A 57,671-nucleotide genomic window follows, 5' to 3' on the forward strand; every position below is an offset into this window, starting at 1 on the left:
ATGTATACGTGCAATGTTTCTGGCACTTCCGCCGATTGCTAAAATGTGCACACGCCGTTTAGACAGCCATCTGACATTAGCCAGCTGCTTTTCAATGAATTCCGCCGCTTCCTGAATGGCCTCTTTATCGTTATGCTCTTTGTCTTCAAAGAACATCTCCTGCAAAGTCACCACACCAAAAGGCAGACTGGTCGAGTAGATCAATTCTTTATCTTCAAAAAAAGTCAGTTCAGTGCTCCCGCCGCCGATATCAATTGTAACGGCATCCTGGGTACTGATTGTATGTGTGACTGCATGGAAGCCGAAATAAGCTTCCTCTTTTCCTGTAATCACTTTGACATCCAGGTCGAGTTCATCTTGGACACGCTTGATGATATCATCTACGTTAACTGAGTTTCTGATGGCAGCCGTTGCGACAGGGTATAAATCTGATATACCATACTGATCCGCTATTTCCGTGAAACTTTTCAGTATGTCGATCAGATTATCTATCCCCTCTTCTTCCATGACACCATCTTCATTGAGATAAGTCGCAAGACGTGCAGGTGTTTTTATATTTTGAATCTCTTTCAATCCGGTTTCCTCTGTATATTCAAACAAGACCAGACGTATGGTGTTTGAACCTATATCAATTAAACCGATTCTTATCATAATACAATCACCTATTCTTTGGATTCAGTCATATCTTCAGGTTTGATCCACTGATCAAACTGTTCTGCTGTCAAATGACCGGATTCAACTGCAGATTCCTTTAGAGTGATTCCTTTTTCATGGGCATTTTTAGCAATCTGAGCTGCTTTTTCATAACCGATATGCGGATTGAGTGCAGTGACCAGCATCAATGAGTTATTCAGGAATCTGTCAATGTTTTCTTCGATCGGCTTGATGCCCACCGCACATTTATCATTGAATGTGATCATGCCGTCGGCCAGCAGATAGATCGACTGCAGCGTATTATACAAAATAACAGGTTTGTAGACGTTCAGCTCAAAGTTACCCTGTGACGCTGCAAAACCGACTGCTGCATCATTGCCGAACACCTGAGTCGAAACCATTGTCAGCATTTCTGACTGTGTCGGATTGACTTTACCAGGCATGATTGAAGATCCAGGCTCATTTGCAGGAATTTCAATCTCAGCAATACCTGCACGCGGACCGGAAGCAAGCCATCTGACGTCATTGGCAATCTTCATCAGATCTGCAGCCAGTGCTTTAAGCGCACCATGCAGATAAACGACTTCGTCATGTGCAGTCAATGCATGGAATTTATTGGGGCTGGAAACAAATTCGTAGCCTGTCTGAACAGATAGCTCCCGTGCCACACGCGCACCAAATTCAGGATGTGCGTTGATTCCTGTTCCCACAGCTGTACCGCCTATTGCCAGGTTTCTCAATTGTCTTTTTGACTCTTCGATCAGCTCTTCACATTTTTCAAGCATATATCTCCAGCCGCTGATTTCCTGGCCGAGTGTTAAAGGCGTCGCATCCTGAAGGTGCGTACGACCGATTTTTATAATCGACTTGAACTCTTCTTCCTGAGCTTCGAAAGTATTTTTCAGTTTCATCAAGCCCGGCAGAAGCTGCTCTTCAACAGATACGAGCAAAGCCACATGCATGGCTGTTGGATAAGTATCGTTTGAACTCTGTGACATGTTCACATCATCATTCGGATGAACGGTCTCTTCAATGCCTTTTTCCTGCAAATACTCATTGGCAACATAGCTGACCACTTCGTTCACGTTCATATTGCTCTGTGTACCGCTTCCAGTCTGCCATACGACGAGCGGGAAGTGTTCATCGAGCTCACGGTTGATCACGCGGTCACAGGCATAACTGATCGCTTCCTGCTTGTTGTCAGAGAGCTTACCCAGACTGTTATTCGCCACAGATGCCGCTTTTTTAAGTTCAGCAAAAGCCACAATCACTTCAATCGGCATTTTTTCTTTGCCGACCGGGAAATTTTGACGGCTGCGCTCTGTCTGCGCCGCCCAGTATTTATCACTTGGTACTTTGATTTCTCCGATGGTATCTTTTTCAATTCTGTAAGACAATGAAAAAAACCTCCTGTAAATTAGTATTTATCAATATTTTATACTAATTTACTAGAGGATTCATCTGTTATTCACTATTTTCTTTTTGTTCTTCGTGAGATTCGTCGTTTGAAGTGTCTATCGGGTAGTCTTCATTTTGGGAAAGCTGCTCCATTTCCCTGCCGAGTTCACGGACATCTTCCATGTCATGAGTCATGGTGTTATCATCAGGTTCCACCATATCTTTGTAATCTTCATTCTCATTATTTTCATAATATTCTTCTTTATGATCCTTCTTTTTCATCTGGTGCCACCTCTTCAAAATTTATGCAAATTTGTAGCTGTAGTAATCCACAATGTCAGGATCCAGGCTGGATGCCGCATCCCTGTCAAGAACCACCGTCACCATGCGGTGGGATTTTATCTGGCTGAACGCACCCTTATTATTTTCTTTGGCATTGTAAAGGTTTTTAACCACATCAGCTTTATCTGCACCTGTCGCAACGACAAACAGTTCCCTCGCATCATATAATGATTCGTTTTTATCTTCATCATGGAAACCCAAATCACCTTTTGCATCCAAATATAAAAGCCCCAGGCTGACTTGCTTTTTATCTTGTAGAATTTTGTTTAAAGAATTGATCGAACCATCCGTATGCAGCTGATTTTCAGGAATTTCCAATTTGTCCAGTATATCCGTCTGAGGTTTACCGACCGTGGAGATATTAACTTGTGAGAAATCTGCAGGATGTTGCTTCGTCTCACCAATGAACTTTTCATATGCCCACTCCAAATCCTCATTCATCTCTAAAGCGAGTACACTCGTCGGATTATTGTGCACCTGTTTCCTTAAAATATCCGCAATATATACACTGAACGTTTCTTTGTTTTCAAAAACTTTAAAATTCATAGCCATAATCGTTTCCTCCATAAATTGTGTTTTGACATATCATAGTTAGTTTACCCATTATTTTAACAAAAATAACACTTAAAGCACCCAAAACCGTAAATTGCTCTTTTTAATTGTGATATAATCAGATATAATATAAAATATATATGAAAGTACGCTAGGAGGCAGACCGATGGATGCATTTTTAATATTAATGGTGAGCATTGCGTTTTTAACTGCAATTATGACTGCATGCCGCGAATCTGAGTGGGGTTACAAGGACGACGGCGAAGAAAGAATCAAATAATAATGTTTAAACCACAGCTCGAATATTGAGCTGTGGTTTTTTTGGATGCAGCTAATACGTTGTTTGCTTATTGGTTAGACAACCATGATAAATCACTGGGGGGGCATACCAATCACACTGAATTGTTTGATGTCTACAATATCTCATTTTTTTATTTTTCTACTGTCCCAAAAAGCCCTGCTTCTTGACGACTTCGTCCACGTCAAGTCGTTGCTTTTTATTGAGCATGCCAATGACCTGATCACTCCAAGTATCTTCTCTCTTGCCGTCTGTGCGCTCTTTATAATATTCGCTGATACGCTCGTCGTAGTTGGCGATTTCTTCTTTCTTTTCATCCAGATTCTGATATTTGTTCTCGTGATATACCGCTTCAAAAGGAAGTCTCTCCTTGATGCTGCCTTCATGTGCGGGAACGCCTGCCACCATGCCGAACAACGGGAATGTGCCTTCCGGCAGTTCCAGTATTTCTATGACTTTCGCCATATCATTTCTAAGTGAACCGATATAGCAGATGCCGAGTCCGATGCTTTCAGCTGCGATTGCAAGGTTCTGTGCTGCCAGTGTTGCATCCACCGTGCCGACGATGAACTGCTCTGTCAGATGGAAATTGATCGGTGCATCCTTCTCTATAGATAGATCTCTGTGTCTTCTGTAGTCGGCCACAAAGACGAATAGATGACCATTGTTTTCAACATATGGCTGTGTACTGACTTCTTTCAGCGCTTTTTTCTTTTCTGGGTCTGTCACCCCGATGATTGTATAGGCCTGCACGTAACTTGAAGTGCTTGCACTCTGAGCCGCTTCCACAAGCATCTTTATGGTTTCATCTGATAACTTCTCTTCTGTGAATTTGCGGATTGAACGGTGGTTCTTAAGTAAGTCTATTACTGCATACTGATCCATGTTGTAAAGTTCCTCCTATATAAGTTCTGGGTAATCCTGTTGTCTTAAAGCTTCATATACCAATAACATTGCCGTGTTCGACAGATTCAACGACCTGACGTCGGACGTCATCGGCACTCTCAACAATGATTCATTATACTTGTCTTTCACCCAGTCGGGCAAGCCGCTTGTTTCCCGGCCGAAGACGAAGTAATGATCTTCTTCTGTATTTGAATAGTCCATTTCGGAGTGAAACTTTTTCCCGAATTTGGACAGCATATAATAATTCCCCGTATTCTGCTCGAAGAATTCTTCTATGGAATCATAGTAATGAATGTCTACAAATTCCCAATAATCAAGACCTGCTCGTCTCACCATCTTCTCTTCGACACTGAAGCCGAGCGGTTTGATCAAATGCAGTGTCGTGTCTGTTGCTGCACATGTGCGTGCAATATTCCCCGTATTCTGCGGGATTTCCGGTTGAAATAAAACGATATGGTTTGGCATGACTGTTTCCTCTCTAACGACTGATTTCCTGAATGCCCTTCAGCATTTCTTCTTTGACTTCCGCATCTTGTTCTACTGGATATCTTTCATTGATATACGGAGCGGCTTCGCTGCCCTGAATCTGACCGATAGCCCAGTAGGCCGTCCCTTTGATCATCGGTCTCGGATCATTTTCAGCAACACGTTTCAATGTATCTATGGATGATTCCTCCTTGAAATGTGCCAGAGCAATTATAGCATTTCTCTGAATCGGTTTCTTCCCTCGCCATACACCTGCAAGATGGCCGTATTTATCCTTGAAATCCCTGTTTGATATTTCAAGCAGCGGTTCTAGTTCCGGTTTCAATATTTCCGGTTCAAGCACGATATCTTCATGGTGGTCTGTATTGATGCCTTTATTTCTCGGGCATACCTGCTGGCAGGTATCACATCCGTACAGACGGTTGCCGATTTTAAAACGGTACTCATCCGGCATCGCTCCCTTGATCTGGGTTAAAAATGAAATACATTTGTTCGAGTCAAGCTGCCCGTTGCCGACCAGCGCCCCTGTCGGACATCTGTCAACGCATATATTGCAGTCTCCGCATGAGTCGATCAATTCCTCATCCGGTGGAAACGGATAGCTCACGATCATCTCGCCCAAGTATGAATATGTGCCTAAATTCGGGTTGATGACGAAACCGTTTTTGCCGATAAATCCGAGCCCGCTCCGGCGGGCCACTTCACGGTCACTGAGCACACCCGTATCAACCATCGATTTCGTTTCAATGTCGGGATTCAGTGACTTGATATATTCTTCCAGCTTGTTGAGCCTTTTATTCAACAAAGTATGATAGTCCATGCCCCATGAGGCCCGGGCGAACATGCCCCGGCGGCTGCCCTTCCTGCCCTTCGGTGCATCAGGCAGCTTGTTCGGGTAGCCGACCGCAATCGCGATGATGCTCTGGGCATTCGGCAGACTGGCCTTCGGGTCCGTACGCTCTTCCACGCTGCCCTTCTCAAACCCGGATGCGAAGCCCTTATCCAGGTAATCGATCAGTTTAGCCTTATATTCGACAAATGGTTCGGCATGTGTAAAGCCGATTTCATCTATACCGATGCTGTGTGCGTAATCAATCACTTTCTGTTTGAATTCATGACGATTCATAAAAATCCTCCTTCCATTGAAATTTATCCATAAAAAGTGTAATATTAAATTAATCACATTAAAAGGAGTGAAATTAGGCCAATGAAGTAAGATTATCCTTTACCTATGACATATTTATGCTTGTTTACCATGCAAAAAATGTCGGATCAGGATAATCACATGCCTAATTCTTACTCACTTATATGGATAATATTGTGCTTTATAATGCATACTATTATAACATATATAGGCTTGTCACCCTGATTCGAATATAGAAATCGGGGGTTTTTTTATGCTTGAAATCAAAGATATCCATTTGGAAATTAAAGGAGAAACACTGCTTGAAGTGGACAATTTAAAAATTCAGGAACATAAGACAGTGGGATTAATCGGAAGAAACGGCAGCGGCAAGACGACACTTTTCAATCATATTATTGAAAAGAGCCATCTGTATACGGATGAGACGATCCAGCTCATACCGCAGATCAAAGACAGTGACCTGGAAAAAAGCGGCGGAGAAACGACCCAGCTGTATTTGAACCGGACTTTGAACCAGGACGCCGGAATCATGCTGCTGGATGAACCGACCACACATCTTGATGAACAGAACTCAGAGGCACTGGTGAAAAAACTGAAGCATATCGGAAATATAAAGATCATCGCATCACATGACCGGGAGTTCCTGAACAAAATCGTCGATGAAATATGGTCCGTAGAGGACAAATCCATCAAAGTTTATCCCGGTAATTACAATAAATATAAAGAGTTGAAAGATCAGCAGTTCGAACGGGCAAAGGAAGAATATAAACAATACCAGAATAAAAAATCACAGCTGGAAAGTGCCATCGAAGGGAAAAAGAATCAGGCTCATCAGGCGAACCGTGTTCTGGACAATAAAATCGAAACACCCTACTACAACAAAAAGCAGAAGAGCCTTCACCAAGTGGCAAAAGGCATGCAGTCAAGGCTCGATCAGCTTGAGAAGAAAGAGAAACCGAAGGTGGAAAAAGAGGTTAAGTTCCATACTCAGAGCATGGAATCACTCGGTCATAAGACAATTATCAGAATCGAACATGAAAATATTAAACGGAAAGGCAGAAATATCATTGAAGACGTTTCTTTATTCGTCAAAGCTGGTGAAAAAGTGGCAATCACTGGAATCAATGGCAGTGGTAAAACGACATTGTTCAATCATATTTATGAACAATACAAGGGTTCATCTTTAAAAATCGGATATTTCAATCAGCAGCTGGAATCACTCGATAATGAAAAGACTATTATAGAAAATGTCATGGCATCCAGTGATTATGATGAAACCACCGTCAGGACAGTACTGGCAAGACTTAATATCAAAAGGGATGATGTCTATAAAAAAGTCGAGGTCATCAGCGGCGGTGAACGGGTTAAAGTCCAGCTGGTTAAAATACTGCTGTCGGACATCCAGGTATTCATGCTTGATGAACCGACGAATTTCTTAGATATTCATACGATAGAAGCCTTGGATAGTATGCTTCAGGCTTATCCTGCAACCATCCTCCTGGTCTCACATGACAAGATGTTCAGAGAAAATATTGCGGATATTGAATATGAAATCAAAGACGGCAGAATGATCAGTGACCAGACTGCGTCTCCAATCAATGACACGGAAGAAGAGTTGATGATTATCGACAACAAAATTGCCGAAGTGCTCGGTAAGTTATCCGTAGAACCGACTGAGGCACTCGATAAGGAATTCACCCGTTTAATCCAGGTAAAACGGGTATTGAACAGTAAGGATGATGAAAGGAGACAGTAAAATGATAAAAATTAAAAGAGTCTATGATGATATTTCACAACAGGACGGCAAACGTGTTCTGATCGATGGTGTCTGGCCGAGAGGCATTAAAAAAGAAGATCTTGAACATGATGAGTGGATGAAAGACATTGCACCGTCGACAGACCTCAGAAAATGGTTCGATCATGATGCTGACAAATGGGATGAATTTAAGAAAAAATATAAAAAAGAGCTGAAAGATCATAAAGAAGACTTGAAACAATTGAAAAAAGACTCTGATGGTCATAACGTGACACTGCTCTTTGCGGCTAAAGATGAGAAACACAATCAGGCAGTCGTGATCAAGGAATACGTTGAAAATATGTAATAAAAAGCCCGTTTTGCAGATTGCCTGCAAAACGGGTGTATTATTGCATTAAATATTTATATTGAGTACAGACATCACCTGGCTGACGGTTTTCTCCAGGTTGAAGCGGGTAAGCTCACTGTCCATCGCTTCTTCCAAAGACGTCGGGAAATGCTGGATTGAAAATATTGCGTTCAGATTCTGATGGGTCAAGTCGTAGGCATCATCTGTCACACTGCCGCCGAATGCAATGACAGGCACGTCATACTTCTTTGCCGCTGCAGCAAGACCTGCAGGTACTTTACCCATGGCAGTCTGAGCGTCCAGCCGCCCTTCTCCTGTGATGACGAGGTCTGAGTCTCTGAGTTCTTTTTCCACGTTTAAAGTTTCGATGATCAGTTCTATGCCAGACTTCAGTTCCCCATTCAAATAGCCGTAAAATGCAGCACCCAGTCCACCGGCTGCACCGCCACCTTCAATTGATGCGATATCGATATCCATCTGTGTTACAGTCATATCGGCATAGTGTTTTAGAGCATCATCCATCTCTTCAAGCGTACTTTCCATCAAACCTTTCTGTGGACCGAAAATGTATGTCGCCCCATTTGTTCCGTATAAGACATTATTGACATCACATGCCACTCTGAAATGGCAACCATTAAATTTAGAGGCTTTTTCAGTCTTGATAATTTTATGGATATTGGATAAAGCTTTGCCGCCGAATTCAATCGGCTGGCCATTTTCATCCAGAAAATCATAGCCTATCGCCTGTAGCATGCCAACGCCGCCATCGTTGGTCGCACTGCCGCCGAGTCCAATGATGAATGTTCTCGCACCATTCTCATAGGCATGGTCTATCAGTTCCCCGACGCCATATGTGGTGGCTATTGCGGGATTCAGCTGGTCTTTGTTGACCAGAGTCAGACCACAGGCCTCCGCAATCTCTATAATGGCAAGCGTCTCTCTTTCTACAAGACCGTAAGAAGCTTTAACTTCATCACCTAGCGGACCGGTGACATCTGCATACTTACGCTCACCGTCAAAACCATCGATAAGTGCTTCAATCGTACCTTCACCGCCGTCCGCCATCGGATATGACCTAACCTCTGTATTTTTAAACATGGACCTGATGCCATCTTCCACAGCCTGGTTTGAATCTTTTGACGACAGGCTCCCCTTAAAAGAATCCATTCCTACAATGACTTTCATATCCTTCTCCCCTATCCGACTTGAAACATTATATTATGCTTTATCTGCAACCGGCGCAAGGTTTTCTATAATCGCCTTAGTGACATCATCAGTGTCATAATTACCGCCAAGGTCTCTTGTTAAAATACCTTTTTTCGTTGTTGAGCGGATTGCTTTGTGCAGTTCGCCCGCTTCTTCTTCCAAGCCAAAATGATCTAACATAAGTGATGCACTTTCTATTGTACCGATAGGGTTTGCAATACCCTGTCCTGCGATATCCGGTGCTGAACCATGTACAGATTCAAACATACTTGGCGTGCGACCTTCCGGGTTCAGGTTGGCACTTGATGCAATCCCCAGACTTCCTGACATCGCGCTGCCCAAATCTGAAAGGATATCTGCGAAAAGATTGGAAGCGACAACGACTTCAAGTTCTTCTGGGTGCATTATGAATCTTGCAGCCATAGCATCTACTAAATATTGGTCGGTTTCAACATCAGGATATTCTTTACTTACACGTTCAAATACTTCATCCCATAAAACCATACCATATTGCTGTGCATTACTCTTAGTTACACTCGTCACTTTCTTTCTTTTTCTTGTACGTGCAAGATCAAAAGCAAATCGAATGATTCTCTCTGTTCCCTTTTCTGTAAATAAAGAACTTTGAACAGCGACTTCCTGACCTCCTTCACGCCCATCGAAGTTGCGTCCTCCAATTCCTGAATATTCACCTTCAGAATTCTCTCTTACAAGTATCCAGTTTAAATCATCTGCATCTTTATGTGTGATTCTTCTAGGCACTCCTGGTAAAAAATCTACTGGTCTGATATTTGCCCACTGATCCAATCCCTGACAGATTGCTAAACGCAGTCCCCATAAACTTATGTGATCCGGCACTCCAGGATAACCTACAGCACCAAAGTATATTGCATCATATTCACGCATCTTTTCTACACCATCATCCGATATCATTTTACCGTGTTCTAAATAATATTCACAACCCCAAGGGAAGTAATCATATTCAAACTCAAACTTTCCATTTGATTGTTCTGCTATATGGTCAAGTACCTTAATACCCGCCTCTACTACTTCTATGCCGACACCATCACCTGGAATTACTGCTATCTTAAACTTTTTAGTCATTTTAAAATTCCTCCTCTGTTTTAAATTAATTTCATAATACATTAACGTATTCATTAAAGTCAAATAAATTATAAAATAACTAATTAATAATTAATATTTGACAATAACGTATCCATTGTTTAATCTAATAAATATTACTTATAACTTTAAGAATAGTCAGCATTTTGGAAGCGTTAACAAAATAAGGGGGATTTATTCATGGAATTACTTAGAAATATTTGGAACTTGTTGTGGGCATGGGACAGGCAGGTAAGAAATTTCTTCAAGCTTACACTTAGTTTATTCACACCAGGTAATAAGAATAAAGTGATCAACGATTATGAAAACTTTAAAGCGCCATCCAAAGCAAATCGTCCGCCGTCATATTCTATGCCGCAAAAAATCGGACTGGTTTTAGGACCTCTGCTTTTCGTTGTTATGAAGGTTTTACCGACACCGGAGGCAATGCCGGAAGAAGCGAATACCGTACTGGCTGCTATTTTATGGGTTGCAACATGGTGGGTCACTGAAGCCATCCCCATACCTGTAACATCTTTACTGCCTATAGTGCTGTTCCCACTGGGCGGAGTAATGGAAACTGGTGATGTGACTGCAAATTATGGGGATTCTTTAATTTTCCTATTTGCAGGAAGCTTTATGATCGCTTTATCAATGGAGAAATGGGACTTGCATAGAAGAGTTGCATTATCAATCATCACTTTTATAGGAACTAATCCTAATATGATAATTCTGGGGTTCATGGTTGCTACAGCATTCATATCCATGTGGATATCGAACACGGCAACAACGATGCTGATGATACCGATAGCACTTGCAGTAACTAAACAATTTGCGGATCAATTAAAAGAAAGCGGCTCTCTTGAAAATCCAGCAGATACCGCACCCGGAAATTTTAAATTTGGAACAGCATTAATGCTTGGCCTCGCCTACTCTGCCACTATAGGCGGATTTGGTTCTTTAATCGGCGCACCTGCAAATATCATTCTCGCAGGAACTTTGAATAATCTATATGATCTAGAAATCACATTTGCCAACTGGCTGCTGTTCGGATTGCCGCTGGTTGCCATATTAATTCCATTGTTGTGGCTATACTTGACTAAGGTCGCATTTAGCATGAATTTAAAAGGCATCCCCGGTGGACGGGAACTAATAAAAAAAGACCTTAATGCATTAGGAAAAATGTCTTACGAGGAAAAAGTGATACTTACTGTTTTTGGCTTGACTGCTTTGGCGTGGATTACCCGAAGCTTTTTCTTAAATAATTTCATACCTCTATTAGATGATGCACTGATTGCTGTTATAGCAGGTATTGCATTATTCCTGATACCTGCTAAAAACAGAGAAGGAAATATAATGGATTGGAATACTGCTTTAAAACTACCTTGGGGTATTTTATGGCTCTTTGGCGGCGGTCTTGCACTAGCTTCCGGTATAATGAATTCCGGACTCGATGAATGGATAGGAAGTCTACTCGGTGCATTTGAAGGTATGCCGACAATTGTCGCGATAGCGCTGATAGTCGCAACCATCACTATCATGACGGAATTCACTTCCAACACAGCGACAGCTACAATGGCCTATCCTATTGTTGCAGTCGTCGCAGTAACACTAGGAATGAACCCAATAATACTCATGGTTGCTGCAAATATGGGTGCTACATTTGCTTACATGTTCCCGGTGGCAGCTCCACCTAACGCTATCGTGTTTGGTACAGGCTATGTAAAAATGAGCAGTATGGCACTGACAGGAGTATGGCTCAATTTAATTTCAATAATAATATCGGTATTGGTTGTGTATTTCTATGTACCTATCGTCTTCAAAGGATTGATAGAGGCATTTTAGAAATAGAATATTTCTCCTTTATGTAAAATAATATATAATGGATATAATTGAATGGACTAAGGATTGATTGGATGGGAAAAAATAATAATAACTCACCATTAGAAGAAACAACCAATGAGAAAATATTGAACGATTTAAAAACATTTGTTACTCAAATGAATAATCTGGAATCTCTCAGACTGCCTCAACGAGCATACACAATTATAAGACATGCCATCAGAAATTTGGTATTACCACCCGGTAGAACTATTTTGGAAAGAGAAGTTGCCGAAGCTCTTGGAATGAGCAGGACTCCTGTAAGGGAGGCATTAGTAAGACTTGAAATGGATGATGCATTAGAACTGATTCCAAGACGAGGTTTCTTTGTTGCTGAAATAGAGATAGGAGATTTGAATGATATTTATCGTATGAACGCTGCACTTGACGGCCTTGCAATTGAAATTGCAGCCTCAAATATCGATGATAAAGAAATAGACAACCTCGAAGAAATAGTCAATCAGCAGGAGATAATGATTGAAAAAGGAAAAATTAAAGAATGGGCAAAATCAGATGATGAATTTCATTATCGCATTATAGAGCTTTCACAGAATGACAGCTTGAATAAAGTCTTGGATATATATTCTGATAAACTTTTCAGAGCAAGACTTTTTACTATCGATTACAGACCGATTCCCAAACGTTCCATTCTGGAACATAAAGCGATGATTTCATGCTTGAGAGCCCAAGATGGAAAAGCAGCACGAAATGTTATGGAGTCTCACAGACAACGCGCTCATAAAGAGATTATAAAAGCATTAGAAACTATCAATCAGAATAAATAAAGAATATAAAAACGACCAAAATGAGTTATTAATTCATTCTGGTCGTTTTTCATGAGAACTCTGTCAAATAATAGCAGATCCCCATCATTCTATCCCTTCAGCAGTTCCAACCCGCGTTCATAGTCTTTCTGCCAAACGTCTTCAGGCACCATATTTCCACCTGTACTCCAGACAAGATGGGTCCCTGCAGTCATTTCAGGATCGGCTTTCTGCAGTCTGCAGCCGCCTGGCATGCCTGCAAGAGCCGATGGTTCCAGTTTCATCTGTTCTGTATCCCATAACTTGGCAAGCATTTTATACAATGACTCATCTTTAACGGTATAAAAACCTGAAATCATCTTCTCCACAGTCTTACCGATGAACTTGGACGGTCTGCCGACGGCCAGTCCGTCGGCAATCGTCACATTGTCCAGACCTATGTCACCGACAGATATTTCATCATGTTTACCAGTCATCACTCCGAGCAGCATGCAGGGTGAATTTACCGGTTCTGCAAACACCGGATGAACGTTGTCCCCGAACACTTCTTTCAACCCGAAAGTGATGCCGCCGGGCGCGCCGCCGACACCACACGGAAGATATACATACAACGGGTTCTCCGTATTGACTTCAATCTCCGCTTCGGCCAATTGGTGTTTAAGCCTTAAAGCGCTGACCGCATATCCTAAAAACAGAGTTTCCGAGTCTTCATCATCCACAAAATAAAAATCTTCCCGCTTCACGGCTTCATCTCTGCCCGCTTCTACAGCTTTGCTGTAGTCCTCTTCATGTTCGATTACATTCACACCATAGTCACGGAGTAACGCCTTTTTCCACACTTTCGCATCAACAGACATGTGGATGTCGACTTTAAAACCCAGCTCAGCGCTCATGATGCCTATGCTCAAGCCCAGATTACCCGTTGAGGCACAAACGATCGTATACCGGTTAAACACCTCTCTGAAGCGCTCTGATGCAAATTGATCATAATCTTCCTCTTCATCTATCAGGTCATATTCCGCTGCCAATTCTTCTGCATACTGCAGGATTTCATATATACCGCCGCGTGCTTTGACCGAACCAGAAATCGGAAGTATGTCATCTCTTTTAATATACAGCTGACCTTGCAATTCATCTTCTTCAGTTTCATTCAAATACTTCTCCATATTTTCAATCTTTTCAACAGGTGATTCTATAATACCGTCACTGCTCTTCGTCTCTGGAAATAGTTTTTTTATCAGCGGTGCAAATTTCAGCAGTCTCTGTTCTGCCCCTTTGATGTCATCAATGGTGAATCCGCTGTCCCTGCCAGCGTCATCATATGTGTCATACTTATCATTCAACCAGTAAACTTCAGTCATCTCAGATAATTTCTTTGAAATCAAATCGCTCATTCATATCCCTCCGAATTAAAAAAAGAGTAAGCTCAGCCTACTCTTTATCTCTCACATATTCAAAACTTAACTGCTTTCCATCGCATTTCTGATGCGTGACGGAATCATAACTACAGCTGCTGTCATATCCTCAGGGCGGAAAGTCTTATCGATGCATTCATCAAAAAACTCAAGATGCTTTTCATCAATTTTCTGGTTGGTCACTTCCTCGGCGCCGCTCATCTGAGCTTCCTGCACACTGTACCAATACAGATATTCAACGTTATTGAATTTTTCTCTGAAAATCGTCTCAACGTACATTCTTTCCCCTTCCAGGTTCATCAGTACATCTTCCATATTTTCATGCATGTAATCTATCCATGCATCCACACGTTTGCCTTTGCCTTCTTTAACACGAAATTTCGTGAGCTCTACTCTCATCGATTTCACCTCTCAAGTATTTGATACAACAAAACACCTTCAGCTCGATTAACGTCAATAGTTTCAACATTTGGATCTACCACTCGTGAGCTGTCATTAAATATGTAATAATGTATTAAAAAGGATGTTTATATGAAATTAATTTTAGCTTCATCATCACCGCGCAGACGCGATTTACTGAATCAGGTCAACATCGGATTCGAACTTCGAAAACAATCGGCTGATGAATCAAGAGTAACCATAACAAACCCGGTAAAAAAAGTAAAGGCCCTTGCGAAAATAAAATCCGACATGACCGAAATATCTGAAGGTGAAGTGGTTTTAACCGCTGATACAGTTGTATCGAAGGACGGCGTCATCTATGAAAAACCGAAGAATAAAGACCATGCCCATCAGATGATAAAAGAATTCAGCGGTGCTGTACATCAAGTTCACACTGCCTGTCTGCTCCGGTCAATGCATGATGAAAAGATGATTGTGTCTAAAACAGACGTGACATTTTACGATTTAACCGAGAAAGATATTGAAAGTTATTTACAGACCGATGACTTTTCCGACAAAGCCGGCGGTTATGGCATACAAAGCTACGGCGCTCTGCTGGTCAAAGAGATTAAAGGTGACTACAACACAGTTGTCGGGCTGCCGCTTGCTGAAGTTGTCCATACGTTAAAAGAATGGCAGGAGTGATTATTTGTCTCCTCGCCATTCTGCATAAAACTGTTCAAGATAATCTTCCATGAAACGATGACGCTCTTCTGCGAGTGTTTTAGCAGCATCTGTGTGCATCAGTTCTTTCAACTTCAGCAACTTTTCATAGAAATGATTGATCATCGTATTATTGCTCTTACGATATTCCTCTGCAGTCATATTTGATCTGGCATCTATTTCAGAGTCATACATCTCGTGATTTTTTGCTCCGCCAAATATGAATGTTCTCGCAATGCCGATTGCACCGAGTGCATCCAGCCTGTCCGCATCCTGGACGATCTTATCCTCAATGCTCCTGACTTTGAATTCATTATTTCCACCTTTGAAAGATACCGACTGCATGGCATACAATATTTTCTCGACAGCTGCCTCTCCGATGGCAAAACTTCTCAAATAATCTCTGGCATCTTCAACTGCATGCTCACTTTTATTCAGCTTGTCATCTATTGTGTCATGAAGCAGGCTTGCCACAGCAATGATGAAGTAGTCCCCGCCTGCACTTTCCTGAATGTGCAGTGCATTTCTGTACACCCTCATCACATGGTGAAAATCATGACCTGTAGAATCACCTGCATGAAATTCTTCAACATGATTTTTTACTGATTCAATGATTTGTTCTTTGTTCATATCGATCCCTCAACAATCCTGATGATATTGATAAAACTCTCGAAACTGAAAATACCACACCCAAAGGGTGTGGTAAAGGTCATCTATATATTACTCAGCTTCCTGGAATTGTAATTCCAGGTTGACTTTAACGTCTTTACTTACAAGTACGCCGCCTGTTTCAAGTGACGCGTTCCAAGTCAGACCGTAATCTTCACGGTTGATTGTGAATGAACCTTCGAAACCATGTACCGTTCCGCCGCCCATAGGGTCTTTACCCTGACCGTTATATTCCATTACGATTGTTTCTTCTCTAGTTACATCTTTTATAGTCAAATCACCAGTCACTTTAAAAGAATCACCTGTTTTTTCAATTTTGCTTGAAGTGAAAGTGATCGTCGGATATTTCTCAGTATCGAAGAAATCCTCTGATTGAAGATGGCCGTCACGGTCGGCTACTTTAGTGTTGACAGTTGCTGCGTTAGCTGAAGCTTTCAGAGTCGCATTTTCAAAGTCTTCCATTGAATCCGTATCGATTTCAACTGAATACTCATTGAAAGTACCTTTTACTTTAGTCACCATCATATGTTTTACTGAGAATTCTACTTCCGAGTGAACGTTATCTGCTACAAATTTAGTCATTATTAAAAAAACCTCCAAGTTTTATTGTTATCTTTATTTGATCTATATTTATAATAATACACTTGGTTACTAAAAGCAAGTAGTAAACTTATAAAAACTCTAATTCTAAGTATTATTTTACACTTTAGGAGTGATTGCTGCTCAAATCATTAAAGAATTTTATAATCTCTGCGTTCATATCATCAATATTTTCGGTATGCAAATATTGATGGCCCTCATTTTCGTATACTACCAGCTCTGCATCTTTGCCCTGCCTTTTCATCTTTTCATACATCTGCTCAGATTCAGTATAAGGCACCCTGACATCATTTTTTGAATGGAATATCCTTAACGGGGTCTGAATTGCCCGGGTATTCCCGAGCGGCGCAATCTCCCGCATGAACTTATCATGCTCGCCGATAAAGCCATATTCATGTGAACGCAGTTCTCTGCGCCATTTTGATGTGTTTCTAAGCAGTGTTATTAAATGGGAGATGCCGACGATATCCACTGCACCCTTCCATAATTCAGGATAATGAGAGATTGACAGTAGTGTGATAAAACCGCCGTAGCTTCTTCCCATTATAAATATTCTTCTTCTGTCAGCCAAATGAACATCGATTAGATGCTTTCTCAAATGAACGACGTCACGGACCGCATCCAGCCGCTTCTCCTTATCGTCCAGTCCGATATAGAATTTATGGTAGCCGGTACTGCCTCTTATATTCGGTACCGCAATCTGATAACCTTCTTTAGATAATTTATAATACAGTTCATTGAATTCCGGACGTGCCTGGGATTCCGGGCCGCCGTGTATATGAATGACCGTTTTAACATCACTGCGCTGCTGTTCATATAAATAAAAAGGGATATCCAAATCATCAAATGACACATAAGTATTTGAAGAGACAGAAATCTCCGTATCCAGGGACCTGTTCCCAAACAACTTTTCAAGTGAGCCGCCGTCCAGATCATACCGATAGAAATGATGCGGTTCCGCCATGCCTGAATATAAGAAATATAAGTAGTTCTGACTTTTTTTAAACGACTGGATGACACCTTTAAAAGGCAGATCCATTTTTGTTGATATACCTTCTTTTATATCGTATTCGTAAACTTGTGAAAAACCATTTTCATTCAAAGTCAAATATGCAGTATTATTATCGGATGATAATATAAAATGTTCTATATTCCATTTGAAATCTGTAATTCTCTCATATGACCATGTGTTTTTATCGAGCGAATAAAGATTCAGGTAACCGTTGGTATAATCACTGATGAATACTGCACGCTTTTCGTCGATTGAATTATAATTTTTAAATCTGCCTTCAGGAAAAGGAAGTTCTATAATTTCATTCTTCTCCATATCATAAAGATATAGGCGTTGATTGATGTTGGTCACGTCCTGGCTGATTAAAAGCTTGTCATCATCATATCTGGATAAAATTTTAACTGGCTTGTCAAATGTCTCAAGCAACTGGATTTCACCATCAAATGTGGATGAGCACAGTTCAAAATCTCCTTTATCCTGATGATTTCTTAAATATATGATTTTGTCATTGATTGTGGTGCCGTAGTAATGATAGTAATCCGGTGCGTCAGTCAGGGGGATATTTCTATCTGCCAATTTGAATTGTTCTCTTTCATTGCCATTAAAATCTGTCGAAATCATCAATTGGTCCTCTGCAAACCAATATTTTTTAACGTTCTGTCTTTCGTCTGTCACCTGCTGGATTGAACCGTCACCGAGATGATACTTATGAAGTTCCCTCTTCCCCGTCTGGTCACTGATGAAATATAGATGATTGTCCTTAAATTTCATGTTCAAGTATTTTACAAACTCCGACACTTTCATCACTCCTAATATGCTTCTATAATACAAAAATACCCTAAACCTTTTCTCTTTAAAAGGTTTAGGGTACAAGCATCAGAAACTTTCTACTTTTCCTTCTGTAATTTTGCGTTCGATGAGTCTGTCACCGACATATATATATATGATACCTGTTTCGAAATCAGTGTAGTTTGATTTATAATATACTGCCTCATAGTCATAATCATCATCAATGTTATCCACGATCATATAAGCATCGTCGATTTTTTTAAGAAACACTCTCTTACCTGATGCATAATCAAAGAAATCATTATCGACCGCAAGGTTGAACGGAATGAAAGTCAGGAACGTCTGCGGCAGTTTAGTCAATATATAGCTGGACAGTGAGCCTTGGAGGATAAGATCCATCAACTGTTCTCTGTCTTCACCGATAATCAAATGGTCTGTTTTCTTTTTCTGGGCATATTGAACTGCTTTTTCAAATGCGTGTTTAGGTACAGTTTCAATAATATCTAGATTACAATTCAAGTCTTCAGCACGGTTTTTAATCAGCTGGAAGTCCACTTCCTTGTTATACTTCAACTCATTGGAACTGATATCGACGACAAGAATATTAAGGTTATCATCATTTTGAACCAACTCCAGGGCATGTTTGATCATGCCTTCACCTTGAATTCCGTATTCAATTACAATTGTAACGTTTTTACCCATAACAAGTCTCCTCTAATCACAGATATGATGTAAATATGATTATAACATCTTGTCACAGAATTGATATATTATAAATAAATTTATTTGTGATAATTTACAGCAATCTGTGTGCCGATTTTTGCATTATTCTTAACCAGCTTGATATTTGTTTCCAAACTCTTTCCGCCAGTGTTTTCCACCACTTTACTCAACAGGAATGGTGTTGAATCTTTTCCATGAATGCCTTTTTCCCGGGCTTCTTTAACAGCGTCACCAATGATGCCGTCTATATACTCTCTGTCCATTTCATCTTCTTCAGGAATAGGGTTTGCCACTACGATGCCGCCGTGCAGGTTCAATTCATATTTGGTTTTTGCAATGGATGCAATCTCTTCAGTCGTGTCACTTGATGCATTGAGTCCAATACCACTCTCACGAGTAAAGAATGCAGGCAGTTCATCGGTCTGATAACCGATTACAGGGACACCTTTCGTTTCAAGGTATTCCATGGTCTTATCGAGGTCTAAAATAGATTTGGCACCTGCGCATATCACTACAACATCTGTCTGTGCAAGTTCTTCCAAATCTGCAGAAATATCCATTGTATTTTCCACACCGCGGTGAACGCCTCCGATACCGCCTGTAACGAAGAAACGGATGCCTGCCATCTCTGCACAGATCATCGTCGATGCCACTGTTGTGGCACCCAGCTGCTTAGTTGCCACTACCTGCGCTATATCTCTTCTGGACACTTTCGCAATGCCTTCGGTGTTACCCATGATTTCAAGCTCTTCATCATTCAGCCCGATCTTGATCTTACCGTCTATGATTGCTATTGTTGCGGGCACTGCACCATTCTCTCTTACAATCTGCTCGACTTCTTTTGCCATCTCGACATTTTGAGGATATGGCATGCCATGTGAAATAATTGTAGATTCCAATGCAACTACGGGTTTATTTTCATCTAAAGCTTTCTGTACTTCGTCTGTAATGCTTAAAAATTGTTTCATTTGATTTCCTCCAGATTTTTTAATAATTGATGCTCATCCAAATCCTGTCTGACTGTATAGCTTGTTTCAATTGTTTTTCTGCTGTTGATCATGCCCAGTTTGATTATATCTTCTATATCCATACCCTTCAGCCAGCCGTATACAACCGCTGCAGAGAATGAATCACCTGCACCTGTGACATCTGTCACTTTATCCGACTTCTCTATCACATGGACAGATGCTTCGCTGCCAGTGCTGTATGCAAGCGAACTGGAGCCATTTGTCACAATGACATGTTCCACTCCTTCACCATTCCATTTGCGCACAGATTCCATCAGATCTTTTTCTGTTTCTATCTTCATGTTGAAGTGTGTTTCAGTTTCATCACGGTTGACGATCATCCAGTTCACAGCATGCAGATTGTGAGGAAGATTTTTCATTTTAGGGCCAGATACCGGAATCAGCACCACTTTAATATCGTGTTTTTCAGCATAAGCGCATAAAAACTCGAGAGATGCTCTCGGTATATTCAAATCAGCGATGATACATTTCGCGCCCTTCAGTATATAGGTGTTTTTAATCAGAACCTCAGGCGTCAGTTCATCATACACATCCATATCCGCAAAACCGTACTCCATATCACCTGTATCACTGATCAATGCTGTATATGAACCCGTACTCTTATTACCAATCTGATGTACATAATCCAGATTGACGAATGGCGATGTCAAAGTTCTGATCGTATCCCACTCACTGTCAACACCGCAAGCTGTAATAAGCGTTACATCCTGCGACAGCCTGCCCAGGTTCTCGCCTATGTTTCTCGCCACCCCGCCAATAGATTTAGTTGACTGGATGGGATTTGAAGTGCCGTGAATCAACTGATCTGTTACATAGTACTTACGGTCGACGTTCGCAGCACCGATACACACTATAGGATACTCATCATTTAAAACATAAGCCTTGCCATGCACATATTCTTTTCTAATCAGCCCGGAAATGATATTAGCTACTGTAGAGCGCGATAAACCGACCTTATCAGAAAGTTCCTGCTGGGATATAAAAGGATTTTCTTTTATATTATCCAAAACCATCTGTTCCTTTTCATTCACGACCGCACCTCCATAAAACATTTGTTTGATAAATAAACATTTGTTTATAATATATCATAAAATGATCGGATAGACAGTATTTTTTTAAAAAAGTTTTCATTCTAAAAGAAACTGGATATATAAAATTATTAATCAAAAAAGTTCACTTTATATCTTGACCATCACTACTATTATGCGTTATAATTCTATTATTGTCTTTAAATATTCCACATGCCACCATGGCGGAATTGGCAGACGCGTTGGATTCAAAATCCAATGGCCGTAAAGGTCGTGTCGGTTCGATCCCGACTGGTGGTACTACTTACCCCTGGAGTACATACTTCAGGGGATTTTTTATGCTTTATTATTTTACATACTAAAAAAACCAGGTGCATCAGCAGCTGGTTTTCTATATAACAATTAATTTTAATTAATGAAACAATATAAAATAAAATGGAGCGGAAGATAGGATTTGAACCTATGTCTTGCTTCAGGTAGAAGCATGTTCTAAACACTAAACTACTTCCGCATCTTATAAAAGGGTGCTAAAGGCGCCAACCGGATTTGAACCGGTGATAGAGGATTTGCAGTCCTCGGCCTTACCACTTGGCTATGGCGCCGAAAAAACTGGGCTGAAAGGATTCGAACCTTTGCATGACGAGACCAAAACCCGTTGCCTTACCGCTTGGCTACAGCCCAAAATGGGGCGACCGATGGGTTTCGAACCCACGCATGCCGGAACCACAATCCGGTGTGTTAACCACTTCACCACGATCGCCATGGCAGGGGTAGTAGGAATCGAACCCACACCAAAGGTTTTGGAGACCTCTATTCTACCATTGAACTATACCCCTAGAATGGAGAGGGGCAGATTCGAACTGCCGAACCCGAAGGAGCGGATTTACAGTCCGCCGCGTTTAGCCACTTCGCTACCTCTCCATAAATGGTGCCGGCCAGAGGACTTGAACCCCCAACCTACTGATTACAAGTCAGTTGCTCTACCAATTGAGCTAGGCCGGCTATTTTCAAAGGTGGTCCAGGACGGAATCGAACCGCCGACACAAGGATTTTCAATCCTTTGCTCTACCGACTGAGCTACTGGACCACAACTGTATTTTATAAATAAAAAAATGGCGGTCCTGACGGGAATTGAACCCGCGATCTCCTGCGTGACAGGCAGGCATGTTAACCGCTACACCACAGGACCTGAGTAAAAACAAATAATTGCGGGAGTTGGATTTGAACCAACGACCTCCGGGTTATGAGCCCGACGAGCTACCGAACTGCTCCATCCCGCGATAATAATATTAAAATAATGGCGGAGGAAGAGGGATTCGAACCCCCGCGGGCGGTTAAGCCCCTGTCGGTTTTCAAGACCGATCCCTTCAGCCGAACTTGGGTATTCCTCCATATGAAAATAAGTTAAAACGATGGTGGACCTTGCAGGACTCGAACCTGCGACCCAACGGTTATGAGCCGTTTGCTCTGACCAACTGAGCTAAAGGTCCGTATGGCGGTGGAGGGGATCGAACCCCCGACCTCACGGGTATGAACCGTGCGCTCTAGCCAGCTGAGCTACACCGCCGTGTTAAACTCAATCTATAATGGTGGAGACTAGCGGGATCGAACCGCTGACCTCCTGCGTGCAAGGCAGGCGCTCTCCCAGCTGAGCTAAGCCCCCATTATAATAAAAAAGTAAAAGTGAATCAAGTCGGGAAGACAGGATTCGAACCTGCGACCCCTTGGTCCCAAACCAAGTGCTCTACCAAGCTGAGCTACTTCCCGCTATACGCGCCCGAGAGGAGTCGAACCCCTAGCCTTCTGATCCGTAGTCAGACGCTCTATCCAATTGAGCTACGGGCGCAAAATATATGGTGCCGAGAACCGGAATCGAACCGGTACGGTAATTACTTACCGCAGGATTTTAAGTCCTGTGCGTCTGCCAATTCCGCCACCCCGGCAAACAGGGTATTTAATAATAGATGGAGCGGAAGACGGGATTCGAACCCGCGACCCCCACCTTGGCAAGGTGGTGTTCTACCACTGAACTACTTCCGCTTACTATTGATGATAAAAATGGTGCGGGTGAAGGGAGTCGAACCCCCACGCCGTAAAGCGCTAGATCCTAAGTCTAGTGCGTCTGCCAGTTCCGCCACACCCGCATGAAACATGAGCCATAGAGGACTCGAACCTCTGACCCTTTGATTAAAAGTCAAATGCTCTACCACCTGAGCTAATGGCTCATTCTACTAATGAATGAATGGTGCCGGCCAGAGGACTTGAACCCCCAACCTACTGATTACAAGTCAGTTGCTCTACCAATTGAGCTAGGCCGGCAATAAATGGTGGAGAATGACGGGTTCGAACCGCCGACCCTCTGCTTGTAAGGCAGATGCTCTCCCAGCTGAGCTAATTCTCCAAAATATGATGGTACTATAAAGTTCTAAATATGTAAAGCATTGCCTGGCAGCGTCCTACTCTGACGGGACGAATGTCCAACTACCATCGGCGCTGGAGAGCTTAACGGCTGTGTTCGGCATGGGAACAGGTGTGGCCTCTCCGCCATCACTACCAGACAATGTTGACTGTCGAATACATGAAATGTAATCACAGATTAAGGATGTTCGACTGAATCGAACGAATGTGACGATGTCACATTCAAAACCGGATAGAAGCAAACAAACCAAGCAAGTGTAAAAAGCCTTTACACGGTACAAATCTTTGAATAAGTCGTCGATCGATTAGTATTCGTCCGCTGAGTATGTTGCCATACGTACACGCCGAACCTATCTACCTCATCATCTCTGAGGGATCTATTGGGGAAATCTCATCTTGAGGGGGGCTTCATGCTTAGATGCTTTCAGCACTTATCCCGTCCATACATAGCTACCCAGCAATGCCGTTGGCACGACAACTGGTACACCAGGGGTATGTCCATCCCGGTCCTCTCGTACTAAGGACAGCGCCTCTCAAATTTCCTACGCCCACGACGGATAGGGACCGAACTGTCTCACGACGTTCTGAACCCAGCTCGCGTGCCGCTTTAATGGGCGAACAGCCCAACCCTTGGGACCGACTACAGCCCCAGGATGCGACGAGCCGACATCGAGGTGCCAAACCTCCCCGTCGATGTGAACTCTTGGGGGAGATAAGCCTGTTATCCCCGGGGTAGCTTTTATCCGTTGAGCGATGGCCCTTCCATGCGGAACCACCGGATCACTAAGTCCGTCTTTCGACCCTGCTCGACTTGTTGGTCTCGCAGTCAAGCTCCCTTATGCCTTTACACTCTGTGAATGATTTCCAACCATTCTGAGGGAACCTTTGAGCGCCTCCGTTACTCTTTAGGAGGCGACCGCCCCAGTCAAACTGTCCACCTGACACTGTCTCCCGCCCGGATCACGGGCGTGGGTTAGAATATCAACATCACCAGGGTGGTATCCCACCGGCGCCTCCATGTATACTGGCGTACACACTTCACAGGCTCCCACCTATTCTGTACGGGGGATGTCAAGATTCAATATCAGGATACAGTAAAGCTCCACGGGGTCTTTCCGTCCTGTCGCGGGTAACCTGCATCTTCACAGGTAATATGATTTCACCGAGCCTCTCGTTGAGACAGTGCCCAAATCGTTGCGCCTTTCGTGCGGGTCAGAACTTACCTGACAAGGAATTTCGCTACCTTAGGACCGTTATAGTTACGGCCGCCGTTTACTGGGGCTTCAATTTGCACCTTCGTTCCGAAGAACTAAGCGCGCCTCTTAACCTTCCAGCACCGGGCAGGCGTCAGCCCCTATACGTCACCTTTCGGTTTGGCAGAGACCTGTGTTTTTGATAAACAGTCGCTTGGGCCTATTCACTGCGGCTCATATCTCTATGAGCACCCCTTCTCCCGAAGTTACGGGGTCATTTTGCCGAGTTCCTTAACGAGAGTTCGCTCGCTCACCTTAGAATTCTCTTCCCAACTACCTGTGTCGGTTTACGGTACGGGCGGTATATATCTTGCTAGCAGCTTTTCTTGGCAGTGTGAATCAACAGCTTCGCCTACTAAATTTCGGCTCCCCGTCACAACTCACGGTTACACAGGGCGGATTTGCCTACCCTGACCACTCGTTGCTTGGACATGCACTTCCATCGGCATGCCTGACCATCCTCCTGCGTCACCACATCACTCGAACAATATACACCGGTACAGGAATGTCTACCTGTCATCCATCGCCTACGCGTCTTCGCCTCGGCTTAGGTCCCGACTAACCCAGAGCGGACGAGCCTTCCTCTGGAAACCTTAGTCATTCGGTGGACGGGATTCCCACCCGTCTTTCGCTACTCACACCGGCATTCTCACTTCTAAGCGCTCCACATGTCCTCACGATCATGCTTCGCTGCACTTAGAACGCTCTCCTACCATCAATAAATTGATCCACAGTTTCGGTAATATGTTTAGCCCCGGTACATTTTCGGCGCAGCGTCACTTGACTAGTGAGCTATTACGCACTCTTTAAATGATGGCTGCTTCTAAGCCAACATCCTAGTTGTCTGTGCAACGCCACATCCTTTTCCACTTAACATATATTTGGGGACCTTAACTGGTGGTCTGGGCTGTTGCCCTCTCGACAATGGACCTTATCACCCACTGTCTGACTCCCATGAAGCGCATCTATGGCATTCGGAGTTTGTCTGAATTCGGTAACCCGGGATGGGCCCCTCGTCCAAACAGTGCTCTACCTCCACGATGCTCTCATGAGGCTATACCTAAATATATTTCGGAGAGAACCAGCTATCTCCAGGTTCGATTGGAATTTCACCGCTACCCACACCTCATCCGGTCACTTTTCAACGTAAGTCGGTTCGGCCCTCCATCCAGTGTTACCTGGACTTCAGCCTGGACATGGGTAGATCACCTGGTTTCGGGTCTACGACGATATACTATGGCGCCCTGTTCAGACTCGCTTTCGCTGCGGCTCCACATTCACTGCTTAACCTTGCATATCATCGTAAGTCGCCGGTTCATTCTACAAAAGGCACGCCATCACCCATTAACGGGCTCTGACTACTTGTAAGCACACGGTTTCAGGTTCTATTTCACTCCCCTTCCGGGGTGCTTTTCACCTTTCCCTCACGGTACTGGTTCACTATCGGTCACTAAGAAGTATTTAGCCTTGGGAGATGGTCCTCCCGGATTCCGACGGAATTTCTCGTGTTCCGCCGTACTCAGGATCCACCTAGGGCCGACAACGTTTTCGTCTACGGGACTGTTACCCCCTCCGGTTCATCTTTCCAGATGGTTCGACTAACATTATCTTTCCACATTGGTGTCCTACAACCCCAGCCGAAGCTGGTTTGGGCTCTTCCCGTTTCGCTCGCCGCTACTCAGGGAATCGTGTTTACTTTCTCTTCCTCCGGGTACTAAGATGTTTCAGTTCCCCGGGTCTACCTCCAAATGCGCTATGTATTCACGCATTGGTAACGTCCATAAGACGCTGGGTTCCCCCATTCGGACATCTTCGATTCACAGCTTACTTACAGCTCCTCGAAGCATTTCGGTGTTGGTTCCGTCCTTCATCGGCTCTTAGTGCCAAGGCATCCACCGTGCGCTCTTCATCACTTAATCGTAATGAATTTGTGAGTGTACTGGTTACAGTACATCGCGTGTATCTTGAACTCTTTGTTCTCGGTTTTCTACGCTTGTTTTGATTTCGGTTAAAATCATTTGTTTTGTTTGCTTCTCTATCCGGTTTTCAATGTACATCTTTAATATGAATGCCTCTCCAATGAGAAAACATTCAAAACTGAATACAATATATCAAACGTCAATCCCGTTCCTGTAATTATCCTTAGAAAGGAGGTGATCCAGCCGCACCTTCCGATACGGCTACCTTGTTACGACTTCACCCCAATCATCAATCCCACCTTCGACGGCTGCCTCCATAAAGGTTGGCCCACCGGCTTCAGGTGTTACTGACTTTCGTGGTGTGACGGGCGGTGTGTACAAGACCCGGGAACGTATTCACCGTGGCATGCTGATCCACGATTACTAGCGATTCCAGCTTCATGGAGTCGAGTTGCAGACTCCAATCCGAACTGAGAACAGTTTTATGGGATTCGCTTGGCCTTGCGGCGTTGCTGCCCTTTGTAACCTGTCCATTGTAGCACGTGTGTAGCCCAAATCATAAGGGGCATGATGATTTGACGTCATCCCCACCTTCCTCCGGTTTGTCACCGGCAGTCAACTTAGAGTGCCCAACTGAATGCTGGCAACTAAGTTTAAGGGTTGCGCTCGTTGCGGGACTTAACCCAACATCTCACGACACGAGCTGACGACAACCATGCACCACCTGTCACTCTGCCCCGAAGGGAAACCATATCTCTATGGCTGTCAGAGGATGTCAAGATTTGGTAAGGTTCTTCGCGTTGCTTCGAATTAAACCACATGCTCCACCGCTTGTGCGGGTCCCCGTCAATTCCTTTGAGTTTCAACCTTGCGGTCGTACTCCCCAGGCGGAGTGCTTAATGCGTTTGCTGCAGCACTAAGGGGCGGAAACCCCCTAACACTTAGCACTCATCGTTTACGGCGTGGACTACCAGGGTATCTAATCCTGTTTGATCCCCACGCTTTCGCACATCAGCGTCAGTTACAGACCAGAGAGCCGCCTTCGCCACTGGTGTTCCTCCATATCTCTGCGCATTTCACCGCTACACATGGAATTCCACTCTCCTCTTCTGCACTCAAGTTCCCCAGTTTCCAATGACCCTCCCCGGTTGAGCCGGGGGCTTTCACATCAGACTTAAGAAACCGCCTACGCGCGCTTTACGCCCAATAATTCCGGATAACGCTTGCCACCTACGTATTACCGCGGCTGCTGGCACGTAGTTAGCCGTGGCTTTCTGGTTAAGTACCGTCACACACATGGCAGTTACTCCATGTGTCATTCTTCCTTAACAACAGAGTTTTACGAGCCGAAACCCTTCTTCACTCACGCGGCGTTGCTCCGTCAGACTTGCGTCCATTGCGGAAGATTCCCTACTGCTGCCTCCCGTAGGAGTCTGGGCCGTGTCTCAGTCCCAGTGTGGCCGATCACCCTCTCAGGTCGGCTACGCATCGTCGCCTTGGTGGGCCGTTACCCCACCAACTAGCTAATGCGCCGCAGGCCCATCCATCAACGGCACCAAAAGCGCCTTTCAACTTTAAGACTTGTGTCTCAAAGGATCATCCGGTATTAGCCACGGTTTCCCGTGGTTATCCCGGTCTGATGGGTAGGTTGCCTACGTGTTACTCACCCGTCCGCCGCTCAGATCACAGGAGCAAGCTCCTGATCTCTGCGCTCGACTTGCATGTATTAGGCACGCCGCCAGCGTTCATCCTGAGCCAGGATCAAACTCTCCATAAATGGAAAGCTCATCTTGAGCTCGGTGTGATACTTCAATCAAGAAGTATCGGTTTGCGTTTTTCATTGTTCGCCTCAACTTGTGTTCCTATATAATAGAAACTTTATCGGAATTAAACGTTGACATATTGTCATTCAGTTTTCAATGTTCTCGTTTGGTGTTGCTTTTTTAAATCACTCTTACAACTATACTTGAGCAGTTTCATAAAAGCAAGTGTCAATTTTACACTCTCAATCATTTACTTTTCGAAGTCATTCGTTGCGGTTTGCATTTCAACATCGCTCTGAAAACAGCGACTTTTAAATCATACCAAGCTTTCAAATATTCGTCAATAGTTTTTTAAAAAACTTTTTTATCTGAAGAAGCTGGTTTGCGTTCGCTCAAATTAGCGACTTTTATATAATATCAAGCTTTTAATCATTCGTCAATAAGAATTATTAAATTCTTGTAAATTTCTTAACAGGTCATTAACTTGTTAAGAATGTAATTATTAGATTATCATATATATGTTATTATGTATATAATAATTTTTGAGGTGAAATAATGGAGAGAAAAACCAATAAGATCAAACGTATCAGAGGCTACGCCCTTGCCATGGTGTTTGCCGGACTTATCATAATGTATCTCGGAGTGTTTTTCAGAGAGATACCATGGCTATTCGGATTATTCATATTGATAGGCTTCATCCCTATGCTGCTTTCTGTAGTCATCTATTTCTGGGTAGGTCTTGTCAGTGCTAAAGTGATCACCGTTCAATGTCCCAACTGTGAACGGCCGACTAAAATCTTGGGAAGAGTGGATTTCTGCTACTTTTGTAAGGAACCACTGACCATCGATAAAGAATTGGAAGGCGAAGAATTCAATCTGGACTATAATGTACAGCATAGAAGAGATAAATTTGTAGCTGAGAAAAAACAAAAAGAAGACCAGTAAGGTACTGGTCTTCTTTTCTTGTTCTATTATACTATCTGCATTCCGGACATAGTCCATAAATTTCCAATCGGTGATGGCTGACATCATACTCAGTGACAGCGCCCGCCAATTGCTCTACTTCATTCAAACCCGGATAATGGAAGTCAGTGATCTTTCCGCATTCACTGCAGATGATATGGTAATGTGTATCCGTTACAAAATCAAAGCGGCTGGAAGCATCCCCGTAAGTCAGCTCTTTCACCAATCCTGTCTCTTTAAATAATTTTAAATTATTATAAACAGTGGCAACACTCATGTTAGGATATTCACTTGATAAAGCTTTAAAAATATCATCAGCAGTTGGGTGTTCATCCGACTGAATCATGAAATTCAATACCGCTTTACGTTGAGGCGTAATTCTAACGCCCGTTTCTTTAAGCGCATCAATAGATTCATCATAAATTTTATCCATATCTATCATCTTCATAATGATACCCACTTTCTTTAACTAAACTACTGGTATTAGTATCATTGTACTGAATTCCAAAATTGTTTGTCAATCAAGACTTCTTATAAGCCTAATAACCCTTCTTATTATCAATCACATTTTCCATCTTGCTGTAATCATCAATATACTTTAGATTATGTTCAAATATATCAAATGCTCTCTCAATATATCCGCTCGTCTTGGAGGAAGCATGCGGAGTAATCGTCACATTTTCATACTTATAGAAAGGACTGTCCGGCGTCAAAGGTTCATCATTGAACACATCAAGTATGAGCTGGCCGATTTTATTTTGCTCCAAAACATCCAGAAGCACCTCATCTTCTGCAATGTCACCGCGTCCGATATTAACAAATAAGCTGTCACTCTTCATTTCATCAAAATGTTTTTCGGTCAGCAGACCGACAGTCGCCTCTGTGCTCGGCAGAATATTGACCAAAATATCCGCTCCGCCGATATGATTCATCAGTTCACCCAGCGGATAAGTGTCATTGAAACCTTCCACCGCCCTGCCATTTGTATTGTAACCGACTGTGTTTACACCGAAAGCCTGCAGAACTTTAGCAAGGTGGCTGCCGATACTCCCGGTACCAAGAATATGTGCATTCTTCTCATAAAGTTCAGTAGTGAATGCATTTTCACGCCAGTGCTTTGCTTTCTGATCTTCATATAATAGATTAAAGTCTTTATAATGAGAAAGTATCAGACCGATTGTGTATTCCGTCATCTGGATTTTATGGATGCCTGTTGCATTCGTAATTAAAACACCCTCCAATGATTCAAGCGGCATCATTTCAAGCCCGGCACTCATCACCATGATCCATTTCAGATTTTTAAACTCAGGAACATGCTCCTTCTTCATATCTGTACCATATGTTATAAAAATTTCTGCCCGTTCACGCTCTTCCGCTGTCATTTCCTTTGAACGGACATGTTCATAATTCGCTTCCGGCAATATCTCTTTTATGCCCTTAATCATTTCTTCCGGCAGGTTAATGGTAGAAACTATATTTTTCATCACCTTATACCTCTTGTAAAAATGCTTTCAAATCTTCTGCGTGAGACTTCGCCTTCACATTATCCATGCGTTTCAGGATATTGCTGTCTGCATCCACAACAAATGTGGTGCGGACGATACCCATGGATTCTTTGCCGAATGACTTCTTCAATCTATATACATCCAATTCTTTTGCCAATTCAAAATCTTCATCCACCAGGAGATCGAAGTTCAGTTCATTCTTTGCTATAAAGTTTTGATGTTTCTTTTTCGAATCCCCGCTCACACCGTAAACTGTCACATTAAGATCTTTCAAATCGTCCATTGCATCTCTCATATCGCAGGCCTGTGTGGTACAGCCAGGCGTATTGTCCCTCGGATAAAAATAAATGACTGTGACATCTTTCAAATCTTCATTGGAAACTGTTTCACCGTTCTGGTTTTCAAGCTTAAAATTCGGGAACTTATTCATAACAATTTGTGCCTCCATATATTATAGTTACTATAATGATACAAAACTAATTATAATCCTACAAGAACTTGCGATTCACTTAAAAGCATACACTGTTTATGTTATTATATCTAATGAACAAATTGATATTAAGAGGATGAAATAGAATGTTTACACACAAGAATTCAGAAGCACTGCAAAAGTCCGCTGACGATATCATACTTGGTGGTGTCAACTCCCCTTCACGCTCATATAAAGCCGTCGGAGGCGGCGCCCCGGTAGTGATGGATCGTGCAGAAGGTGCATATTTCTACGACGTTGACGGAAATAGATACATTGATTATCTGAGTGCATACGGGCCGATCATCACCGGCCATGCCCATCCGCGCATACATGAAGCGATCGTGGAACAGAGTGGACGCGGCATACTTTACGGTACGCCAACAAAGCTGGAAATCGATTTTGCAAATAAAATCCAGGCTGCAATGCCCGCACTGGAAAAGATACGTTTTGTCAACTCCGGAACTGAAGCAGTCATGACAACCATCCGGGTGGCAAGAGCATATACCGGCCGGAATAAAATCATAAAGTTTGAAGGCTGTTATCACGGTCATTCGGATTTGGTACTTGTTGCAGCCGGCAGTGGCCCTGCGCAACTCGGTTCACCAGATTCAGCAGGTGTTCCTGAAGGCGTCGCCCAGGATATGATAACTGTGCCTTTCAATGATATTGATTCACTAAAAGAAGCGATCGCTCACTTCGGGGATGAAGTCGCTGCTGTAATGGTCGAACCGATAGTCGGCAACTTTGGCATCGTTGAACCATTCGAAGGTTTTCTTGAAGAGATTAATGAAGTCGCTCATAATAATGGCTCACTTGTCATCTATGATGAAGTAATCACAGCATTCAGATTCATGTTCGGCGGTGCACAGGATTTACTGAAAGTCTATCCTGATCTGACTGCCATGGGCAAAATCATCGGCGGCGGTACACCAATCGGTGCATATGGCGGCAGACAGGAAATTATGGAAAGTGTCGCCCCGCTCGGACCGGCATATCAGGCAGGCACTATGGCCGGCAATCCATTATCGATGGCGGCCGGCATTGCATGTTTGGAAATATTGGAAAAACCCGAAGTCTATACTGAACTTGACCGTTTAGGTAAAAAGCTGCAGAAAGGCTTTGATGACCTGATTGAAAAATATGAGATTCCTGCAAACACTACACGCCTCGTCGGGGCTTTGACAATTTTCTTCACAAAGGAAAAAGTGACCAACTATCAGGCAGCAGAAGATACTGACGGTGAAATGTTCGCTAAATTTTTCAGAGGCCTGATCAAACGCGGTGTCAATATTGCACCGTCCAAATACGAAGCTTGGTTCCTCACAACGGCGCATACGGATGAAGATATAGAAAACACGTTACAAATTGTAGAGGATGTTTTTAAATATGACTTTTAGGAGATGGTGCCATGCGTTTTGGCGCTCGAGTATTTAAAACCGGATTAACTGTAGTACTCACTTTATTCATCACACATCTCTTAGGGCTTGAGCCCAGCCTGATTGCAGGTATCGCAGCTGTATTTGCACTTCAGCCGAACGTCCACCGCTCAGCGGTAAGGACATGGGAACAGTTTCAGGGCAATACACTGGGCGCAATTGCTGCAATCATAATGGTTTTATTATTTGGTAATAACGTCATAGTCATAGGGTTGACTGTCATTTTAGTTTTGGCGACGCTGCTGTTTTTCAACTTGCAAAGCGTATCAACTCTGGCAGTCGTTACAATGATCGCCATTATGGATGCCCCGCAGATAAGTGAAGCCGGTGCGACAACAATCGACTTCCTTGAAGCTGCCGGAATAAGATTTTCACTCGTTATGATCGGGGTCCTGTCATCACTGTTGATCAACCTGATCTTTATCCCGCCTAAATATGAAACAAAGATGTATCACAATTGTTTTAATATAACGACTGATATCTTCAAATATATACGTTTGGAACTGAGCAACATGAGTGAGTATCAAATCGTCAAAAAAGATATTGAATCACTCAGAGAACGTGTCGTCAAACTCGAGACCATGTATTTGTGGTTCAGGGAAGAACGGTCAATTTTCAAAAGAGAACGCTTTGCGAGCGCGAGAAGAAAGATTTTATTCAAACATTTAATTTCATCCACCAGACGTGCATTCGAATTACTCCGTAAATTTAACCGCTTTGAAAATAACTACAATCATTTGGATGAAGAATTTCAGAACAGGATCCGTTTTGAGCTCGAATATTTAATGGGCTTTCATGAACAGATCTTTATGAAGTTCACCGAGAAAATAAAACCAAATGTAACAAATGAAGGCATACATGAAGATTTATATGAAACTTCGTTGATGGATGACTTCATCAGACATTATAACGAAGCTGAAACTGAAGAGGAACGACTTCAATATACAAGCATCATGGAAATACTCTCTTCCTTATATGAATACGCGAATTCACTTGAACGCATCAATCGTTTGGCTGACAGTTTCTTCAAGTTTCATTCCAAGAAAAATAATATCAATATCCAGGATGAGACAATGGATATTTAAACTAAACAAGAAAAAACCTGAGTGGACCACTCAGGTTTTTTCATCTATTTATTAGGAAGTACTATGGAGCTTTTTCATAGATTGAATCCAGATTAAAGTCGTAATGCCGATACACCGTTCAATCATTTTAAATCACTGACCATAAAATCATTGATACAGTTTCATTTCTCCCTTTACAGTGCCCCTTCCGGCAAACATTCCCCAATCTCCACCGGCAGGTGCTGCGGCACCATAAAATTCTTTTGTCTTAATCGCCCAATCAGCTTTTCAGCCGCAACTTTTTCTGAATCTTTCTATAAATTCATCTTAACCAATTACATCCTATACAATCAATACATTAATGATATATCATCAATATCAAAATGAGATTGTTTGATTGGAATGTATTTTATGAGGTCTTGTGATACTTATTGCTGACAGCGAATTTATGCACTTCTTTTGCGACAGCACGTCCTTCTTTAATTGCCCATACTACCAGGCTCTGACCGCGTCTTGCATCGCCGGCAGCAAATATCTTTTTCTGATTCGTTTTATATGTTTCATCATCTGCCTGGATTTTATTATTTTCCACCTTAATATCAAATGCTTTCGGCAGTTCACTTTCAACGCCTTCAAAACCGATCGATAATAGTACCAGATCTGCTTTGAAATATCTTTCCTGATCTTCCATCGTCATATTCGTCAGGCTCTTCTGACCCAGAACCTGAGTTTTCAGCCCTTTTAAATCACCGATGAAATCTACATCATATGCCATTGTCTGTACACCATATGCTCTTGGTTCAACACCAAATTTCTTCTGATATTCTGCGTGGGAGTAGTCCAGTTTGAACGTCCTTTTCTCCAATGGCCAGGCAGGGTTGCCTTCAATTTCATCAGGCAGACGGTCATATTTATTAAGCTGGAAGACAGATTTACAATCTTCGCGGAGGGCCATGGCTACACAATCTGCACCGGTATCTCCCCCGCCGATGACGATCACATGTTTGTTTTTTGCTGTAATGGCCGGTGAATCCTGTTCATGCAGCTGATATTTTGTCTGCTCGGTCAAGTAGTCCATTGCAAATCTGATGTCTTGACTCTGACGGCCTTCAAGTTTCAGATCACGCTGTTTTCTTGCTCCGATGGCAACGACGACTGCGTCATATTCTTTTTCGAGTTCATCATGACTGACATCTTTACCTACGTTCATGCCACATATGAAGTTGACACCCGCTTCTTCCATCAATCGTATGCGGCTTTCCACCAGCTTTTTATCGAGTTTCATATTGGGTATGCCATATCTTAATAATCCTCCCGGTTTAATGTCGCGTTCGTAAACATCTACGCTGTGACCCCAGGAATTCAATTCATCCGCTGCCGTCAGTCCTGCGGGACCGCTGCCGATTATAGCTATCTTTGTTCCTAAACGATGTTTCGGCATTTTCGGCTGTACCCAGCCCTCTTTATAAGCCTCATCAATAATCGTACGTTCGATACCTTTGATGGCCACCGGATCGCCGTTGATTGAAAGTACGCATGAGGACTCGCATGGTGCCGGACAGACTGTGCCTGTAAATTCGGGAAAATTATTCGTTTCTGACAATCGATGAAATGCTTCCTTGAAATCCCCCTTATAAACCAGATCATTCCATTCCGGAATATAATTGCCGATCGGGCAGCCGATTGTTTCTTTACCCATACTTGAACCCGTCTGACAGAATGGTGTGCCGCAATCCATACATCTTGCGCCCTGTTCACTCGCATCATCATTACAAAATCGATGCTGGTAGGCATCATAATTTTGAATTCTGCCTTTCAAATCTTCTTCATCCTGGCTTTGACGATTATATTTTAAAAATCCTTTGAATTCTCCCAAATGCCGAAACCCCTTTCTTAATAAATATTCATACCCTCAAGCTCGGCTTCATTTATAACCTGCGTCCCGTAAAATGCATTCAGTTCTGCATCCTGTTTCGATTTTTCAGAGCGGATGCCGTATTGAATTTTTTGTTGCATCACTTTAAATTCAGTCGGTATCACTTTGATGATATCAAGTGTACCCTCCTCAAGTCGCTCAATGGCCGATTCAGCTTTTTGGCTGTTGGTAAAGAATTTTTGTGCGTATAATAAATTTTTTACTTTCTCAATCTCTTCAGAATCTTCCACAGACTCCAATTCAATTGCTTCAGTATTCATGTTCACTTTATTTTCCATCAATGAATGATCATTAATGATATATGCAATGCCGCCGCTCATGCCTGCAGCAAAGTTTTTGCCGATTTTACCGAGAATGACCACACGTCCGCCCGTCATATATTCAAGCCCGTGGTCCCCGACACCTTCGACAACGACTTCTGCACCGCTGTTTCTGACACCAAAACGCTCTCCGGCTACTCCGTTGACAAATACCTGCCCTGCAGTAGCGCCGTACAGACAGACATTCCCTGCAATAATTTCATGGCTGCGGTTGATGTTTGGAGCTTCCACTATGATGCGGCCGCCTGATAACCCTTTACCGACGTAGTCATTCAAGTCGCCGGTATGGTGCAGAGTCAGTCCCTGTGGAATGTACGCCCCATAACTCTGCCCTCCGTGACCAACCGTATTCAGTTTATAATGATCATGCTCCAACTGATTAATGCCGTATCTTTCAGTAATCAAACCGCCCAGCCTTGTACCTATATTTCTATGTCTGTTCGTCACATGATATGTCGTTTCTTTACTTTTACCCTCTTTTAATTCATCGGTGAAATCCGGTATGACCATCACTTCGTCAAGGGAATGTTCAAACGGATGTTTCTGCTTTTCACTTTTAATCCTGTCGCCTTCAACCATTGTAAGTATCGGCTGCAGATCAAGCTCACTCATGCGGTGCTGACTCACTCTTTCCTTGTCTATCTCAAGATGATCAACGGCGCCTACCAGTTCATCCATCGATTTTAAGCCAAGTTCACTTAGGATCTCCCTTATATCTTCTGCAATGAAATTCATGAAATTGACCACATGATCGGCCTTACCGTTGAATAATTTCCTTAAATCTCCATTTTGGGTTGCTATACCTACAGGACATGTATCTTTATGACAGACTCTCATCATGATACATCCCAATACGATCAGCGGTGCTGTTGCGAATCCATACTCTTCTGCACCGAGCGCAGCGGCCATGGCCACATCACGGCCGGTCATCAGTTTACCATCCGTTTCCAACGTCACTCTTGAGCGGAGTCCGTTCAATACCAATGTCTGATGCGCTTCAGTCAGACCCAGCTCCCAGGGTAGGCCGGTATGCTGAATACTCGTGACAGGCGATGCACCTGTTCCGCCGTCAAAACCACTGATGACTATTTTATCCGCATACGCTTTAGCCACACCTGCAGCAATAGTGCCCACACCGTCTTTGGCTACCAGTTTCACAGATATATCCGCTTTTTTATTCGCATTTTTTAAATCATGTATCAGCTGCGCCAAATCTTCGATACTGTATATATCATGATGCGGAGGGGGTGAAATGAGTCCCACACCCGGCGTTGAATTTCTGGTTTCAGCTATCCATGGATATACTTTCTCGCCCGGCAGCTGACCACCTTCTCCGGGTTTGGCACCCTGGGCCACTTTAATCTGTATCTCTTCAGCACTATTCAAGTATTCACTGTTTACACCGAAACGACCGGATGCAACCTGCTTGATTGCACTGTTGTAATTACTTCCATCCACATTCAAAGTGAAGCGTTCGGGATTCTCCCCGCCTTCACCGCTGTTACTCTTACCTCCTAATCTATTCATTGCTTCTGCAAGTGTCTGGTGTGCTTCTTCGGATAAAGAACCGTAGCTCATCGCTCCTGTTTTAAATCTTTTGACTATTTTCTCTGCGGGCTCCACCATTTCAAGCGGTATCGATTTTCTGTCTTTAAATTTCAATAAATGTCTGATGCTGGAATGATGGTTATCATTCATATAATTTTTATACTCATTATATTTCTCTTTGTCATTTGTCATGCATGCTTCCCTTAACATCATGATCGAAGTCGGGTTGACAATGTGGTGTTCACCCTGCTGCCTCCACTGGAACTTGCTGCCTGATTCCAAATGTTCCAGCTGTTCATCCTGTTGCTCTTTATTGTTCAAATCAATATCCTCTATGGATAAGCCGCCTATTTTCGATGCTGCTCCGCCAAAATATTTTGCCATTAATTTTTTTGATAACCCGACCGCTTCAAAGATTTGCGCACCGTGGTAGCTCTGCACTGTTGATATCCCCATTTTAGCCATGACTTTAATGAGTCCGGCAGTCAGCCCCTGGTTATATTTTTTAACTATCCCGGTATTTCCGTCTGATGATTGAATCAGTGTTTCCTGTGCGATATAAGGTTCTACAGCGTTTGCACCGAAACCGATTAAAGTTGCTATATGATGAACTTCACGAACTTCTGCCGACTTGGTGATAATGCTTGTTGAAATCCTCTTATCCGCTTTTATCAATGCCTGATGCACCGCACTTGTAACGAGCAGTGAAGGCATGACATATACGCCGTCATCTTCAAGCACCGCCTCATCCGTCAGTACAATGACGCCATATTTGTCTGCTACCAGAACCGCTTCTTCAAGTAGGTTATCAAGCGCTTTTTCAAGCGGCCCGTTATATGTGATATCAATCTTTTTAACACCTAGAGCTTTAACATCCGACCTGTCATACACACTGTTGTCGATGACAGGTTCCTGCAGCTGCACTCTGTCCAGCGCCTCCTTGCCCGGTTTCATCAAGTGTCCTTCGCCGCCTAAATATGCGATTTCACTCGTTACAATTTTTTCTCTGTACGAATCGAGCGGCGGGTTGGTCACCTGTGCAAAGTGCTGTTTGAAATAATCGAATAACAGCTTCTTCCGATCAGATAAAAATGCGAGTGGCACATCAAAACCCATCGCCCCGATCGGATCTTTCACCTCTTTCGACAGCGGAGTCATATATTTTTCAATATCCTCTTTTGTATAACCGAATCGGACTAAAATCGATTGAAGCTGTGTCTTTTCCAACTTATCCCTTTTGAATTCTGCTGTTTCAATTGATTGTTTGCGTGCTTTGTCCATCCACTCGCCATATGGTCTTTTCGATGCTATGGCATCTTTCAATTCATCATTTTCAATGATTCTCGATGCCTCAAAGTCGACTAAAAGCAACTTTCCCGGACTCAGCTGTCCTTTATAAAGCACATCCTGCTCATCAACATCGACCACCCCGACTTCTGATGAGTAGATGATTTCATTTTTGCCAGTGACATAGTATCTGCCGGGTCTTAAGCCGTTCCTGTCAGTCAGTGCACCAATCTTATGGTTATCACAAAAACTGATCATCGTCGGCCCGTCCCACGGCTCCATTAAGTAACTGCAAAACTCATAAAAGTCTTTGACAGCATGATTTTCATAGTCCTGATACTTCCAAGGTTCAGGTATCAGAATCATTGCAGCTTCTTCCGGCGGCATGACAAGGCTCATAAATTCCAATACATTATCGACCATGGCCGAGTCGCTGCCTTCACCATCAATGATATCCGCAACTTTTTCTCCCCTTTTACCATAAACATCCTTCAGCCATTGATTGGTGCGTGCGCGCATCCAATATGCATTACCTTTAATCGTATTGATTTCCCCGTTATGCATCAGCAATCTGTTTGGATGTGCACGCGCCCAGCTGGGAAAGGTATTTGTACTGAATCTGGAATGGACCATGCCAAACTTCGAAACATATTCAGGATTCCTCAAATCCACATAGAAACTTTTAATCTGTTCCGCCCTCAACCAGCCTTTATAAACAATTGTTTCATTGGAGAATGAAGAAACGTAATGCCTTACCATTTTTTCATTTAAATTCTGTTCAATCATTTTTCTCAAATAATAAAGATCCAGAGAATCGTGACACGACGTAATGACCTGGATAAAATTCGGCCTCGTCCGTTTGACGTGATCTGCTATAGCCGTTTCATCAACCGGCACTGCTCTGAATGCAATCAGCTTTTCACCTTCTATATTAATGGTGTCTTTAACAATCGTTTTAAAATCGTCAAGTGATGACTCGGAATCCAGCATGTACATGCCTACAGAGTAACGGCTGAACTCAGGCAGCTCAGTATATTCCTCTTTTAGCAGATCATGAGGGATTTCAGTCATGATTCCAGCGCCGTCACCCGTCATACCGTCAGCACCGATACCCCCGCGGTGATCCAGCCTGATCAACATTTCCAAAGATTCAAGCACAATATCATGCGATCTTAAATTATCCATATTTGCATAAAACCCTATGCCGCATGCATCATGTTCATTTTTGCTGTCGTAAAGTCCATGCTTCTTGACCTTTTGATATAAAACCATTTCGAGCCACCTCTTTCATCTGAATATTTCTACAATTTAATATTATCCATATTCAATCCTATACAAGCAATATATCAATGATATAATATTAATATCAAAACGAGATTGGTTGTGGTTTTATGGAAATAAAACAGTTGATATATTTTACAGAGACTGCACGATTGCAGCATATGACAGAGGCTTCTCTTCTTTTGAACGTAGCCCAATCCGCCTTGTCAAGACAAATAGGTTTACTGGAAAACGACTTGGGAATTGAATTGTTTAAAAGACAGGGCAGAAATATAATGCTTACTGAAGAAGGTAAAATATTCTATGAAGATGCAGTGAAAATATTAGAAGTAGTCGATAGGACGAAAGAAAAGATTTCAGAGAGTAAGAAAGCAGATTCACAGACTTTAAATATTCACATTACAAAGTCAGACATGACGACAAAAGTGCTTCATACTTTCCAAAACCTTTTGGTGAAGAACCCTGAAATTGATTTTAATATTCATAAGAGCAAAGAGAGCACAATAGAACAGAAACTTCTGGACCACACCCTCGACATTGCAGTTTCAACGAATAAATACTTCAATGAAAAAATCAACAGCACATTATTATTTGATCAGAACTACTATTATATATTTCGGGAAAGCTCTAAAATCAATCTGCCGATCAAGGCCTCTTTAAATGAATTCGAAGACTTGTCTTTAGTGACACAAGATGCGGTGATGGATATTGGAAACCAGTTTAAAAAATCTTCTGTTTTAAATATTAATGATGCAGCTATCATACAGTATTTGCTGATGCACCATAATTATGTAGGCATACTCAGTTATGAGGAGACTAAAATATTAAAATATAACTATCCTAATTTTATCGTACACAGTCTGGAGCATCTGAATATCAAACAGCCGCTGTATGTAAATATGCTGAAGAATAATGAAAAATCTTTTGTGCATGAATGGTACAATCAGCTGAAAAATGAATTCAGTACGTTGAAAAATCGCATGATGATATAAAAAAGAGCACAAAATCCTCATGGATTTTGTGCTCTTTAAGTTATTCCCAGCCATTATCAGGCCCTGTTTTGCCTTTAAACCTGCTGACGTGGGGATTGCCTTCGACGATGAAGCGGTATAAATAATCGACGGCTTCTTCTTTATTATCAATGCCGATTCTCGGCGTCGCTAAAATATTGCGGGGTGTCCTGCCCTGCCTGACGATCAATGTATCATTGTTCAACTTCATGCCGTTATGCTCATTTCTTGTAATGCCGAGTGATTTCGTCAGTTTACCAGGCCCGTCTGTCAAATTATTGTCACGTCCGCGTCTTTCTTTCATGACATCAACACCTTTATTCGGCTCGATGCCCCGGATCAGAACCCCCTCCGGTTCACCGTCAGTTGTTAAAAAGTTCATACAGTTGTGGCCATGCATGCTGTAGACATATATATTGCCGTACGGTTTGTACATCATTTCGTTCTTCTTATTCTTTCTGCCGCCGAAAGTATGAGCTGCCCTGTCTTCAACACCTAAATATGCTTCGACTTCAGTGATGAAGCCGCTGGTTATGTGACTGTCGATATTCGTTATGATTTCCAGTCCCAGAAGCTTTTTTGCCGCACTTAAAGTGTCATGCTTCATAAATTCTATATCCACATCAGATTGAAATTTTTCTGTCATAAATGATCACCTTATAAATTTTGAATACTGTAAAGTTCGAAGTACTGCCCTCTTTTTTGCATCAGCTCTTCATGAGATCCTGACTCAACCACCTCACCGTCACTGATGACATGAATTTTATCAGCATGTGTCACTGTAGACAGTCTGTGGGCGACGATTACTGTTGTACGCTCCGCTGAAAGTTCAAGCAGTGTATCCTGTATGATGCTTTCACTTTCCAGGTCAAGTGCACTTGTCGCTTCATCCAAGATTAGAATCGGCGGGTTTTTCAGGAATACACGCGCGATTGCAATACGCTGTTTCTGACCGCCGGATAATTTGACGCCCCGTTCGCCGACTTCGGTATCATAGCCATCTTCAAGCATCATGATGAAATCATGGGCATTCGCGTGTTTCGCTGCATCCACCACTTCTTCATCCGTCGCATCTGGCCGCGCAAGTAAAATGTTTTCTCTGACCGTTTCGGAGAAAAGGATATTCTCCTGCATCACAATACCAATCTTGTTTCTAAGCGAAGCAGTCGTCAGATCTTTAATATTTGTGCCATCCAGGGTGATTTTACCTTCCGTCACATCATAAAATCTCGGAATCAGGTTGACCAGCGTGGATTTGCCGCCGCCGCTCATTCCTACAAAGGCGACAGTTTCACCACTGTTGATTTCAAGGTCCAGATTGTTGATGACCTGCCGGCCATCTTCATTATATTTGAAGCCGACATTTTTAAATTCCAGATTGCCGTCGGTCGTTTCAAGCTCTTTTGCACTTGTTTTGTCTGTGACGTCATACTTTTCATCAAACAGCTGGAACACACGGTCCATTGAAGCAATACTCTGAGTCAATGCTGTTGATGATGACACCAGACGGCGTAACGGACCGTATAATAAATCCAGATAAGCGATGAATGCTGCAAGTGTACCGACAGTCAAGTTGCCCTGTATGACCTGGTATGCACCGAAACCGATGACGAGCAGCGGTCCGATATCTGTAATTGTATTTACAACCATGAAACTCCGTGCCGTCCATTTCGCATGGGTCGTCGCTTTATTTAGGAAATTACCATTTCTCTTATTGAAACGTCCCGCTTCAGTCTTCTCGACTGCGAAACTTTTAATGACATTGATGCCCTGTATTCTTTCGTGCAGATACCCTTGAACTTCTGCAAGTGCCTGCGACCGGTTACGCGTCACTTTACGCAGACGTCCGAAGAAATACCATACCCCGAAAATATAGAAAGGAAATATAATCATCGCAACACCGGTCAGCTGTCCGTGCAGACTGAACATGATTGTGAGAGCGATTATTATCGTGGCGAGATCCAGCCAGATATTCATCAGTCCGGTCATGATGAAATCTTTCGTCTGTTCTACGTCATTGATGACTCGTGAAATGATTTCTCCGACCTTATTATCCGAGTAATACTTGGCACTCAGCATCTGCAGGTGCCCGTATAACTTTTTACGGATATCATACAATATTTTGTTACTCGTCCATTGAGCGAGATACTGCCTGAAATACTCCACCGGCGGTCTGATTACGACAAAGATGAATGCGAATACAAGCAGAATCTGAACGAGCATGGTCATTCTCTCGTCCGCCGCCAGCCCCTCCGGCATGATGATATCATCAATTGTGTATCTGATCAGAAGCGGCGTCAGCAGTGGAATACCGAATTTAAGTATCCCGATGATAATCGTTAGAAATATCAGCCACATATATGGTCTGACAAATTTTAAATACCTTCTTATCAAATGACAATCCTCCTTATACATTCGAAAAACCAATCAACAAACGCGTTGATTGGTTTAGTACGACTTAAAGTCACTGTGGAAGCGATGCTGCCAGACTTTTATGAAATCAGGTGCAAACGGCCCTTTTTTCTGTTCAATCCATTGCTGAAGAATATCGACATTCCTTCTGAGAATTACATCGATATCATTAGAATAATTCATACGGCTTTTATGTAACTGGTATTCATCTTCATCCAACAGATGGTATTTACCGTCAGGATACACTTTTATATCCAGGTCATAATCTATATATTTTATCGCTTCCCCATCATAAGCATACGGCGAAGATAGATTACAATAATAATAAACACCGTCTTCCCTGAACATGCAGATTACATTGAACCAATAGTCTGTATGAAAATACACAATGGCCGGCTCCCTGGTCACCCAGGTTCTTCCATCACTTTCTGTTACCAGAGTACGGTTATTGCCACCGATGATTACATGGTCTGTGCCTTTTAAAATCGTCGTTTCAGACCAGACACGATGCATCGAACCATCGTGTTTATAGCTTTGAACCTTTACCTTGGTTCCTTCTTTTGGTATGGATTCTACACCCATATTCCACACCACCTCGAGAGTTAATACTTTTATATTATAACATACGGGCATTCACTTTACAGTTCGTGGAATTCATCTGCTGTAAATTTCCTGAAAATCTTTTTCATTGCCATACTCATCGGCAGCTCATGAACTTCATTCACAGGGATAAAATATTCATTTTTTGAATTCGTATGGAGTAAATAACTTTCCATATACCATATTTTATGAGTGAAGACATGTTTGTCACTGCCTATATAGATACGTTTGTCATCAAGCTTTACGTCCAGCTCTTCTTCTATATTTTCAAGGTTCGTGTCCACATCGTATTTCGGCAGTTCATACATGCCCTTAAGCAGATTGCCTTCTTGTTTATAGATGAATATCTCCTGCTCATCGTTGACGATGAAATATACATTATAAAACTCTTCTTTTTTCTTCGTCTGCTTTTTCCTGATCGGATAGTTTTTCACTGTGCTGCTTTTGAATGCTTCACAATGTTCCTGGACCGGACACATGATGCATTTAGGCGTTCTCGGTGTACAGATTGTCGCGCCGAGTTCCATCAAAGCCTGGTTGAAGTCTCCTGCTTCCAGTGGAATGATTGTTTCAATGTCATGTTTCACCGACTTCTGGACACTGGCTTTTGTCATATCCCGGCCGTCTTCATTCAGTCGTGACATTACACGAAGGACATTGCCGTCAACAGCAGCAAGCAGATGGTTGAAGGCAATGCTCTGAACCGCTCCCCCGATATAAGGTCCGACACCTTTCAATTCAAAGAAATCCTGTGGATCATCCGGGACCTCGGCATTATATTTTTCTTTCACCTCTTTGATTGCACTGTGGAAGTTACGAATTCTGTTATAATATCCCAGACCTTCCCAATCCTTCAGCAGAGCCTGTTCATCCGCATCCGCCAAATCCTTTAAAGTGGGATATTTTGTTATAAATTTTGTAAAATAGGGAATAACAGTAATGACTTGAGTTTGTTGCAGCATCACTTCGCTCAACCAGATTTTATATGGGTCATCCGTTCTTCTCCAGGGAAGATCTCTTTTATTTGAGTGGTACCATTCAAGTAGGCTATTATTAAATGTTGAAGGCTGTAACATACTGACTTTCCTTTTTAAATAAATTTTTTATACCATATTACACTGAGTGGGGGCACAAACCATGGATACACTTACACATACTTTGATGGGCGGGACTTTGGTCGGTCTTGCCACCATTGATCCGAATATCGATGCTATTTCAGCAGGATTCATCGCGACAGCAGTCGGCGCATCTTTAGTGCCTGATATAGACACAGTGATGAAAATGAAAAATAATGCTGTATATATCACCCACCACCGCGGCATTACACATTCACTGCCGTTCACATTTCTAATATGGCCTGTGCTGCTGACTCTTATTGCACACTTTGCCTTCGGTCTGCCATTTGGACCCACATATTTCTGGGTCCAGCTCGCAGTGTTTCTGCATGTGTTTGTGGATATATTCAATTCCTACGGCACCCAGGCACTCCGGCCACTCGATAACACCTGGATACAGCTGGGTACGATAAATACTGTGGATATTCCGATTCTGATTGTACATGGACTTTATTTTGTACTGTGGTTCATAGGATTCTCACCCGTAGTATTATTTTTTATAATGTATGGTTTCCTTATACTATATTATATTACCAGATATTTTATGCAACGTTTCCTCATCAGGAAAGTGGCCAGTCAGCTGCCGAATGAAAATATCAAACGCACATTCGTCATGCCTACTCTCCATTTCAGCCAGTGGCGCATCATAGCCGTGACTGAAAATGCTTATTATGTCGGCAGAAGCTTTCAAGGTAACATCATCTTCTATGACCGTTTCAACAGAGAAGAATATCTGCCCAACGAAATTTTCATGTCGATCAAACATGATAAAAATTTCAAGGCTTTTACCTTCTTTTCATCCATCTACCGCTATGAACTGACATCACTTGATAGAGAAACGTTTGAACTGCGGTATATTGATCTGAGATACTTGAAAGAGGGGCATTATCCATTCGTCTGCCTCATGCATCTGGATAAGGAAACTTATGAAGTCATGCACAGCTATACAGGATGGGTGTTTACAGAAGATAAACTTCAGCGTAAACTGCTGGACAATTGATCTGAATTTCTAAAAATCAAACGACAGGCGGGCATGTGCCCGCCTGTCGTTTTTTATTTATAATTGTTTTTTGAAGTTTCAGCTGCCACTAAAATTTTTAGGTGTCGGGGCGAGATGGAAATCCGCATCACTTCTATGCCATCCGATTTTTCGTTCTTTTTCTGACAGAATCATGCCTAACCGATTGACTATCCGTGTACAGTGCTTTCCATCATCACGTCATCTGGCGCTTTTTATTGAAATCATAAAATGTGAATTTCATCTTATCGTACAATTTGAATATCCATAGATACAAAAGTGCCATCTGGGCAAAGAACAGGACATCATGCGGCAGGCGGTTGACGCTCCATGCGATGTTGATCGAATTGGCCTGTAATCCGTTCACGACATAATAGAACGGGTTCAGGCTGAGCAGGTTGTTCAATGCAATCGGCAGCTGTTCCGGCAGGTAGACTACCGGGACAACCAGAACAAGTACGACGAACACGATGACATTAAACCTGTAGTTCGGTGAATCCGTCATCAGATAGAATAAAATAAACGGCACGATGAGCACCAGCCCCAAAATAATATAGTACAGCATCGTGAAAATATTGATCATCCAATCATCCACAGCCAGTGCGATTATTGCTGAATTCACCACCATGAATAATGTAAAGATAAACGTCTGGAATAGGATCGTCGGCATGATTCTGTAGAATATGGAAATATATCTGATCTTCACAATGGAATCTTTTGCGAAAACAATGTTCCAATTCAATACCACCATACTGAACAGCCAGATGGTCGTCATCAGTCCAATGACGAGATACAAATATCTCATCGCTGTAACGTCAGCCAATGTAAGCGCGCCGACCATTAGAAACATTCCACAAATGAAGTACATCAACAGCGGTGTCAGATTATGAAATTTAAAATCTTCGACCTGATAAAAAAAGTGCCTGATTAAGTAATTAAACTTTTGTTTCATAATGACCTCCTTAACGGTTGATGTATACCCAATTTTCATTTTCTCCATCTAAAATCATATAGCCGTCTTCAACCCTGAATATCTGATGTTTTTCAGCCAGCCCGTAATCTTCAAGCAGGTCGTCAACATCTGTTGCCGGGAAAGTAATCGATATCACACGGTCATTTCTGAAATGATATGTAATCGGCACTCCCGGAACCTCTCCGTGATAGTCGTCAGCCTGCAGGTTGAACCGCTCTATTACATCGTCCGCTTCACGGTTCATCATGCTGAGATAAAACTGGTAGCTGTTTGAGAAGGAATCACCCGCGTACTGCAGCAGTTCATCAAAAGCTGTTTCTGTATATAAACTCGCCGGATTGAAATATAAAAGTTCAGACTCGTCCACTTGATGTTCTGCATCATCAACGACAACCGTATAACTCTGATCCTGGATTTCTATAATGTCCACCATGCTCAAATATGGTAATGTTTCACCTTCGATTTCCAGTGTCTCATTCATAACCAATCCATAAACGAAATTTTCAGTGCCCTCTTCTTCTTCTACTGGTACTGTCTGGTTCTCGGCGGTAGTGCTTGCACCGTTGAAATTTATATTCATAAAAATCACAGCAGAAGACGTCATGATAATGAACAGCAGCACCAGTGATATGATAATACGCCTTATGCTGAGCTGGTCTATCAACGATGTCTGTTTTTTGCTCAGCCTTTGCATATTATGCTTATAGTGGGCATACTCCGATATATTTCTCTTCCATTTCAGATCAAAAAGAGCTTCTTCATCCACATTTTTGATCTGGCTCTTATCTCTCAAATACTTGTTATAGTAGGCAATCCCTTTTTGAACCCCGCCTTCATAGCGGATCTGACCGTAACTTAACCACAGAAGGTAATTGGACAGCCCTTTTATCATTTCGACATCCGTTTCAAACAGCATCACGCCTCTGTCCTCTTTTTCAAAGGCCGATACTATCTCCTTGAAACGCACTCTGTTCCCGTCTGATAGATGATTGCTCATATTACAGAAAATAAAGATATCCGCCTCGATGTATGTAGACGCCTCCATCAATACTGAAGCAAGCTCGGCGCGGGTCAGGGAATCGATATTTTTATACCAGATTCTTTTAAAGAACGGATTTTCATGCAGTACCTTAAGATTTTCATCAACTTTCTGAGGGCTCATATACTCGTCAAACAATTCGCTTAAAAACATCTGGACCTGGTGCTTATTCTGGACATGATCCATTACATCCAGACTTGCTATTACAGCTTCCGATTTCACTTTGCCGGTATTCGGCTCGATTGTGCCTGTAATCATGTCCTTTAAATAATAAAGCGTCTCATAATCGCTCAGGACACCCAGCACTTCACCTCTATATAAAGTGAAAGAGACATCTTTTAAGAGCAGATGTTCATCTTTGGACAATATACGTTTTCTCAAGTGTATGGACTCTTTCGCATATGAGAGTTCCTGGCTTCTCAGCAAAATGATATCTTGCATAATTTATCCTTTCCGCTTTAACTGAAGCATACTTACAGGGATGCCGGTTTCTTTTTCTTTGCCGCCGATAAAGAAGCCCCATGCAAAAACACCTTTAATATATTCCACTTTGAAATAATGATCTTCATTACTGACAATCTTGTATATTTTGCCCTTCTCAATCTGGCTTAAATCTATCAGATAGCTCTCGGCGATCAGCACTTGTCTTTCATTTACGTGATATTCATTTTCAATGCCCATCATTTCAGCTTTTCTCATCGCTTCACGTTTTTCGCCTATATATGCTTCTATCTCACGTCTCGTCATCGAACGCAGTGGTCTCATCTGTCATCTCACCTATCTTTTTATCAATCAAATCATAACTGTACCCTTTTCTCAGCAGGGCGCCGGTCAATCTTTGCTTTAAATCAAAACCCGTATGCTTATTTTTATATTTTCGGAATGACTTTTCAAAATCTTTCTCAAAATACGGTGTTTCATCAAAGTCATCATCTAAATCTATCATATCAAAATGCTCTTTGTAATAACCTTTGGCCATCAGTTTCTGCTGCAATTTTAATCCAAACTGCTTTTTTGAACCTTTATACTTCTTAAACTCTTTATCTTTGATTTTATTCATTCTTTCTGAATCTATCAAATCATTGAATTCACCAGTCTTGCGAATGATGATCCCTTCATCGATCTTGTGCTTTTTCAGTTCCATCTCCAGCAGTTTCGGACCTTTGTCAGAAGTGTTCAGCATCGTATTTTTAAGGGCTTCGCTGTACAGTTCATCGTTGACGTAATTCTCCTCCATCAGACGAGCGACAACTTCTTTGACAACATAGGATTCGTATTCTTCACTCAAATACTTCCTGATTTCATCTAAAGAACGTATTTTATAGCTTATATACTTCAACGCACTGACATAGGCATGATCGTACTGTACAGCCTCAAAAATCCCTTTCAATTCATCTTCGGTCATCTGACGATCGCTGATCAGACGGTGACGTACAATGGATTCCTCATGTACGGTCATTTTATCACCATTAGAAAAATCCACCTCATATAGACCATTTTTACGCCTCGAAACTTTATCGATTTTGACCATGTTCATCTTCATCGCCTCTTTTAAGTAAAACAATCGAAAAAGAGAGGAGATCCATATCCCCTCTCCACTCTAATCAAAATACATTATATTTTTCTATTCAATGCTTCCTCGGGTGTATCCACCTCGACTGACGATTTTCCAGGGAACGCCTGGTTCAAGTAATAACCAAGAACAGCTGCGAATCCCAAAATAGCAACAGTGAATGCTATCAATACAAGTAACATCATCATATAACTCATGAAAGCCCTCCTAACAAAGTCATCATAATCCATATTACATATATTTTATCATAAAATGCTGATGATAGTGAATAGTATTTTATATAACTTAAATGACCCAGTTACCTTTTTCAAATATCCGTGTTTCCTTACCATCTGAATCGATGCCGTAAATGTTCAATTCAGGACCGCCGATCATAAAATCGACATGGGTGATCGAATCATTCAGACCCGCTTCGGACAGCTCCTCCCTCGACATATCTTTTCCTCCATTCACGCTGAAACCGTACGCACTGCCGAGTGCAATATGGCAGGAGGCATTTTCATCAAACAGAGTATTGAAAAACAAAGTCTCAGTATTCGAGATCGGCGAATCATCCGGCACAAGGGCTACTTCACCTAAGTATTTTGCGCCTTCATCAGTATTAAGAAGACTTTTCAAAACATCTTCGCCCTTCTCTGCAATATAGTCCACGACCTGCCCGTCTTTGAATGTCAGTTTGAAGCCGTCTATGATATTACCGCCGTAGCTTAAAGGTTTCGTATTTGATACGCAGCCATTCACACCCGTCTTCTCAGGCGCCGTGAAAACCTCTTCCGTCGGCATGTTTGCCATGAATCTTACACCATTTGAATCTTCGCTCGATGCACCCGCCCAAAGATGTTTTTCTGGCAGTTTCATCGTGAAGTCCGTTCCCGGTGCTTCGTATCTTAAAGCATGGAAATGACGGTCATTTAAAATATCCACTTTTTTGTGGAGTGATTCATCCAGTTCCTTCCATGCCTGAACCGGATCTTCATGGTCGATCCGCATCGTGTAGAAAATGAGGTCCAGGAGCGCATCCACGGCTTCTTCATCAGATTTATCCGGGAACACGAGCCTTGCCCACTCAGCTGAAGGATACCCTGCCACGCACCAGCTGTGATAATCAGACTGGATGCGGTTGGAATATTCTTTGAATGCCTTGCCGGCAGAAATTTGCATCGCCTGAAGTTTTTCAGGGTCGACATCTTTCAATAATTCCGGTGATGACGAAGTCAGGCTTAAAAACGCCGCTTTCTCATCTGAATAATACATGCGCTCGTCTATGACCCACTCGGGTACGCTGCTGAACTCTTCCAGGCTTTTATTTTTCGCATGGAGCTGTGTGAGCTTGTCATCTTTCAAATTGACCTTTACGTCTTTGGCTCCTTTTCCATATGCTTTTTCGGTCACCAGACGTACGAGCGGCAGTGCATCCACTGAAGCGTTGATGCTGACCCGCTGGTCCTTTTGTACATTCAGCCCGACTTCCACGAGAAGTGAGGCATATTTTTCCAACTTAGACATGTATAAATCCCCTTTTATTAAAAATTACTTTCTCAATTTGGACAGTTCATCAAGAATTGCTGTCTGCTCCATCGCACTGATATCGTCTCTTGACGTCAGAATTTTGTGATAATCTTCTATTTCCTCTGTCTGGCTGTCATCAAAATCTTCAGGTTTGAGAATCCCTTTATTAACCACTTTCAATTTTTCCTCTATTTCTTTCAACATAGTCTCTTTATCCAAAACACTTATCCTCCTTCAAATTCATACATGAATATATAGTATCAAATAATACTAAAGTTGAGTAATATAAATAAAAATACCGATATATTTTGTACATAAGTTTATAAATGATTTAAAATGGATATATCACATATAAATACCTTAAAGGAGATTTTACATTATGAAAAACAAATTAATCCCTGCAATTTTAATTGGCGCCGGTATTGGGGCACTGGTAAGTTTGATTGATAAAAGCACTCGTGAGTCAGTAATCAGCAGTGGCAAGGACGTCGGCTATTATGCTAAACATCCTGATGAAGCGAAAAATAAATTCCAAAATACATCCGGACAGCCATCCAAGCTTGAACAGCTGAAAGATGAAGTTCTATTCTGGAAAGATACTGTTGAACAGATCAGAAGGGAAAATCCAGAATTGGAAAAGTCAATAATGGATGCAAAAGACACTTTTATGAATAAACGCGAACAGAAAAAATTGAAATAAGCAACAAATCTAAAAAGGACTGACCGCGGTCGGTCCTTTTATTCAATGAGGTGTTTATATGTCGAAAAATGATAGCAGCAATTCCAATTATTTATCACAGATTAAAAAAGAATCAGAAGAAAATAAACCGGATGACATTTTTGTCGATAATACGGTGTTTAAATCGAAACAGTCAAAGAAAGATGATGAGACGCTTTACGTATCAAAAATCAACAAGCCGGCAAAAAGGAAGGACAACCCTAACTTTTTCCAGAAGCTGATGTTTCAATTCAGTAAGGATAACACTTCGGGGATGGCGGCACAGCTGGCATATTACTTCCTGCTTGCCATATTCCCGCTTCTGATATTCCTTTTGACACTGGTACCTTTGTTCCAGATTGACCAGGAAATGATTGTCGGGTTCATTGAAGATTACGCACCGGCGGAAATTTCAGGTATGCTGACGGGAATCATAGATGACGTCATGACGTCATCAGGCGGCGGCCTCTTGTCCATAGGTCTGATTGCGACTTTATGGTCTGCATCAAACGGCATGACGGCTCTGATGAACGCATTCAACGTCGCTTATGATATAGAAGACAACCGTAACTTTTTCATATCAAAAGGTCTTTCTATATTCTTTACAATCATCTTGACTTTATCAGTATTACTTACATTCGTACTCATAGTATTCGGCGGACAGATTGGAAATCTGATGTTCGGGGTCATCGGCCTTGACGATCAGTTCTCTACTATCTGGAACCTTGTCAGAAGTATTCTACCTGTACTTCTCGTATTCATAGTGTTCCTGATCATGTACTTGACTGCTCCGAATATAAAAGTGAAATTGAAATCTGTAGTACCCGGGACCATCTTCACTACAATCGCATTCCTTGTCGCCTCATGGGGCTTCAGTGTGTACGTATCAGGTTTCGGTAACTACTCGGCGACTTACGGCAGTATCGCCGGTGTCATCATTCTGATATTCTGGTTATATATCACTGGTGTCATTATCATCCTTGGTGCGCAGATCAACGCCATCATTCATAAAAACAGTGTTTTAAAAGAAAATAATGCGGAAAAAGAGCATGTGAAGGGAACAGTTTAAAATGACATTATTATACGACTTGCTTGATAATAACAAAAGTTTCGTGGCAGATGAAGAATACAAAAATTATGTTTTGACAAAATCACCGAATAAGAAAATGGTGCTTGTGTCATGTATGGATACAAGACTGACTGAGATGTCATTCAAATCACTCGGTTTGAAAAATGGGGATATCAAGCATATACAAAATGCCGGCGGCGTCATTTCACACCCATACGGAAGTACAGTGCGCAGCATTTTAGTTGCGGTGTATATGCTGGGTGTCGAGGAAGTCGTTATAATGGGACACCATGACTGCGGGTTTGGCGCATTAAAGCCCGAGCCGATGATTGAGGAAATGAAAAAGCGCGGCATTTCCGAAAACACATTCAACGTTCTGGAACATTCACGAATCAATATCAAAAACTGGCTGCAGGGCTTCGACAGCGTCGAAGAAAGCGTCAAAGACAGCGTCAGAAAAGTATACGAACACCCACTGTTCGATAACAAAGTGCCCGTACACGGTCTCGTCATCAATCCGGATAACGGAAAAGTCGATCTCGTTGTAGACGGATATAAAAAAGAATAAATTTCATGAATGATGCCGGTGCTTCCCTTTTTCTGGAGTGCCGGTTTTATTTTGAAATTGATCGTGTGGCGGTCCCGCCCCGAATGACGATTCAGTGACGGTTGCATCATCGTTATGCTCCCCGCTTCTCTGATGACACTTGTGATATCAAGGTTTTGAGATGATTCGGAAAAATGGCAGATTCATAGTATTCACTCCGGAGCAGTTTAAATCATCAAAAATCGGCTATAATATACTATCACATTTATTTGTTCAGACAGGAGAGTGTAATAAATGACTAATATAGATAAAATATTTGAAGCTCAGAAATATATTGAACCTGACGCAGAACTTAAAGGCGATACCGGTTATTACGGCATGGTCGCAAGCGCCGTCGAAGAAGCAACCGATGCCGGCAATGAAATGCTGAAGCTCGGCGGTAACGCATTTGATGCAATTATTGCAGTCCAGCTTGCTCTCGCCGTTGTAGAAGGAATGAATACCGGCGTGGGTTCAGGCGGTTTTATTTTATGCCATGATTATAAAAATAATAATACAAAGGTAGTTAATGCGCACCCTACAGCGCCGGCTGCACTCAGACCCGACTGCTTCATTGACGAAAACGGCAATGAAATCCCTTTTGATGAACGTTCCACTCACGGGACAGCAGTGGGCATACCAAGTATCATGAAAGGTCTTAAATATGTTCATGAAAACTATGCGACGCTACCAATCGAAACTTTGATAGATCCGGCAATAAGGCTGGCTGAATCTGAAGTGAGAGTCCACTCACTATGGGAACGTACACTTGAACTGTTCGAACACCGTCTCGGAAAAGAAGCGAGAGAAAAATTTGTACCGGACGGCGTCAAACTGAAAGAAGGCGATACGATCAGACAGACCGAACTGGCAAATACTCTTAAGACCATCAGAGACAACGGATTTGACGATGTTTATAAAGGTGAAATTGCGGATGCAATCATAGAGACTGTCAAAGAACACGGCGGCATCATGAACCATCAGGATTTGGTAAATTATGATGTCAGAATCGAAAACCCCTTATGGTCAAGTTACAAAGGATTCGATATCGCCCTGCCTGTACCGCCCAGTGCCGGGGGTATCGGTGTTGCACTGCAGCTGAAAATTTTGGAACAGTTGGATATTTCAAAGTATGAACCGCATTCTTCAGAAAAATATCACTTGATGGCACAGACGTTGCAGCTTGCACTGGCTGATGACAATAAGTATATCGAGGACACCAGGTTCAGTCCGGCACCACTGGACGGTCTGCTTCATGATGATTACATCAAGGAACGCATGCAGCAGATTTCCGTTGAAAGAGATGCTGAGAAAAAAACTGCCGGAAATCCATGGCAGTATCAAAAAAGCGGTCACAGCGACCGTGAACAGCTCTCCTCTTCAGAAAAAGAAGGGATGGAGACCACCCACTTTACGGCAGTCGATCAGTGGGGGAACGTTGCAGCCTGTACTACTTCAATTGAAAGAATTTATGGTTCAGGCATCATGGTGCCCGGCCACGGTTTCCTTTTAAATAACCACCTGACTGATTTTTCAACCGAACCTGGCAGTATGAACGAACCAAACGGCAACAAATACCCGAAAAGCTCGAAAAGCCCGACCATCCTTTTTCATGAAGGCAAACCATTTTTCACGCTCGGTTCACCGGGCGCAGCGACGATTATCGCCTCTGTAGTGCAGACGATTGTCAACGTCATTGACTACAATATGCCGATTGATGATGCAATTAAAGACCCGCGTGTGTATGTCATGCCTGACCTCAGTAAACAATGGGAAGACGGCCTGGGCGATTCGGTGCTTAAAGAACTTTCAGACCACGGCTATCAGTTTGACCAATCGTTCAGAGAAGAAACAGCCGACACAAGAATCGGTGATGTTCAGGCAATATTGATAGACCATGCCAATGACCGGCGTCTATACGGCGGCGCTGATTTTCCAAGACCAGGCGATGCCGAAGGATTAAAATGACCGGCAAACATAAAATCTCCATCCCTTTAAATGAGGGATGGAGATTTTTAATGCATAGAGCCGTACTTTTAAACAATAAGGGTACACACTCCCGCATCATTTTTGATTCAGTCTAAAATTTCTTTCACTCTGCCAACTGTGCCATCTTCAAGTTTCACTTTGATTCCATGATGGTGAGTCGGTGAATTTGTCAAAATTCCAGCGACGATCCCTTCAGTCAGTTTTCCAGATTTTTGGTCTTGTTTCTGTACGACTCTGACAGTTTTACCCGGGCTGATATTTTCTCTTCTTGTTCCTGGCATTTTATTCTCCTCCAAACATATATCATTAATTTTACCTTTTACAGGAGTCTACTACAACAACTCTATTTCAACGTGTCCCTTAATCCTTAATCTTTAATAACCCTAATTTATATGCAAAATGATTATAAAAAACGTGAAATCATTCAGACATTAATGGTATCATAATTAAGTCAGGGAGGGAGAAAGCATGACAGGAAAAACACATATAATCGGCGGTATCGCAGCAAGTCTTGCTTACGCTCATTTTTCAGGTACAGATCCGGTGGTTGTTACCTGCGCAGGAATTGTCGGTGCTTTGATACCGGACATTTGTCACGGCGGCAGCAAGATTGGCAGACAGTTGCCCGTACTGTCAAAAATCATCAATTTAATATTTGGCCATCGGTCATTTACGCACAGCCTGCTGTTCATAGTGCTCATCACATTTTTAATGAACACATTTTTACCATATGAAACCATAACCGCCGGACTAATCGTCGGCATGGTCAGTCATTACATATTGGATATGGGTACGAGAAGCGGCATCCAGCTTTTCTTCCCGATCGATTTCAGAGTCAGGTTTCCAATGACCACAAAAACAGGCAGCATGATTGAAGGCCTTATCTTCAGCCTGCTGGCACTGATATCTTTTTATTACGGATATCATGCATTATATTTTTATTTATAATAAAGCCCCGCTCTGTCGGGGCTCTTCTTTTTGGATGTTGCCGTTTAGATGGCAAGCAATTAGTGGCTACTAAACGCCGGAGGGCTTCAAACGTTTAGATGGCGAGAAATCAGTGGCTAACTAAACGCCGGAGGACGTCAAACGTTTAGATGGCATGAAATCAGAGGCTAACTAAACGCCGGAGGACTTCAAACGTTTAGATGGCATGAAATCAGTGGCTAACTAAACGCCGGAGGACGTCAAACGTTTAGATGGCGAGAAATCAGTGGCTAACTAAACGCCGGAGGACTGCAAACGTTTAGATGGTATGAAATTTGAGGCTAACTAAACGCCAGAGGACTTCAAACGTTTAAATGGCGAGAAATCAGTGGCTAACTAAACGTCAATCAGGAATCCCCGCTCACATAGATAGCATCGTAAAACTCTCTATGTGAGCAGGTTCATCACCTCTCCACCCCGTCCATACAAAAATCCGACTGCGCAATGCAGCCGGATTTTTTATTTTAATCAGTCTTCTATTTTCGTCAGGAATTTCGGGCCGTCTTTAGTGACGACGATGGTATGTTCTTTCTGGGCAACGTAGCTGCCGTCTTTCGTCTCGAAAGCCCAGTCGTTTTTGCCTTCTGTAACAAAGCTCGCTTTTGAAGAGATAAACGGCTCGACAGCGATGACCATACCTTCTTTCAAAATGTCTTTTTTACTTGCTTCGTAATAGTTCATAATGTGCTGCGGTGAGTCATGC

General features: G+C 42.5%; 50 protein-coding genes, 23 tRNA genes and 3 rRNA genes (2 of these 76 running past the window's edge). 16 read left to right on the forward strand and 60 right to left on the reverse strand.

The window, feature by feature from the left end:
* The 7 genes from ACY8DT_RS01225 to queG form a co-directional block, all read right to left on the reverse strand.
* On the reverse strand, positions 1–651 hold the 5' end (the start) of the coding sequence (locus tag ACY8DT_RS01225; RefSeq protein ID WP_462421150.1) for a Ppx/GppA phosphatase family protein. The gene continues 876 nt to the left of window position 1, outside the view; 651 of the gene's 1,527 nt are visible here — the first part of the coding sequence; the start codon lies at positions 649–651; its stop codon lies off the left edge, out of view.
* Positions 652–662: 11 nt separating this feature from the next.
* Entirely contained in the window at positions 663–2,051 is a 1,389-nt protein-coding gene (fumC, locus tag ACY8DT_RS01230; RefSeq protein ID WP_462421151.1) for a class II fumarate hydratase, read from the reverse strand.
* Positions 2,052–2,118: 67 nt separating this feature from the next.
* A complete protein-coding gene (locus ACY8DT_RS01235; RefSeq protein WP_462421152.1) occupies positions 2,119–2,334 on the reverse strand; it encodes a hypothetical protein in 216 nt (71 codons plus the stop codon).
* A gap of 21 nt (positions 2,335–2,355) precedes the next feature.
* Positions 2,356–2,946, reverse strand: coding sequence for a hypothetical protein (locus ACY8DT_RS01240; protein WP_462421153.1), 591 nt, complete (start codon positions 2,944–2,946; stop codon positions 2,356–2,358).
* A gap of 439 nt (positions 2,947–3,385) precedes the next feature.
* On the reverse strand, positions 3,386–4,129 hold the full coding sequence (gene nfsA, locus ACY8DT_RS01245; RefSeq protein WP_462421154.1) for an oxygen-insensitive NADPH nitroreductase: 744 nt from the start codon (positions 4,127–4,129) through the stop codon (positions 3,386–3,388).
* Positions 4,130–4,144: 15 nt separating this feature from the next.
* The gene (gene trmL / locus ACY8DT_RS01250; protein WP_462421155.1) at positions 4,145–4,615 is read right to left on the reverse strand and encodes a tRNA (uridine(34)/cytosine(34)/5-carboxymethylaminomethyluridine(34)-2'-O)-methyltransferase TrmL; all 471 of its coding nucleotides are present in this window, start codon (positions 4,613–4,615) and stop codon (positions 4,145–4,147) included.
* Positions 4,616–4,628: 13 nt separating this feature from the next.
* Positions 4,629–5,762, reverse strand: a complete 1,134-nt coding sequence (queG, locus tag ACY8DT_RS01255; protein WP_462421156.1) for a tRNA epoxyqueuosine(34) reductase QueG — start codon at positions 5,760–5,762, stop codon at positions 4,629–4,631.
* A gap of 271 nt (positions 5,763–6,033) precedes the next feature.
* Between queG and abc-f the strand changes: the two genes are divergently transcribed.
* Positions 6,034–7,536, forward strand: a complete 1,503-nt coding sequence (abc-f, locus tag ACY8DT_RS01260; RefSeq protein ID WP_462421157.1) for a ribosomal protection-like ABC-F family protein — start codon at positions 6,034–6,036, stop codon at positions 7,534–7,536.
* A 1-nt stretch (position 7,537) separates the two neighbouring features.
* Complete coding sequence (locus tag ACY8DT_RS01265; RefSeq protein ID WP_462421158.1) at positions 7,538–7,882, forward strand: DUF488 domain-containing protein; 345 nt, start codon at positions 7,538–7,540, stop codon at positions 7,880–7,882.
* A gap of 48 nt (positions 7,883–7,930) precedes the next feature.
* Here the strand turns inward: ACY8DT_RS01265 and ACY8DT_RS01270 are convergent, their stop codons facing one another.
* Together ACY8DT_RS01270 and ACY8DT_RS01275 are read right to left on the reverse strand one after the other, a co-directional pair.
* Positions 7,931–9,070 (reverse strand): glycerate kinase family protein, encoded by a 1,140-nt coding sequence (locus ACY8DT_RS01270; RefSeq protein ID WP_462421159.1) that lies wholly within the window; start codon positions 9,068–9,070, stop codon positions 7,931–7,933.
* Positions 9,071–9,103: 33 nt separating this feature from the next.
* Complete coding sequence (locus ACY8DT_RS01275; protein WP_462421160.1) at positions 9,104–10,195, reverse strand: tartrate dehydrogenase; 1,092 nt, start codon at positions 10,193–10,195, stop codon at positions 9,104–9,106.
* 198 nt (positions 10,196–10,393) lie between these two features.
* Here ACY8DT_RS01275 and ACY8DT_RS01280 point away from each other — a divergent pair, with 198 nt between their 5' ends.
* Both ACY8DT_RS01280 and ACY8DT_RS01285 read left to right on the forward strand, forming a co-directional pair.
* Positions 10,394–12,037, forward strand: a complete 1,644-nt coding sequence (locus ACY8DT_RS01280; protein WP_462421161.1) for an SLC13 family permease — start codon at positions 10,394–10,396, stop codon at positions 12,035–12,037.
* Between the two features lie 71 nt (positions 12,038–12,108).
* The gene (locus tag ACY8DT_RS01285) at positions 12,109–12,858 is read left to right on the forward strand and encodes a GntR family transcriptional regulator (protein WP_462421162.1); all 750 of its coding nucleotides are present in this window, start codon (positions 12,109–12,111) and stop codon (positions 12,856–12,858) included.
* An 89-nt stretch (positions 12,859–12,947) separates the two neighbouring features.
* Here ACY8DT_RS01285 and dsdA read toward each other — a convergent pair whose 3' ends face one another.
* On the reverse strand, positions 12,948–14,231 hold the full coding sequence (gene dsdA / locus ACY8DT_RS01290) for a D-serine ammonia-lyase (protein ID WP_462421163.1): 1,284 nt from the start codon (positions 14,229–14,231) through the stop codon (positions 12,948–12,950).
* A 66-nt stretch (positions 14,232–14,297) separates the two neighbouring features.
* On the reverse strand, positions 14,298–14,651 hold the full coding sequence (locus ACY8DT_RS01295) for a DUF6176 family protein (protein ID WP_462421164.1): 354 nt from the start codon (positions 14,649–14,651) through the stop codon (positions 14,298–14,300).
* Between the two features lie 132 nt (positions 14,652–14,783).
* On the opposite strand from ACY8DT_RS01295, the gene ACY8DT_RS01300 reads away from it, so the two are divergent.
* Complete coding sequence (locus ACY8DT_RS01300) at positions 14,784–15,338, forward strand: Maf family protein (RefSeq protein ID WP_462421165.1); 555 nt, start codon at positions 14,784–14,786, stop codon at positions 15,336–15,338.
* Here ACY8DT_RS01300 and ACY8DT_RS01305 read toward each other — a convergent pair whose 3' ends face one another.
* The 6 genes from ACY8DT_RS01305 to ACY8DT_RS01330 all read right to left on the reverse strand — a co-directional run bounded on the left by ACY8DT_RS01305 (position 15,339) and on the right by ACY8DT_RS01330 (position 21,208).
* The gene (locus ACY8DT_RS01305) at positions 15,339–15,986 is read right to left on the reverse strand and encodes an HD domain-containing protein (RefSeq protein ID WP_462421166.1); all 648 of its coding nucleotides are present in this window, start codon (positions 15,984–15,986) and stop codon (positions 15,339–15,341) included.
* A 90-nt stretch (positions 15,987–16,076) separates the two neighbouring features.
* Positions 16,077–16,607 (reverse strand): YceI family protein, encoded by a 531-nt coding sequence (locus ACY8DT_RS01310; protein ID WP_462421167.1) that lies wholly within the window; start codon positions 16,605–16,607, stop codon positions 16,077–16,079.
* 124 nt (positions 16,608–16,731) lie between these two features.
* Complete coding sequence (locus ACY8DT_RS01315; RefSeq protein WP_462421168.1) at positions 16,732–18,435, reverse strand: S9 family peptidase; 1,704 nt, start codon at positions 18,433–18,435, stop codon at positions 16,732–16,734.
* Positions 18,436–18,513: 78 nt separating this feature from the next.
* Positions 18,514–19,128 carry a hypothetical protein gene (locus ACY8DT_RS01320; protein ID WP_462421169.1) on the reverse strand — a complete coding sequence of 205 codons (615 nt, stop codon included), beginning with the start codon at positions 19,126–19,128 and terminating at the stop codon, positions 18,514–18,516.
* 80 nt (positions 19,129–19,208) lie between these two features.
* Entirely contained in the window at positions 19,209–20,117 is a 909-nt protein-coding gene (locus tag ACY8DT_RS01325) for a pseudouridine-5'-phosphate glycosidase (RefSeq protein ID WP_462421170.1), read from the reverse strand.
* Positions 20,114–21,208 (reverse strand): carbohydrate kinase, encoded by a 1,095-nt coding sequence (locus ACY8DT_RS01330; RefSeq protein WP_462421171.1) that lies wholly within the window; start codon positions 21,206–21,208, stop codon positions 20,114–20,116. Before ACY8DT_RS01330 ends, ACY8DT_RS01325 begins: the two co-directional genes overlap by 4 nt.
* Positions 21,209–21,420: 212 nt before the next feature.
* Here ACY8DT_RS01330 and ACY8DT_RS01335 point away from each other — a divergent pair.
* Positions 21,421–21,505 (forward strand) — tRNA-Leu (locus tag ACY8DT_RS01335).
* 136 nt (positions 21,506–21,641) lie between these two features.
* Here ACY8DT_RS01335 and ACY8DT_RS01340 read toward each other — a convergent pair.
* From ACY8DT_RS01340 to ACY8DT_RS01460, 25 genes are all read right to left on the reverse strand, one after another.
* Positions 21,642–21,716 (reverse strand) — tRNA-OTHER (locus tag ACY8DT_RS01340).
* 20 nt (positions 21,717–21,736) lie between these two features.
* A tRNA-Cys gene (locus ACY8DT_RS01345) sits at positions 21,737–21,807 on the reverse strand.
* Positions 21,808–21,814: 7 nt separating this feature from the next.
* Positions 21,815–21,886 (reverse strand) — tRNA-Gln (locus ACY8DT_RS01350).
* A 3-nt stretch (positions 21,887–21,889) separates the two neighbouring features.
* Positions 21,890–21,965, reverse strand: a tRNA-His gene (locus tag ACY8DT_RS01355).
* A 2-nt stretch (positions 21,966–21,967) separates the two neighbouring features.
* Positions 21,968–22,041: transfer RNA gene (locus ACY8DT_RS01360), tRNA-Trp, on the reverse strand.
* A 4-nt stretch (positions 22,042–22,045) separates the two neighbouring features.
* A tRNA-Tyr gene (locus ACY8DT_RS01365) sits at positions 22,046–22,126 on the reverse strand.
* Positions 22,127–22,131: 5 nt separating this feature from the next.
* Positions 22,132–22,207, reverse strand: a tRNA-Thr gene (locus tag ACY8DT_RS01370).
* Positions 22,208–22,219: 12 nt separating this feature from the next.
* Positions 22,220–22,292: transfer RNA gene (locus ACY8DT_RS01375), tRNA-Phe, on the reverse strand.
* A 26-nt stretch (positions 22,293–22,318) separates the two neighbouring features.
* Positions 22,319–22,394, reverse strand: a tRNA-Asp gene (locus ACY8DT_RS01380).
* A gap of 17 nt (positions 22,395–22,411) precedes the next feature.
* Positions 22,412–22,485 (reverse strand) — tRNA-Met (locus tag ACY8DT_RS01385).
* 18 nt (positions 22,486–22,503) lie between these two features.
* Positions 22,504–22,596 (reverse strand) — tRNA-Ser (locus ACY8DT_RS01390).
* Positions 22,597–22,618: 22 nt separating this feature from the next.
* A tRNA-Ile gene (locus tag ACY8DT_RS01395) sits at positions 22,619–22,695 on the reverse strand.
* A 3-nt stretch (positions 22,696–22,698) separates the two neighbouring features.
* Positions 22,699–22,772, reverse strand: a tRNA-Met gene (locus tag ACY8DT_RS01400).
* 20 nt (positions 22,773–22,792) lie between these two features.
* Positions 22,793–22,868, reverse strand: a tRNA-Ala gene (locus ACY8DT_RS01405).
* Between the two features lie 30 nt (positions 22,869–22,898).
* Positions 22,899–22,972 (reverse strand) — tRNA-Pro (locus ACY8DT_RS01410).
* A gap of 5 nt (positions 22,973–22,977) precedes the next feature.
* Positions 22,978–23,051, reverse strand: a tRNA-Arg gene (locus ACY8DT_RS01415).
* Positions 23,052–23,059: 8 nt separating this feature from the next.
* Positions 23,060–23,148 (reverse strand) — tRNA-Leu (locus tag ACY8DT_RS01420).
* Between the two features lie 22 nt (positions 23,149–23,170).
* Positions 23,171–23,245: transfer RNA gene (locus ACY8DT_RS01425), tRNA-Gly, on the reverse strand.
* A gap of 19 nt (positions 23,246–23,264) precedes the next feature.
* Positions 23,265–23,349 (reverse strand) — tRNA-Leu (locus ACY8DT_RS01430).
* Between the two features lie 8 nt (positions 23,350–23,357).
* Positions 23,358–23,430 (reverse strand) — tRNA-Lys (locus tag ACY8DT_RS01435).
* A gap of 18 nt (positions 23,431–23,448) precedes the next feature.
* Positions 23,449–23,524 (reverse strand) — tRNA-Thr (locus ACY8DT_RS01440).
* A 6-nt stretch (positions 23,525–23,530) separates the two neighbouring features.
* Positions 23,531–23,606: transfer RNA gene (locus ACY8DT_RS01445), tRNA-Val, on the reverse strand.
* Between the two features lie 42 nt (positions 23,607–23,648).
* Positions 23,649–23,763, reverse strand: a 5S ribosomal RNA gene (gene rrf, locus ACY8DT_RS01450).
* A gap of 145 nt (positions 23,764–23,908) precedes the next feature.
* Positions 23,909–26,795, reverse strand: a 23S ribosomal RNA gene (locus ACY8DT_RS01455).
* Positions 26,796–27,022: 227 nt separating this feature from the next.
* Positions 27,023–28,572: ribosomal RNA gene (locus ACY8DT_RS01460) — 16S ribosomal RNA — on the reverse strand.
* Together the 16S, 23S and 5S rRNA genes with 22 tRNA genes alongside form the textbook arrangement of a ribosomal RNA operon.
* Positions 28,573–29,113: 541 nt before the next feature.
* On the opposite strand from ACY8DT_RS01460, the gene ACY8DT_RS01465 reads away from it, so the two are divergent.
* Entirely contained in the window at positions 29,114–29,503 is a 390-nt protein-coding gene (locus tag ACY8DT_RS01465; RefSeq protein ID WP_462421172.1) for a DUF2614 family zinc ribbon-containing protein, read from the forward strand.
* A gap of 31 nt (positions 29,504–29,534) precedes the next feature.
* On the opposite strand, the gene perR is transcribed toward ACY8DT_RS01465, so the two are convergent.
* The 3 genes from perR to bcp all read right to left on the reverse strand — a co-directional run bounded on the left by perR (position 29,535) and on the right by bcp (position 31,456).
* The gene (gene perR / locus ACY8DT_RS01470) at positions 29,535–29,954 is read right to left on the reverse strand and encodes a peroxide-responsive transcriptional repressor PerR (RefSeq protein ID WP_462422204.1); all 420 of its coding nucleotides are present in this window, start codon (positions 29,952–29,954) and stop codon (positions 29,535–29,537) included.
* Between the two features lie 106 nt (positions 29,955–30,060).
* Complete coding sequence (locus ACY8DT_RS01475) at positions 30,061–31,005, reverse strand: D-2-hydroxyacid dehydrogenase (RefSeq protein ID WP_462421173.1); 945 nt, start codon at positions 31,003–31,005, stop codon at positions 30,061–30,063.
* Between the two features lie 4 nt (positions 31,006–31,009).
* Positions 31,010–31,456, reverse strand: coding sequence for a thioredoxin-dependent thiol peroxidase (gene bcp, locus ACY8DT_RS01480; protein ID WP_462421174.1), 447 nt, complete (start codon positions 31,454–31,456; stop codon positions 31,010–31,012).
* 146 nt (positions 31,457–31,602) lie between these two features.
* Here bcp and ACY8DT_RS01485 point away from each other — a divergent pair, with 146 nt between their 5' ends.
* Both ACY8DT_RS01485 and ACY8DT_RS01490 read left to right on the forward strand, forming a co-directional pair.
* Positions 31,603–32,895 (forward strand): glutamate-1-semialdehyde 2,1-aminomutase, encoded by a 1,293-nt coding sequence (locus tag ACY8DT_RS01485; protein ID WP_462421175.1) that lies wholly within the window; start codon positions 31,603–31,605, stop codon positions 32,893–32,895.
* Positions 32,896–32,906: 11 nt separating this feature from the next.
* The gene (locus tag ACY8DT_RS01490; RefSeq protein ID WP_462421176.1) at positions 32,907–34,019 is read left to right on the forward strand and encodes an FUSC family protein; all 1,113 of its coding nucleotides are present in this window, start codon (positions 32,907–32,909) and stop codon (positions 34,017–34,019) included.
* 388 nt (positions 34,020–34,407) lie between these two features.
* On the opposite strand, the gene ACY8DT_RS01495 is transcribed toward ACY8DT_RS01490, so the two are convergent.
* Positions 34,408–35,874 (reverse strand): glutamate synthase subunit beta, encoded by a 1,467-nt coding sequence (locus ACY8DT_RS01495; RefSeq protein ID WP_462421177.1) that lies wholly within the window; start codon positions 35,872–35,874, stop codon positions 34,408–34,410.
* A 17-nt stretch (positions 35,875–35,891) separates the two neighbouring features.
* Positions 35,892–40,361 carry a glutamate synthase large subunit gene (gene gltB, locus ACY8DT_RS01500; protein ID WP_462421178.1) on the reverse strand — a complete coding sequence of 1,490 codons (4,470 nt, stop codon included), beginning with the start codon at positions 40,359–40,361 and terminating at the stop codon, positions 35,892–35,894.
* A gap of 119 nt (positions 40,362–40,480) precedes the next feature.
* On the opposite strand from gltB, the gene ACY8DT_RS01505 reads away from it, so the two are divergent.
* Positions 40,481–41,362 carry a LysR family transcriptional regulator gene (locus ACY8DT_RS01505; protein ID WP_462421179.1) on the forward strand — a complete coding sequence of 294 codons (882 nt, stop codon included), beginning with the start codon at positions 40,481–40,483 and terminating at the stop codon, positions 41,360–41,362.
* Positions 41,363–41,402: 40 nt separating this feature from the next.
* Here ACY8DT_RS01505 and ACY8DT_RS01510 read toward each other — a convergent pair whose 3' ends face one another.
* Genes ACY8DT_RS01510 through mutY form a run of 4 tightly spaced genes read right to left on the reverse strand, consistent with a single transcriptional unit; the run spans position 41,403 to position 45,468 of the window.
* Positions 41,403–42,026 (reverse strand): DNA-3-methyladenine glycosylase, encoded by a 624-nt coding sequence (locus tag ACY8DT_RS01510; RefSeq protein ID WP_462421180.1) that lies wholly within the window; start codon positions 42,024–42,026, stop codon positions 41,403–41,405.
* Positions 42,027–42,037: 11 nt separating this feature from the next.
* A complete protein-coding gene (locus ACY8DT_RS01515) occupies positions 42,038–43,774 on the reverse strand; it encodes an ABC transporter ATP-binding protein (RefSeq protein ID WP_462421181.1) in 1,737 nt (578 codons plus the stop codon).
* A 54-nt stretch (positions 43,775–43,828) separates the two neighbouring features.
* On the reverse strand, positions 43,829–44,374 hold the full coding sequence (gene ntdP, locus ACY8DT_RS01520; RefSeq protein ID WP_462421182.1) for a nucleoside tri-diphosphate phosphatase: 546 nt from the start codon (positions 44,372–44,374) through the stop codon (positions 43,829–43,831).
* Positions 44,375–44,430: 56 nt separating this feature from the next.
* Positions 44,431–45,468: an A/G-specific adenine glycosylase gene (mutY, locus tag ACY8DT_RS01525; RefSeq protein ID WP_462421183.1), complete on the reverse strand. Its 1,038-nt coding sequence runs from the start codon at positions 45,466–45,468 to the stop codon at positions 44,431–44,433.
* Between the two features lie 61 nt (positions 45,469–45,529).
* On the opposite strand from mutY, the gene ACY8DT_RS01530 reads away from it, so the two are divergent.
* Positions 45,530–46,507, forward strand: a complete 978-nt coding sequence (locus ACY8DT_RS01530) for a metal-dependent hydrolase (protein ID WP_462421184.1) — start codon at positions 45,530–45,532, stop codon at positions 46,505–46,507.
* A 214-nt stretch (positions 46,508–46,721) separates the two neighbouring features.
* Here ACY8DT_RS01530 and ACY8DT_RS01535 read toward each other — a convergent pair whose 3' ends face one another.
* The 7 genes from ACY8DT_RS01535 to ACY8DT_RS01565 form a co-directional block, all read right to left on the reverse strand.
* A complete protein-coding gene (locus tag ACY8DT_RS01535) occupies positions 46,722–47,477 on the reverse strand; it encodes a hypothetical protein (RefSeq protein ID WP_462421185.1) in 756 nt (251 codons plus the stop codon).
* Between the two features lie 10 nt (positions 47,478–47,487).
* Positions 47,488–48,978 carry a hypothetical protein gene (locus tag ACY8DT_RS01540; RefSeq protein WP_462421186.1) on the reverse strand — a complete coding sequence of 497 codons (1,491 nt, stop codon included), beginning with the start codon at positions 48,976–48,978 and terminating at the stop codon, positions 47,488–47,490.
* Positions 48,979–48,981: 3 nt separating this feature from the next.
* Positions 48,982–49,302: a YfhH family protein gene (locus ACY8DT_RS01545; protein WP_462421187.1), complete on the reverse strand. Its 321-nt coding sequence runs from the start codon at positions 49,300–49,302 to the stop codon at positions 48,982–48,984.
* Positions 49,271–50,074: a regulatory protein RecX gene (locus tag ACY8DT_RS01550; protein WP_462421188.1), complete on the reverse strand. Its 804-nt coding sequence runs from the start codon at positions 50,072–50,074 to the stop codon at positions 49,271–49,273. Before ACY8DT_RS01550 ends, ACY8DT_RS01545 begins: the two co-directional genes overlap by 32 nt.
* Before the next feature lie 77 nt (positions 50,075–50,151).
* A complete protein-coding gene (locus ACY8DT_RS01555; RefSeq protein ID WP_462421189.1) occupies positions 50,152–50,307 on the reverse strand; it encodes a hypothetical protein in 156 nt (51 codons plus the stop codon).
* An 88-nt stretch (positions 50,308–50,395) separates the two neighbouring features.
* Complete coding sequence (locus tag ACY8DT_RS01560) at positions 50,396–51,616, reverse strand: aminopeptidase (protein ID WP_462421190.1); 1,221 nt, start codon at positions 51,614–51,616, stop codon at positions 50,396–50,398.
* A 24-nt stretch (positions 51,617–51,640) separates the two neighbouring features.
* Entirely contained in the window at positions 51,641–51,838 is a 198-nt protein-coding gene (locus tag ACY8DT_RS01565; RefSeq protein WP_462421191.1) for a DUF1128 family protein, read from the reverse strand.
* Positions 51,839–51,998: 160 nt separating this feature from the next.
* Here ACY8DT_RS01565 and ACY8DT_RS01570 point away from each other — a divergent pair, with 160 nt between their 5' ends.
* The 4 genes from ACY8DT_RS01570 to ggt all read left to right on the forward strand — a co-directional run bounded on the left by ACY8DT_RS01570 (position 51,999) and on the right by ggt (position 55,960).
* Entirely contained in the window at positions 51,999–52,319 is a 321-nt protein-coding gene (locus ACY8DT_RS01570; RefSeq protein WP_462421192.1) for a BAR domain-containing protein, read from the forward strand.
* 58 nt (positions 52,320–52,377) lie between these two features.
* Positions 52,378–53,406: a YihY/virulence factor BrkB family protein gene (locus ACY8DT_RS01575; protein ID WP_462421193.1), complete on the forward strand. Its 1,029-nt coding sequence runs from the start codon at positions 52,378–52,380 to the stop codon at positions 53,404–53,406.
* A gap of 1 nt (position 53,407) precedes the next feature.
* Positions 53,408–53,974, forward strand: a complete 567-nt coding sequence (locus ACY8DT_RS01580) for a beta-class carbonic anhydrase (RefSeq protein WP_462421194.1) — start codon at positions 53,408–53,410, stop codon at positions 53,972–53,974.
* Positions 53,975–54,247: 273 nt separating this feature from the next.
* Positions 54,248–55,960 carry a gamma-glutamyltransferase gene (gene ggt, locus ACY8DT_RS01585; RefSeq protein ID WP_462421195.1) on the forward strand — a complete coding sequence of 571 codons (1,713 nt, stop codon included), beginning with the start codon at positions 54,248–54,250 and terminating at the stop codon, positions 55,958–55,960.
* 107 nt (positions 55,961–56,067) lie between these two features.
* Here the strand turns inward: ggt and ACY8DT_RS01590 are convergent, their stop codons facing one another.
* A complete protein-coding gene (locus tag ACY8DT_RS01590) occupies positions 56,068–56,262 on the reverse strand; it encodes a YwbE family protein (protein ID WP_462421196.1) in 195 nt (64 codons plus the stop codon).
* 187 nt (positions 56,263–56,449) lie between these two features.
* On the opposite strand from ACY8DT_RS01590, the gene ACY8DT_RS01595 reads away from it, so the two are divergent.
* Positions 56,450–56,929, forward strand: a complete 480-nt coding sequence (locus tag ACY8DT_RS01595) for a metal-dependent hydrolase (RefSeq protein WP_462421197.1) — start codon at positions 56,450–56,452, stop codon at positions 56,927–56,929.
* A gap of 507 nt (positions 56,930–57,436) precedes the next feature.
* Here the strand turns inward: ACY8DT_RS01595 and map are convergent.
* Positions 57,437–57,671, reverse strand: the 3' end of a protein-coding gene (map, locus tag ACY8DT_RS01600; RefSeq protein WP_462421198.1) for a type I methionyl aminopeptidase. The gene runs 521 nt beyond the window's last position; the window shows 235 of its 756 coding nt (coding positions 522–756); its start codon lies beyond the right edge, outside the window; the stop codon is at positions 57,437–57,439.

The organism is Salinicoccus sp. Marseille-QA3875 (assembly GCF_054950095.1).

What these genes read in the sequence shown, in the direction of transcription:
- ACY8DT_RS01235 (WP_462421152.1), bottom strand. Translation starts at nt 2,334, where the DNA reads ATGAAAAAGAAGGATCATAAAGAAGAATATTATGAAAATAATGAGAAT.
- ACY8DT_RS01240 (WP_462421153.1), bottom strand. Translation starts at nt 2,946, where the DNA reads ATGGCTATGAATTTTAAAGTTTTTGAAAACAAAGAAACGTTCAGTGTA.
- nfsA (WP_462421154.1), bottom strand. Translation starts at nt 4,129, where the DNA reads ATGGATCAGTATGCAGTAATAGACTTACTTAAGAACCACCGTTCAATC.
- trmL (WP_462421155.1), bottom strand. Translation starts at nt 4,615, where the DNA reads ATGCCAAACCATATCGTTTTATTTCAACCGGAAATCCCGCAGAATACG.
- queG (WP_462421156.1), bottom strand. Translation starts at nt 5,762, where the DNA reads ATGAATCGTCATGAATTCAAACAGAAAGTGATTGATTACGCACACAGC.
- abc-f (WP_462421157.1), top strand. Translation starts at nt 6,034, where the DNA reads ATGCTTGAAATCAAAGATATCCATTTGGAAATTAAAGGAGAAACACTG.
- ACY8DT_RS01265 (WP_462421158.1), top strand. Translation starts at nt 7,538, where the DNA reads ATGATAAAAATTAAAAGAGTCTATGATGATATTTCACAACAGGACGGC.
- ACY8DT_RS01270 (WP_462421159.1), bottom strand. Translation starts at nt 9,070, where the DNA reads ATGAAAGTCATTGTAGGAATGGATTCTTTTAAGGGGAGCCTGTCGTCA.
- ACY8DT_RS01275 (WP_462421160.1), bottom strand. Translation starts at nt 10,195, where the DNA reads ATGACTAAAAAGTTTAAGATAGCAGTAATTCCAGGTGATGGTGTCGGC.
- ACY8DT_RS01280 (WP_462421161.1), top strand. Translation starts at nt 10,394, where the DNA reads ATGGAATTACTTAGAAATATTTGGAACTTGTTGTGGGCATGGGACAGG.
- ACY8DT_RS01285 (WP_462421162.1), top strand. Translation starts at nt 12,109, where the DNA reads ATGGGAAAAAATAATAATAACTCACCATTAGAAGAAACAACCAATGAG.
- dsdA (WP_462421163.1), bottom strand. Translation starts at nt 14,231, where the DNA reads ATGAGCGATTTGATTTCAAAGAAATTATCTGAGATGACTGAAGTTTAC.
- ACY8DT_RS01295 (WP_462421164.1), bottom strand. Translation starts at nt 14,651, where the DNA reads ATGAGAGTAGAGCTCACGAAATTTCGTGTTAAAGAAGGCAAAGGCAAA.
- ACY8DT_RS01300 (WP_462421165.1), top strand. Translation starts at nt 14,784, where the DNA reads ATGAAATTAATTTTAGCTTCATCATCACCGCGCAGACGCGATTTACTG.
- ACY8DT_RS01305 (WP_462421166.1), bottom strand. Translation starts at nt 15,986, where the DNA reads ATGAACAAAGAACAAATCATTGAATCAGTAAAAAATCATGTTGAAGAA.
- ACY8DT_RS01310 (WP_462421167.1), bottom strand. Translation starts at nt 16,607, where the DNA reads ATGACTAAATTTGTAGCAGATAACGTTCACTCGGAAGTAGAATTCTCA.
- ACY8DT_RS01320 (WP_462421169.1), bottom strand. Translation starts at nt 19,128, where the DNA reads ATGGGTAAAAACGTTACAATTGTAATTGAATACGGAATTCAAGGTGAA.
- ACY8DT_RS01325 (WP_462421170.1), bottom strand. Translation starts at nt 20,117, where the DNA reads ATGAAACAATTTTTAAGCATTACAGACGAAGTACAGAAAGCTTTAGAT.
- ACY8DT_RS01465 (WP_462421172.1), top strand. Translation starts at nt 29,114, where the DNA reads ATGGAGAGAAAAACCAATAAGATCAAACGTATCAGAGGCTACGCCCTT.
- perR (WP_462422204.1), bottom strand. Translation starts at nt 29,954, where the DNA reads ATGGATAAAATTTATGATGAATCTATTGATGCGCTTAAAGAAACGGGC.
- ACY8DT_RS01475 (WP_462421173.1), bottom strand. Translation starts at nt 31,005, where the DNA reads ATGAAAAATATAGTTTCTACCATTAACCTGCCGGAAGAAATGATTAAG.
- bcp (WP_462421174.1), bottom strand. Translation starts at nt 31,456, where the DNA reads ATGAATAAGTTCCCGAATTTTAAGCTTGAAAACCAGAACGGTGAAACA.
- ACY8DT_RS01485 (WP_462421175.1), top strand. Translation starts at nt 31,603, where the DNA reads ATGTTTACACACAAGAATTCAGAAGCACTGCAAAAGTCCGCTGACGAT.
- ACY8DT_RS01490 (WP_462421176.1), top strand. Translation starts at nt 32,907, where the DNA reads ATGCGTTTTGGCGCTCGAGTATTTAAAACCGGATTAACTGTAGTACTC.
- gltB (WP_462421178.1), bottom strand. Translation starts at nt 40,361, where the DNA reads ATGGTTTTATATCAAAAGGTCAAGAAGCATGGACTTTACGACAGCAAA.
- ACY8DT_RS01505 (WP_462421179.1), top strand. Translation starts at nt 40,481, where the DNA reads ATGGAAATAAAACAGTTGATATATTTTACAGAGACTGCACGATTGCAG.
- ACY8DT_RS01510 (WP_462421180.1), bottom strand. Translation starts at nt 42,026, where the DNA reads ATGACAGAAAAATTTCAATCTGATGTGGATATAGAATTTATGAAGCAT.
- ntdP (WP_462421182.1), bottom strand. Translation starts at nt 44,374, where the DNA reads ATGGGTGTAGAATCCATACCAAAAGAAGGAACCAAGGTAAAGGTTCAA.
- mutY (WP_462421183.1), bottom strand. Translation starts at nt 45,468, where the DNA reads ATGTTACAGCCTTCAACATTTAATAATAGCCTACTTGAATGGTACCAC.
- ACY8DT_RS01530 (WP_462421184.1), top strand. Translation starts at nt 45,530, where the DNA reads ATGGATACACTTACACATACTTTGATGGGCGGGACTTTGGTCGGTCTT.
- ACY8DT_RS01535 (WP_462421185.1), bottom strand. Translation starts at nt 47,477, where the DNA reads ATGAAACAAAAGTTTAATTACTTAATCAGGCACTTTTTTTATCAGGTC.
- ACY8DT_RS01540 (WP_462421186.1), bottom strand. Translation starts at nt 48,978, where the DNA reads ATGCAAGATATCATTTTGCTGAGAAGCCAGGAACTCTCATATGCGAAA.
- ACY8DT_RS01545 (WP_462421187.1), bottom strand. Translation starts at nt 49,302, where the DNA reads ATGAGACCACTGCGTTCGATGACGAGACGTGAGATAGAAGCATATATA.
- ACY8DT_RS01550 (WP_462421188.1), bottom strand. Translation starts at nt 50,074, where the DNA reads ATGAACATGGTCAAAATCGATAAAGTTTCGAGGCGTAAAAATGGTCTA.
- ACY8DT_RS01555 (WP_462421189.1), bottom strand. Translation starts at nt 50,307, where the DNA reads ATGAGTTATATGATGATGTTACTTGTATTGATAGCATTCACTGTTGCT.
- ACY8DT_RS01560 (WP_462421190.1), bottom strand. Translation starts at nt 51,616, where the DNA reads ATGTCTAAGTTGGAAAAATATGCCTCACTTCTCGTGGAAGTCGGGCTG.
- ACY8DT_RS01570 (WP_462421192.1), top strand. Translation starts at nt 51,999, where the DNA reads ATGAAAAACAAATTAATCCCTGCAATTTTAATTGGCGCCGGTATTGGG.
- ACY8DT_RS01575 (WP_462421193.1), top strand. Translation starts at nt 52,378, where the DNA reads ATGTCGAAAAATGATAGCAGCAATTCCAATTATTTATCACAGATTAAA.
- ACY8DT_RS01580 (WP_462421194.1), top strand. Translation starts at nt 53,408, where the DNA reads ATGACATTATTATACGACTTGCTTGATAATAACAAAAGTTTCGTGGCA.
- ggt (WP_462421195.1), top strand. Translation starts at nt 54,248, where the DNA reads ATGACTAATATAGATAAAATATTTGAAGCTCAGAAATATATTGAACCT.
- ACY8DT_RS01590 (WP_462421196.1), bottom strand. Translation starts at nt 56,262, where the DNA reads ATGCCAGGAACAAGAAGAGAAAATATCAGCCCGGGTAAAACTGTCAGA.
- ACY8DT_RS01595 (WP_462421197.1), top strand. Translation starts at nt 56,450, where the DNA reads ATGACAGGAAAAACACATATAATCGGCGGTATCGCAGCAAGTCTTGCT.